The organism is Azoarcus sp. PA01 (assembly GCA_001274695.2).
Taxonomy (GTDB): domain Bacteria; phylum Pseudomonadota; class Gammaproteobacteria; order Burkholderiales; family Rhodocyclaceae; genus Aromatoleum.
Genome location: LARU01000004.1, coordinates 55,288 through 111,587, shown reverse-complemented (window position 1 = coordinate 111,587; position 56,300 = coordinate 55,288). Strand labels below are relative to the sequence as shown.

57 protein-coding genes and 1 pseudogene (2 of these 58 only partly in view) are annotated in these 56,300 nt (G+C 66.8%); 30 read left to right on the top strand and 28 right to left on the bottom strand.

Annotation, left to right across the window (positions count from 1 at the left end):
- Both PA01_12650 and PA01_12645 read left to right on the top strand, forming a co-directional pair.
- Positions 1–193: the 3' portion of a hypothetical protein gene (locus PA01_12650; GenBank protein KON79387.1), read on the top strand. 305 nt of this gene lie to the left of the window's left edge; the window shows 193 of its 498 coding nt (coding positions 306–498); its start codon lies off the left edge, out of view; its stop codon occupies positions 191–193.
- Positions 194–263: 70 nt separating this feature from the next.
- A complete protein-coding gene (locus tag PA01_12645; GenBank protein KON79386.1) occupies positions 264–449 on the top strand; it encodes a hypothetical protein in 186 nt (61 codons plus the stop codon).
- A gap of 86 nt (positions 450–535) precedes the next feature.
- On the opposite strand, the gene PA01_18950 is transcribed toward PA01_12645, so the two are convergent.
- The 3 genes from PA01_18950 to PA01_12630 form a co-directional block, all read right to left on the bottom strand.
- Positions 536–1,171, bottom strand: coding sequence for a hypothetical protein (locus tag PA01_18950; GenBank protein ID KAI5912309.1), 636 nt, complete (start codon positions 1,169–1,171; stop codon positions 536–538).
- 163 nt (positions 1,172–1,334) lie between these two features.
- Complete coding sequence (locus PA01_12635; protein ID KON79385.1) at positions 1,335–1,865, bottom strand: hypothetical protein; 531 nt, start codon at positions 1,863–1,865, stop codon at positions 1,335–1,337.
- 121 nt (positions 1,866–1,986) lie between these two features.
- The gene (locus PA01_12630) at positions 1,987–2,925 is read right to left on the bottom strand and encodes a tyrosine-type recombinase/integrase (protein ID KON79384.1); all 939 of its coding nucleotides are present in this window, start codon (positions 2,923–2,925) and stop codon (positions 1,987–1,989) included.
- A gap of 102 nt (positions 2,926–3,027) precedes the next feature.
- On the opposite strand from PA01_12630, the gene ettA reads away from it, so the two are divergent.
- From ettA to PA01_12610, 4 genes are read left to right on the top strand one after another with little or no spacing between them, the layout of a single operon-like run.
- Positions 3,028–4,692 carry an energy-dependent translational throttle protein EttA gene (ettA, locus tag PA01_12625; protein ID KON79383.1) on the top strand — a complete coding sequence of 555 codons (1,665 nt, stop codon included), beginning with the start codon at positions 3,028–3,030 and terminating at the stop codon, positions 4,690–4,692.
- Between the two features lie 27 nt (positions 4,693–4,719).
- Positions 4,720–5,700 carry an MBL fold metallo-hydrolase gene (locus PA01_12620; protein ID KON79382.1) on the top strand — a complete coding sequence of 327 codons (981 nt, stop codon included), beginning with the start codon at positions 4,720–4,722 and terminating at the stop codon, positions 5,698–5,700.
- 25 nt (positions 5,701–5,725) lie between these two features.
- The gene (locus PA01_12615; GenBank protein ID KON79381.1) at positions 5,726–5,923 is read left to right on the top strand and encodes a hypothetical protein; all 198 of its coding nucleotides are present in this window, start codon (positions 5,726–5,728) and stop codon (positions 5,921–5,923) included.
- Positions 5,924–5,939: 16 nt separating this feature from the next.
- Positions 5,940–6,584 carry a class I SAM-dependent methyltransferase gene (locus PA01_12610; GenBank protein ID KON79380.1) on the top strand — a complete coding sequence of 215 codons (645 nt, stop codon included), beginning with the start codon at positions 5,940–5,942 and terminating at the stop codon, positions 6,582–6,584.
- Positions 6,585–6,597: 13 nt separating this feature from the next.
- Here PA01_12610 and PA01_12605 read toward each other — a convergent pair whose 3' ends face one another.
- From PA01_12605 to PA01_12590, 4 genes are all read right to left on the bottom strand, one after another.
- Positions 6,598–7,935, bottom strand: coding sequence for a cation:proton antiporter (locus PA01_12605; GenBank protein KON80331.2), 1,338 nt, complete (start codon positions 7,933–7,935; stop codon positions 6,598–6,600).
- 222 nt (positions 7,936–8,157) lie between these two features.
- Positions 8,158–9,336, bottom strand: coding sequence for a porin (locus tag PA01_12600; protein ID KON79379.1), 1,179 nt, complete (start codon positions 9,334–9,336; stop codon positions 8,158–8,160).
- A 269-nt stretch (positions 9,337–9,605) separates the two neighbouring features.
- Positions 9,606–11,882 carry a TonB-dependent receptor gene (locus tag PA01_12595; GenBank protein KON80330.2) on the bottom strand — a complete coding sequence of 759 codons (2,277 nt, stop codon included), beginning with the start codon at positions 11,880–11,882 and terminating at the stop codon, positions 9,606–9,608.
- A gap of 103 nt (positions 11,883–11,985) precedes the next feature.
- Positions 11,986–12,843 carry a cache domain-containing protein gene (locus tag PA01_12590; protein ID KON79378.1) on the bottom strand — a complete coding sequence of 286 codons (858 nt, stop codon included), beginning with the start codon at positions 12,841–12,843 and terminating at the stop codon, positions 11,986–11,988.
- Positions 12,844–13,240: 397 nt separating this feature from the next.
- On the opposite strand from PA01_12590, the gene PA01_12585 reads away from it, so the two are divergent.
- Positions 13,241–13,561, top strand: a complete 321-nt coding sequence (locus PA01_12585; GenBank protein ID KON79377.2) for a hypothetical protein — start codon at positions 13,241–13,243, stop codon at positions 13,559–13,561.
- A 48-nt stretch (positions 13,562–13,609) separates the two neighbouring features.
- On the opposite strand, the gene PA01_12580 is transcribed toward PA01_12585, so the two are convergent.
- From PA01_12580 to PA01_18945, 3 genes are all read right to left on the bottom strand, one after another.
- Positions 13,610–14,572: a hypothetical protein gene (locus PA01_12580; GenBank protein KON80329.2), complete on the bottom strand. Its 963-nt coding sequence runs from the start codon at positions 14,570–14,572 to the stop codon at positions 13,610–13,612.
- A 128-nt stretch (positions 14,573–14,700) separates the two neighbouring features.
- Positions 14,701–16,494 carry a methanol/ethanol family PQQ-dependent dehydrogenase gene (locus tag PA01_12575; protein ID KON79376.1) on the bottom strand — a complete coding sequence of 598 codons (1,794 nt, stop codon included), beginning with the start codon at positions 16,492–16,494 and terminating at the stop codon, positions 14,701–14,703.
- A complete protein-coding gene (locus tag PA01_18945) occupies positions 16,491–16,670 on the bottom strand; it encodes a hypothetical protein (protein KAI5912308.1) in 180 nt (59 codons plus the stop codon). The genes PA01_12575 and PA01_18945 overlap by 4 nt, the downstream gene beginning before the upstream one ends.
- Positions 16,671–17,003: 333 nt before the next feature.
- Here PA01_18945 and PA01_12570 point away from each other — a divergent pair, with 333 nt between their 5' ends.
- The 4 genes from PA01_12570 (at position 17,004) to PA01_12555 (ending at position 23,374) form a co-directional block, all read left to right on the top strand.
- Positions 17,004–18,380, top strand: a complete 1,377-nt coding sequence (locus PA01_12570; GenBank protein KON80328.1) for a histidine kinase — start codon at positions 17,004–17,006, stop codon at positions 18,378–18,380.
- On the top strand, positions 18,361–19,011 hold the full coding sequence (locus PA01_12565; GenBank protein ID KON79375.1) for a response regulator: 651 nt from the start codon (positions 18,361–18,363) through the stop codon (positions 19,009–19,011). Before PA01_12570 ends, PA01_12565 begins: the two co-directional genes overlap by 20 nt.
- Positions 19,008–21,158 carry a 4Fe-4S binding protein gene (locus PA01_12560; GenBank protein ID KON80327.2) on the top strand — a complete coding sequence of 717 codons (2,151 nt, stop codon included), beginning with the start codon at positions 19,008–19,010 and terminating at the stop codon, positions 21,156–21,158. Before PA01_12565 ends, PA01_12560 begins: the two co-directional genes overlap by 4 nt.
- A 65-nt stretch (positions 21,159–21,223) precedes the next feature.
- Positions 21,224–23,374 (top strand): TonB-dependent receptor, encoded by a 2,151-nt coding sequence (locus tag PA01_12555; GenBank protein KON79374.1) that lies wholly within the window; start codon positions 21,224–21,226, stop codon positions 23,372–23,374.
- A gap of 4 nt (positions 23,375–23,378) precedes the next feature.
- Here the strand turns inward: PA01_12555 and PA01_12550 are convergent.
- Positions 23,379–25,390: pseudogene (locus PA01_12550) on the bottom strand (sigma-54-dependent Fis family transcriptional regulator).
- A gap of 289 nt (positions 25,391–25,679) precedes the next feature.
- Between PA01_12550 and pedF the strand changes: the two are divergent.
- Both pedF and PA01_12540 read left to right on the top strand, forming a co-directional pair.
- Entirely contained in the window at positions 25,680–26,132 is a 453-nt protein-coding gene (pedF, locus tag PA01_12545) for a cytochrome c-550 PedF (GenBank protein KON80326.2), read from the top strand.
- Positions 26,122–26,964, top strand: coding sequence for a transporter substrate-binding domain-containing protein (locus PA01_12540; GenBank protein ID KON79373.1), 843 nt, complete (start codon positions 26,122–26,124; stop codon positions 26,962–26,964). Before pedF ends, PA01_12540 begins: the two co-directional genes overlap by 11 nt.
- Positions 26,965–27,066: 102 nt before the next feature.
- Here PA01_12540 and PA01_12535 read toward each other — a convergent pair whose 3' ends face one another.
- From PA01_12535 to PA01_12500, 8 genes are all read right to left on the bottom strand, one after another.
- On the bottom strand, positions 27,067–27,876 hold the full coding sequence (locus PA01_12535; GenBank protein KON79372.1) for an ABC transporter permease: 810 nt from the start codon (positions 27,874–27,876) through the stop codon (positions 27,067–27,069).
- A gap of 24 nt (positions 27,877–27,900) precedes the next feature.
- A complete protein-coding gene (locus tag PA01_12530) occupies positions 27,901–29,232 on the bottom strand; it encodes an ABC transporter substrate-binding protein (protein ID KON80325.2) in 1,332 nt (443 codons plus the stop codon).
- Positions 29,225–30,223, bottom strand: coding sequence for a PQQ-dependent catabolism-associated beta-propeller protein (locus tag PA01_12525; protein KON79371.1), 999 nt, complete (start codon positions 30,221–30,223; stop codon positions 29,225–29,227). The genes PA01_12530 and PA01_12525 overlap by 8 nt, the downstream gene beginning before the upstream one ends.
- Before the next feature lie 59 nt (positions 30,224–30,282).
- On the bottom strand, positions 30,283–31,062 hold the full coding sequence (locus PA01_12520; protein KON80324.1) for an ATP-binding cassette domain-containing protein: 780 nt from the start codon (positions 31,060–31,062) through the stop codon (positions 30,283–30,285).
- Positions 31,063–31,066: 4 nt separating this feature from the next.
- On the bottom strand, positions 31,067–31,840 hold the full coding sequence (locus tag PA01_12515) for an ABC transporter ATP-binding protein (protein ID KON79370.1): 774 nt from the start codon (positions 31,838–31,840) through the stop codon (positions 31,067–31,069).
- An 84-nt stretch (positions 31,841–31,924) separates the two neighbouring features.
- A complete protein-coding gene (locus tag PA01_12510) occupies positions 31,925–32,686 on the bottom strand; it encodes an ABC transporter permease (protein KON80323.2) in 762 nt (253 codons plus the stop codon).
- A 37-nt stretch (positions 32,687–32,723) separates the two neighbouring features.
- Complete coding sequence (locus tag PA01_12505) at positions 32,724–33,734, bottom strand: ABC transporter substrate-binding protein (protein ID KON80322.2); 1,011 nt, start codon at positions 33,732–33,734, stop codon at positions 32,724–32,726.
- A 226-nt stretch (positions 33,735–33,960) separates the two neighbouring features.
- Entirely contained in the window at positions 33,961–35,481 is a 1,521-nt protein-coding gene (locus PA01_12500) for an aldehyde dehydrogenase (GenBank protein KON79369.1), read from the bottom strand.
- 346 nt (positions 35,482–35,827) lie between these two features.
- Here PA01_12500 and PA01_12495 point away from each other — a divergent pair, with 346 nt between their 5' ends.
- From PA01_12495 to PA01_12485, 3 genes are all read left to right on the top strand, one after another.
- Positions 35,828–37,441 (top strand): sigma 54-interacting transcriptional regulator, encoded by a 1,614-nt coding sequence (locus tag PA01_12495; protein KON80321.1) that lies wholly within the window; start codon positions 35,828–35,830, stop codon positions 37,439–37,441.
- Between the two features lie 143 nt (positions 37,442–37,584).
- Positions 37,585–37,854: a MoaD/ThiS family protein gene (locus PA01_12490; protein KON79368.1), complete on the top strand. Its 270-nt coding sequence runs from the start codon at positions 37,585–37,587 to the stop codon at positions 37,852–37,854.
- 22 nt (positions 37,855–37,876) lie between these two features.
- Complete coding sequence (locus PA01_12485; GenBank protein ID KON79367.1) at positions 37,877–38,983, top strand: exo-alpha-sialidase; 1,107 nt, start codon at positions 37,877–37,879, stop codon at positions 38,981–38,983.
- 83 nt (positions 38,984–39,066) lie between these two features.
- Here PA01_12485 and PA01_18940 read toward each other — a convergent pair whose 3' ends face one another.
- The 3 genes from PA01_18940 to PA01_12475 form a co-directional block, all read right to left on the bottom strand.
- Positions 39,067–39,189 carry a hypothetical protein gene (locus PA01_18940; protein KAI5912307.1) on the bottom strand — a complete coding sequence of 41 codons (123 nt, stop codon included), beginning with the start codon at positions 39,187–39,189 and terminating at the stop codon, positions 39,067–39,069.
- Positions 39,190–39,332: 143 nt separating this feature from the next.
- Entirely contained in the window at positions 39,333–39,563 is a 231-nt protein-coding gene (locus PA01_12480) for a VF530 family protein (protein KON79366.1), read from the bottom strand.
- Positions 39,560–40,045, bottom strand: a complete 486-nt coding sequence (locus tag PA01_12475) for an acyl-CoA thioesterase (GenBank protein ID KON79365.1) — start codon at positions 40,043–40,045, stop codon at positions 39,560–39,562. The genes PA01_12480 and PA01_12475 overlap by 4 nt, the downstream gene beginning before the upstream one ends.
- Positions 40,046–40,324: 279 nt before the next feature.
- Between PA01_12475 and PA01_12470 the strand changes: the two genes are divergently transcribed.
- Together PA01_12470 and PA01_12465 are read left to right on the top strand one after the other, a co-directional pair.
- Entirely contained in the window at positions 40,325–40,567 is a 243-nt protein-coding gene (locus PA01_12470; protein KON79364.1) for a type II toxin-antitoxin system Phd/YefM family antitoxin, read from the top strand.
- Complete coding sequence (locus PA01_12465; GenBank protein KON79363.1) at positions 40,561–40,827, top strand: Txe/YoeB family addiction module toxin; 267 nt, start codon at positions 40,561–40,563, stop codon at positions 40,825–40,827. The genes PA01_12470 and PA01_12465 overlap by 7 nt, the downstream gene beginning before the upstream one ends.
- A gap of 112 nt (positions 40,828–40,939) precedes the next feature.
- Here PA01_12465 and PA01_12460 read toward each other — a convergent pair whose 3' ends face one another.
- The 3 genes from PA01_12460 to PA01_12450 all read right to left on the bottom strand — a co-directional run bounded on the left by PA01_12460 (position 40,940) and on the right by PA01_12450 (position 43,226).
- On the bottom strand, positions 40,940–41,692 hold the full coding sequence (locus PA01_12460; protein ID KON79362.1) for an RES family NAD+ phosphorylase: 753 nt from the start codon (positions 41,690–41,692) through the stop codon (positions 40,940–40,942).
- Positions 41,689–42,048: an MbcA/ParS/Xre antitoxin family protein gene (locus PA01_12455; GenBank protein ID KON79361.1), complete on the bottom strand. Its 360-nt coding sequence runs from the start codon at positions 42,046–42,048 to the stop codon at positions 41,689–41,691. The genes PA01_12460 and PA01_12455 overlap by 4 nt, the downstream gene beginning before the upstream one ends.
- A gap of 89 nt (positions 42,049–42,137) precedes the next feature.
- Entirely contained in the window at positions 42,138–43,226 is a 1,089-nt protein-coding gene (locus tag PA01_12450) for a PQQ-dependent sugar dehydrogenase (protein KON80320.2), read from the bottom strand.
- A gap of 356 nt (positions 43,227–43,582) precedes the next feature.
- On the opposite strand from PA01_12450, the gene PA01_12445 reads away from it, so the two are divergent.
- From PA01_12445 to PA01_12435, 3 genes are all read left to right on the top strand, one after another.
- Positions 43,583–44,335: an SDR family oxidoreductase gene (locus PA01_12445; GenBank protein KON79360.1), complete on the top strand. Its 753-nt coding sequence runs from the start codon at positions 43,583–43,585 to the stop codon at positions 44,333–44,335.
- A gap of 8 nt (positions 44,336–44,343) precedes the next feature.
- The gene (locus tag PA01_12440) at positions 44,344–44,676 is read left to right on the top strand and encodes a cupin domain-containing protein (GenBank protein ID KON79359.1); all 333 of its coding nucleotides are present in this window, start codon (positions 44,344–44,346) and stop codon (positions 44,674–44,676) included.
- Between the two features lie 89 nt (positions 44,677–44,765).
- The gene (locus tag PA01_12435) at positions 44,766–45,380 is read left to right on the top strand and encodes a hypothetical protein (protein ID KON79358.1); all 615 of its coding nucleotides are present in this window, start codon (positions 44,766–44,768) and stop codon (positions 45,378–45,380) included.
- Positions 45,381–45,487: 107 nt separating this feature from the next.
- Here the strand turns inward: PA01_12435 and PA01_12430 are convergent, their stop codons facing one another.
- Positions 45,488–46,255: a metallophosphoesterase family protein gene (locus PA01_12430; protein KON79357.1), complete on the bottom strand. Its 768-nt coding sequence runs from the start codon at positions 46,253–46,255 to the stop codon at positions 45,488–45,490.
- A gap of 192 nt (positions 46,256–46,447) precedes the next feature.
- On the opposite strand from PA01_12430, the gene PA01_12425 reads away from it, so the two are divergent.
- Positions 46,448–46,846 carry a thioredoxin family protein gene (locus PA01_12425; protein KON80319.1) on the top strand — a complete coding sequence of 133 codons (399 nt, stop codon included), beginning with the start codon at positions 46,448–46,450 and terminating at the stop codon, positions 46,844–46,846.
- Positions 46,847–46,865: 19 nt separating this feature from the next.
- Positions 46,866–47,087, top strand: coding sequence for a hypothetical protein (locus PA01_12420; protein KON79356.1), 222 nt, complete (start codon positions 46,866–46,868; stop codon positions 47,085–47,087).
- Positions 47,088–47,105: 18 nt separating this feature from the next.
- Here the strand turns inward: PA01_12420 and PA01_12415 are convergent, their stop codons facing one another.
- Positions 47,106–47,309, bottom strand: coding sequence for a SlyX family protein (locus PA01_12415; GenBank protein ID KON79355.1), 204 nt, complete (start codon positions 47,307–47,309; stop codon positions 47,106–47,108).
- Between the two features lie 322 nt (positions 47,310–47,631).
- Between PA01_12415 and PA01_12410 the strand changes: the two genes are divergently transcribed.
- A complete protein-coding gene (locus tag PA01_12410) occupies positions 47,632–48,588 on the top strand; it encodes an IS110 family transposase (GenBank protein KON79354.1) in 957 nt (318 codons plus the stop codon).
- 141 nt (positions 48,589–48,729) lie between these two features.
- Here PA01_12410 and PA01_12405 read toward each other — a convergent pair whose 3' ends face one another.
- On the bottom strand, positions 48,730–50,343 hold the full coding sequence (locus tag PA01_12405) for an NAD(P)/FAD-dependent oxidoreductase (protein ID KON79353.1): 1,614 nt from the start codon (positions 50,341–50,343) through the stop codon (positions 48,730–48,732).
- 321 nt (positions 50,344–50,664) lie between these two features.
- Between PA01_12405 and PA01_18935 the strand changes: the two genes are divergently transcribed.
- From PA01_18935 to PA01_12375, 6 genes are all read left to right on the top strand, one after another.
- Positions 50,665–53,427, top strand: coding sequence for an EAL domain-containing protein (locus tag PA01_18935; protein ID KAI5912306.1), 2,763 nt, complete (start codon positions 50,665–50,667; stop codon positions 53,425–53,427).
- A 110-nt stretch (positions 53,428–53,537) separates the two neighbouring features.
- The gene (locus tag PA01_12395) at positions 53,538–53,753 is read left to right on the top strand and encodes a dodecin family protein (GenBank protein KON79352.1); all 216 of its coding nucleotides are present in this window, start codon (positions 53,538–53,540) and stop codon (positions 53,751–53,753) included.
- Between the two features lie 264 nt (positions 53,754–54,017).
- Positions 54,018–54,503, top strand: a complete 486-nt coding sequence (locus tag PA01_12390) for a rubrerythrin family protein (GenBank protein KON79351.1) — start codon at positions 54,018–54,020, stop codon at positions 54,501–54,503.
- Between the two features lie 47 nt (positions 54,504–54,550).
- Entirely contained in the window at positions 54,551–54,715 is a 165-nt protein-coding gene (locus PA01_12385) for a rubredoxin (protein ID KON79350.1), read from the top strand.
- 110 nt (positions 54,716–54,825) lie between these two features.
- Complete coding sequence (locus PA01_12380; GenBank protein KON79349.1) at positions 54,826–55,986, top strand: FAD-dependent oxidoreductase; 1,161 nt, start codon at positions 54,826–54,828, stop codon at positions 55,984–55,986.
- A 144-nt stretch (positions 55,987–56,130) separates the two neighbouring features.
- A protein-coding gene (locus tag PA01_12375; GenBank protein ID KON79348.1) for a 3-deoxy-7-phosphoheptulonate synthase crosses the window boundary here: on the top strand, positions 56,131–56,300 show its 5' portion. The gene runs 910 nt beyond the window's last position; 170 of the gene's 1,080 nt are visible here — the first part of the coding sequence; it begins with the start codon at positions 56,131–56,133; the stop codon falls past the right edge of the window.

Sequence of the window (56,300 nt, the reverse complement as noted above, 5' to 3'; positions counted from 1 at the left end):
AGCGTTCGGTCGCGCAATGGCAGCGATCAGCGTGGCGGCGAAGTGGCGCGTCACCCCGAAGCCGGAGCACGACCGGAACGAAGTCATCGAGTGCCCGTGCTGCCGCGGAAAGCTGCACCTGTTCCAGTCCGCTCGGAACGGGCACGTGCACGGGCATTGCGAGACCGAGCAGTGTGTGAGGTGGTACGAATGACCATGATCGACACCGCGGCACGGCTTAATGCTCAGGGAGTAGCGCACAACATCCGAATGGAGAACAACAAATGCGCGTAGGACGCGACACCAAGCGCCGCATCGAGGCCATCAAGGCCGAGAGCTACGAGGCCCGCCAGACGCTCGTCACGCTGCTCGCACGGCTCGAAGAGCACAGCGGGACGAAGCGCATCGCGCGCGGGCTGCAGGCGGCGATCGACAAGCTGGATCAGTGGCAGCGGACGCCGCATGTTTAACGACCGAGTTGATCGTACGCCTCGCGGCGCAATGCCGCTGCGTATTCGTGTCGAACGACCTTTAGACGGCAAAGGGCGGATCCGCGTTACCTTGCTGGCAACGGAGGCAGGGTTATCCCAGGCCAGAAACGCGGGCGCAGATCCTCGTATTCCTTCGTGAGCGCCCATTCCGGCAATTCCGCAGCGTGGCCGCCCGAATGCCACTTCATGCGCCCGACATAGTAATAGGGCACGTCATATGTGACGAGGTTCATGATGGACTGCTCCAAGGTGCCCAAGTTGTCATCATGGAACGGGTCGGTAGCTGCAAAATGGGCTGCTACCTTATTGCGCCAGGTATATACCTCAGGCACTGCGTCTTTGACGTAGTCGCGGCAGTGCGAACTGATCTTCTTGCGGTTTGCCGCATCGACCAGGGCATCAGACTTCCAATAATTCGCGTTCATCAGCTGTACGAGCCCAACCAGACGAAGGTAGTTCACCAACGTCACTGCGAACCAATTGAACGCACAGGAAACCACATCGGGTACGCCGCCCAGAGCAAGGAGCACGATGCCAGGGTTTTCTTCGAGGAAGCTGATCTCGTACTTGCGCACCGTGTTTGCTAGAAGCCGGAGGCCCGCGTAATTGGAAGGTAGAGCCTGAGCGTTGTTGAACGGAGGGTTGGCCGGATCAAAGACGATGTTCTGAACAGTGTCGAGGATGAATCCTTCTGTCGTCACGCGCTGCCTCTTTTCGGAACTGTGCGGGTCGAGCATACGCTAGCGGGAATGCTTGCCGTCTAACGGCGGAGTTCAGCGGCGGGCAGGCAGAGAAGCTGCCTGCCCGTCCGCTGGAACGGATTGTTAGGCCACTCGGAATTACTTTTGTAGATTGAGCTTGTGTTCATGCGGGACGCGAATTGAGAGGCCGAAAGACCAGTTCAAGTTGTTGTTCGAGGATAGCTAGCGCGAACGATTGCTCGCCGTCGATAAGCCATTTGAAACACCAGATCGTGGCTTGTGCAAGCTCCGCCAGGCTTGGGCGAGCATCGCCTACTTGCACATAAATTACCGGTCCCGCTATAAGAAAAGCATACCAGTCGCCGATTTGAGGCCCGGAAACATCGTTCACAACCTGCTGGCTTTGGCTGCGTTCGTTCAGCTCCCAGTGTTTTGTGGCGTTGGTGATGTCCCGCCAGACTTTGAATAGGAGCCTCCCATATTCGGGTAGCTTTGCTTTCCGTTGTTTTTGCTCATCGGTACCAGCACGCTTGATCCAGTCTTGGTACAGGTGGTACGAAGTGACTACAAAGTTGAATGTGCAGTAGGAGGAGCTCCAGTCCTTCTCCAACTGCATATATTCCCATTTGAGCTTTTCGAAGAGCGCCTCGCATGAGTCGATGGGGAGCCTTGGCACGGAGCAGGTGAGCGACATAGGTGTCTTCAGTGGCCTAACTAGATTTCACGGACACGCGACGGTGCCATGGCGCGCGAAGTTGCGGAAGAGATGCTGACGACCAACGACGGAGGTCCGGAAGACCTTCAACCGCGGTCTGTCACCCCAGCCGATCAGCCATAGACTCCGCTGTCTCTGCGTAATAGTGCAGCAGCGATTTGATGTCCCGGTGCCCGATCATCCGAGCGAGCTGGAGCACATCGAGTTTTTTCGACAGCCGCGTGATCGCCTCCGCCCTCGCATCATGGAAATGCACCTCCCGGTGCCCTGCCGCATCCCGCGCCCGCTGAAAGCACTTCGATGCGACGTGCGCTGACAGCGTGAAAACGTCGGTCGGGTCCAACTTCTCGCGGGCCGTGATGATATCGCGCGCGGCGAGCGACAGCGGGACCTTGCGGGCGTCCCCGTTCTTCGTGTCACGCAGCGTGACGGCCTTCTCGCTCACGTCCGGCCAGCGCAGGCTGATGATCTCGCCGAGCCGCATCCCCGTCTCCAGCGAGAGCCGGAACATCTGCGCCACCTGCGGGCCCTGCCGGGTCTTCGCCAGTTCCTCGAGGATGGCGTCGATCTCGTGCTGCGCGATCCCGCGCTGTCGCGCCTGGCTGGTCGCCGGCCGCTTGACGGTCTCCATCGGCGATTTGTGCAGCCAGTGCCAGTCCTCGACAGCCGTCCGGAACAGCGCCGAAAGTATGATCAGCTCTCGGCGCACCGACACCGGCGCGACCTTCTCGCCGCGCTTGTCGCGGTAGGCCGCGATCATCTTCGGTGTGATCTGGTCGAGAGGACGGTCGACGCACTCAATTTTCTCAAGCTGCGCGAGCCGCGACAGTTCAGCCTGCGAGCCCTTGTGCGCCTCCGCGATCGGCTTGTACTGTCTGAGCGCATCACGAAGCGTATGGCGCTGTAGAATCCCCTTCTGCTCCATCTCGTTCGCCCATGCGACGCACTCGCGCTTGGTCGCAAACGTCTTCGTCATGCGCTGGCGGTCGATGCAGACAGCTACCCGCCACTTGTCGCCGCGCTTCGCGATATTCGCCATGCTTGGTGTAACCGGTGGTGTAAATATTCCGCAGCGTAGCGGCGCATACGGAAATCGACAAGCGTTAAGCGCTTGAGAATCTACACATAACAGGTTTAAACGATGGCCCAATACGTGATGAGTATGCTCCGCGTGAGCAAGATCGTGCCGCCGAAACGGCAGATCATCAAGGATATTTCCCTCTCGTTCTTTCCCGGCGCGAAGATCGGCCTGCTCGGCCTGAACGGTTCCGGCAAGTCCACGGTGCTGCGCATCATGGCCGGCGTCGACAAGGAATACGACGGCGAGGTGCAGCACCTGCCGGGCATCCGTCTCGGCTACCTGCCGCAGGAACCGCAGCTCGACGCGGCCAAGACGGTGAAGGAAGAAGTCGAATCCGGCCTCGGCGAAATCCTCGAAGCGCGCCACAAGCTCGACGCGATCTACGCCGCCTACGCCGAACCCGACGCCGACTTCGACAAACTCGCCGAAGAGCAGGCGAAGTACGAGAACATCCTCGCGACCGCGGGCGCCGACATCGAGACGCAGATGGAAATCGCCGCCGATGCGCTGCGCCTGCCGCCGTGGGATGCCGTCATCGGCAAGCTCTCCGGCGGCGAAAAGCGCCGCGTCGCGCTGTGCAAGCTGCTGCTGTCGCGGCCGGACATGCTGCTGCTCGACGAACCGACGAACCACCTCGACGCCGAATCGGTCGAGTGGCTCGAACAATTCCTCACGCGCTTCCCCGGCACCGTCGTCGCCGTCACGCACGACCGCTATTTCCTCGACAACGCGGCCGAATGGATCCTCGAACTCGACCGCGGCCACGGCATCCCGTGGAAAGGCAACTACTCGAGCTGGCTCGAACAGAAGGGCGAGCGCCTGGCGCAGGAAAGCAAGCAGGAAGCCGCCCACCAGAAGGCGATGAAGACCGAACTGGAATGGGCGCGCTCCAACCCCAAGGCGCGCCAGGCCAAATCGAAGGCGCGGCTCGCGCGCTACGAAGAAATGACCACCGTCGAATACCAGAAGCGCAACGAGACGCAGGAAATCTTCATTCCGCCCGGCGAGCGCCTGGGCAGCAAGGTCATCGAATTCAACGGCGTCTCGAAAGCGTTCGGCGACAAGCTGCTGATGGACAACGTCAGCTTCGGCATCCCGCCGGGCGCGATCGTCGGCATCATCGGCCCGAACGGCGCCGGCAAGTCGACGCTGTTCAAGATGATCGAAGGCCGCGACAAGCCGGACGCCGGTGAAGTCGTCGTCGGGCCGACAGTCAAGATCGCTGCCGTCGACCAGACCCGCGAAGGACTCGCCAACGACAAGACGGTGTTCGAGGCGATTTCCGACGGCGCCGACGTGCTCACCGTCGGCCGCTTCGAAATGCCCAGCCGCGCCTACATCGGCCGCTTCAACTTCAAGGGCGGCGACCAGCAGAAGATCGTCGGCAACCTGTCCGGCGGCGAGCGCGGGCGGCTCCACCTCGCGAAGACGCTGATCGCCGGCGGCAACGTGCTGCTGCTCGACGAACCGTCCAACGACCTCGACGTCGAGACCTTGCGCGCCCTCGAAGACGCGCTGCTCGAATTCGCCGGCTGCGCGCTCGTCATTTCCCACGACCGCTGGTTCCTCGACCGCATCTGCACGCACATCCTGTCGGCCGAAGGGGACTCGCAATGGACGTTCTTCGCCGGCAACTACCAGGAATACGAAGACGACAAGAAGAAACGCCTCGGCGAGGAAGGCGCAAAGCCCAAGCGCATCCGCTACAAGCCGATCAGCCGCTGAACGATTTATCACCGGGAGCCATACAAGATGAAAAAAACCTTCAAGTGGATGCTCGCTTTTTGCGGCACCCTCGCCGTCCTCGCGCCGGTCGCGCCCGCGCACGCCGAAGCGCCGATGGTCAAGACCCAGGTGCCGGGCTACTACCGCACGATGCTCGGGCAGTTCGAGATCACCGCGCTCTATGACGGAGCGATCGAGCTCGAGGCGCAGATGCTGAAGAACGTGAAGGAACAGGAACTCGAGCGGCTGCTGGCGCGGATGTTCGTCGAGGGTCCGAAACTGCAGACCGCGGTGAACGCCTACCTGATCAACACCGGCAGCAACCTCGTGCTCGTCGATGCCGGCGCCGCGAAGCTGTTCGGGCCGGGGCTGGGCTACATCGTCGGCAACATGCGCGCGGCCGGCTACGATCCGGCGCAGGTCGACACCGTGATCATCACGCACCTGCATGGCGACCACATCGGCGGCCTCGGAGATTCCGCCGGCCAGATGGTGTTTCCGAACGCGACGATTCATGTTGCGCAGACGGACAACGATTTCTGGCTGTCGCAGCAAACGGCCGCCGAAGCGCCTGCCGAGATACAGCCGTTCTTCAAGATGGCCGTCGATGTCGCCGCGCCCTACCAGGCCCGCGGACAATGGAAAACCTTTGCCGAAGGCAGCGAAGTGGTCCCCGGCATCCGCGCCGTGAAGGCCTATGGCCACACGCCGGGGCACACCGCGTACTCGGTCGAGTCCAATGGCGAGAAGCTGCTGATCTGGGGCGATGTCGTGCATTCGCACGCGGTGCAGTTCGCCCGGCCCGAAGTCGCATTCGAGTTCGACGTCGACAAGGCGCAGGCGGTGGCGACGAGAAAGAGCCTGATGTATTCGCTCGCTGCGACGAGGACGCTGGTCGCCGGCATGCACCTGCCGTTCCCCGGCATCGGGCATGTACGGGCCGACGGCAAAGGCATCTACAGCTGGATTCCCGCCGAATTCGCGCCGTTGCCGCAGCCGTCGCAGTGATGTCGCCCGATTGGGGAAACGCGAAATGACCTACGAAGAACACCTGGACGAAGTCACGACGCTGATCACCGAGAAATACGACGTCGAAGACGACGAGGCGATCCGCATGACGATGCGCGCGCAAGCCGACGATTTCTTCAGCGGGCACGACGACGATCCGTCGCTGTGCACGCTGGATCGCGCGCACCAGGACGCGGCGGCGGTGTATCGGAAGTATCGTTGACACGGGAGCGGCGGCAATGAGCAACCCGGAGAAGCCTGCCGGCGGCGCACCGGCGCTGCCGCAGGCGACAGCCCGAACGCTCGCGCATTACGAGCGGAACGCCGCGGCGTACTGGTCGGGCACGCGCGATCACGACGTCAGCCAGAACCTCGCGGCGCTGCTGAATGCGATCGAAGGCGAGCCGCCGTATTCGATCCTCGACTTCGGCTGCGGGCCGGGGCGCGATCTGCTGCGCCTGCGTTTGCTCGGCCACGAAGCCGTCGGCCTCGACGGCACGAAGGAGTTCGTCGCGATGGCGCGAGCGTATTCAGGATGCGAAGTGCTGCACCAGGATTTTCTCGCGCTCGATCTGCCCGCGGAGCGCTTCGACGGCGTGTTCGCGAACGCCTCGCTGTTCCACGTCCCGAGCGCCGCGCTGCCGCAGGTGCTGCGCAAGCTGCACGCCGCGCTGAAGCCGCGCGGCGTGCTGTTCTCGTCGAATCCGCGCGGCAACAACGAGGAAGGCTTCAACGGCGAGCGCTACGGCTGCTTCCACGACCTCGAAGCGTGGCGTCGCCATGTCGGCGCCGCCGGCTTCACCGAAATCGAGCATTACTACCGGCCGCCCGGCCTGCCGCGCGACCAGCAGCCGTGGCTCGCGACCGTGTGGCGCAAGTCCTGAATCGCCTGCTGAATCACCCGGCTCCGGCGCCGCGGCGAGGGGAACCGAGCACTGCCGGCCGTGGCCAGAAACGCTCCATCAACGGCTTGACGCTGGTGCCGTGGAAAATCACCGACAGCGTCACGACGATCAGCGTCATGTGGATCAGCTCCAGCGCGACGTCCTCCGGCAGGCCGTGCTGGATCGCGTACATCAGGTAATACAGCGACCCGATGCCGCGCACGCCGAACCAGCCGGCGAGGCCGCGGATGCGCCACGGCGTGCGCGTGCCGATCAGGCCGATCATCACGCTCAGCGGGCGCGCGACGAGGAACAGGAACAGCGCCATGCCGACCGCGCGCCAGCTCCACGAATCGACGAACAGCGTGCCGCCGATGAGGAGGATCAGCAGCAGTTCGGACAGGCGCTCGAGATGCTCCTTGAAAATCAGCGACCCCTCGCTGAGCGTCGGCACGTCGTGAACGGGCGCGGCATGCCCCCCACCCTCTCCGGTCTGCAGCCGGTCAGCCTTGTCGGGCGCGGCGCCCGCGAGCTTGCGTTCGGTCTGCCGCAACGCGACGGCGGCGAAGAACACGGCGAGGAAGCCCCACGCGCTCGCCATGACGCTCAAGCCATACACGATGCCGATGAGCCCGAGGCCGAGAAAATCGTCGAGCAGCCCGTGGGCTGCCGCGGTGCGGTGCAGGCGAGCCACCACATGCGCCATCGCCACGCCGCAGGCGACGCCGATCGCAAGCCCCGCGAGGGTCGCCCACACCACGTCGACGACCGCCCAGCGCAGCCCGAACTCGCCCAGCTCGTGCAGCCCGAGCAGGCCGAGGCCGAGCATCACGAACGGAAACGCGCTGCCGTCGTTCATCCCCGCCTCGCAGGTCAGCGTGAAGCGCAGCCGGTCCCGGTCGCCCGGGTGGCGCGTCTGCACATCGGTCGCGAGCACCGGATCGGTCGGAGCGAGAATCGCGCCGAGCAGCACCGCGGCGCCGAGCGGCAGCCCGAGTGCGTAATGGCCGAACGCCGCAATCAGCCCGACGGTCACCGCCATCGACGCGAATGCCAGCAGGATCGGCGCGCGCCAGCGCGCGAGGCTTACCGGCACCGGCATCTTCACGCCCGCCGCATAGAGCGAGATCAGCACCGCCGCTTCGGTCAGCACTTCGAGCAGCGCCGATTCCTTGAGCGGATTGAAGTGAAACAGGTTCAGCACCGTCGGGCCGACGACCAGGCCGACGGCAAGATAGATGATCGCCGCGGTCACCGGCAGACGCCGGATCATCGACGAGGTGAGGCCCCTGAGGAGCAGCAGCCCGCCGACCAGCAGGAACCATTGCGCATTGGTCAGTACGTTATCCATTTCAGATACTCTTCCCTTCTCGTTGGTCCGACCGCCGAGCGCGTGCGCCCGGTCGGTTGGCATTTATTCTGGAAGGCGAAAGTATCTACGAATAAACGGGTAACCGCGCTACCGTTTCCTGCTGTTACGGCAGCGCGGTTTCCTGATGTTGCGAGGAAAAATCGCTCAGGAGCGCCCGGACGGGAAAGTCCGTCCGGGCATCCGCCCACCGCACTTATGCGCTCAGAAGAACAGGATGCCGCCGAGTGAAATCGTGCGCGTCTCGAGGTCGCCGGGGAAGAGATCGGTGCCGGTGCCTTTTTCGCGGTTGTACTCGCCGACCAGCGTGACGTACTTGTTGAGGCTGTGATAGACGCCGAACGTCGCCGAGCGGAACTTGTTCGTTTCCGTCAGCAGCCCGTCCTCGTCACGGTTCTCGCCGTAGTTCAGGCCGACTTTCGTCTTGCCGAACTTGTACGTCCCCTGCACGAAATAGCCCTTGCCCTTGGTCTCCTCGAACGGTGAGAAGAACAGTGCGCCGACCGTCGCCAGGCCCAGCCCTTTGCCGTCGAAACCGTACACGACCGCCTCGAAGTCGCCCAATCCGAGCTTCGCGCCGAGTTCGAGACCCCTGGCGTCGAAGCTGCCTTCGCCGCTGGTCGTCTGATGGACTCCGCCCGCCCACACTGACCCGCTGGTCGTGTCGCCCGCTTTCCAGTCGTAGTTCAGCATCGCCTGGAAACCCGGATCCTCGGTCTCGTCGCCGGCAAAGCGGTTCGGGTCGAAGATGCCGGCGGAAGCCGAAAAGCCGCCGATCGTCGGCGTCGTGTAGGTGATCTGCGGCTGGAAGCCGGTGTACATGTAGCCGTGGCCGATCATGCCGAAAGTGGTGTTGAACGGGGTCGCGGCATAGCTGTTGCCGCCGACGCCGAGCAGCGTCATGTCGGCGAGGATGATCTTCTGGCCGAACAGGCCGATGTCGCGGCCGAGCTTCACCGTCCCCCAGTCGCTCGAGCCGAACTGGAAGTACAGGTTACGGGTGTCGATCTGCGAAAACGGACTGTCGCAGCCGCGATCGCCGCCACAGGACGGGTCGCTCGGCAGGCCGACGACATCGGACTTGTCGTTGATCCCGGGGGCGAAGCCGACATGGGCCTTGATGTCGAGACCTTCGACTCTGGTCGTGAACACGAAGTTGATCCAGCCGGGCAGCAGGCCGTTGGTCAGTGCCGAGTCCTTCGTCTTGACGTCGCCGACTTCCTGCGTGCGGTGCGCATAGAAGCCGTTGATCGTGCCGTTGATGTCGAGCGTCGCATCGCCCTGCGTGAAACTCACCGCGTGCGCCTGCCCGGCGGCTGCCGCGCACATCGCCGTAACGAGCACGATGCGACCCGACGCTGCCATTTTCAATCCGCTATTCATTCTTTCCTCCTTGGCCTTTTCTTTGCGTTGTTCATGTCACGGTCTGCCCGTATCGGCGACCGGCGCATTGCAGGTACGCGTTCAAGCGCGCCTTCAACGTCTTCGCAAGGGTCGGGCCAAGCATCTCCTGATCATGGAGTTGGCGTCTTTTCAGAGTTTTTAGCGTTTATTCACTGCATTTCGGCGCAATGAGTGATCCGCTTCGGCGCATCACGTCCTGAATTGCCGCAACAGAAATGTTGCAAGTTGGAACAACTGTGGCACCCGCGTCAGCCACCCCACCGATAGCGCAGCCCGAGCCACGCCGCACGCGGCGCGCCGGGGGCCACCGCCTGTTCGCTGCGCCACGCGTCCGCGTCCGCTGCGAAAGCGCTGCCGGGACCGACGAACGGGTTTTCAGCCAGCACGCCGCCCGTCGCGTAGCGCTTGTCGAAGACGTTGTCGATGCGGCCGAACAGCATCCAGCCGCCGCCCAGCCGGTAGTCGGCGCTCATGTTCACCAGCGCGTAGCCGGCCACCTTGCCGCGCCCGCCGAACTCGTCGTCGGCGCGGTGGGCGTTGTTCTCGTTGCCCCGGGCGTACTGCTTCGAATACCCAACCACGTCGGCGCCGATGCGCAGGGCTTCGGTCGCACGCCACGACACGGCGAGCTTGAGGCTGTGCGCAGGCAGCCCCGGCAGGCGGTCGCCGCTGGAGACGCGGATCTCGTCCTCGCCGCAGCCGCCTCCGCCGGCCGTGCTGTTGTTTTCGGCGAGCACGCAAGCCGACGAGCGGAACATCGCGCGCAGATAGCTGTAGTGCAGCTGCCAGTCCAGCGCGCCGGTTTCGCCCTCCAGGCCCAGCTCGATGCCGTCGCGCCGCGTCTTGCCGAAGTTCGTGAAATAGCCGAGGCTGCCGCCGGTGCCGACGAAGAGGATGTCGTCATGGTTGGTGCTGCGGAACGCGCCGGCGTTCCAGCGAATATCATCGGACAGCCGGCCGCGCAGGCCGAACTCGAACGTGCGCGTCACGACCTGTTCGAGGAACGGGTCGGCCGCCATCGCGTTGGGCAGGCTGCACGCGTTTTCCGGATCGGCACAACCGAGTTCGATCGGCGACGGCGCGCGGTTGCCCTGGCTGAAGCCGCCATACGCCGTGAGGTTCGGACTCGTCTGCCACGTGAACCCCAGCGCCGGGTTCAATTTGCGATAAGTGAAGTCGCCGTCGAGGTTGCCTGGCTCGTTCGGGCGCAGGCGATCGTCGCTGACGACGCGAGTGTGGTTGTAACGCAGCGAACCGGTCATCTGCACCGCAGGCGTCAGCGCGACGCTGTCGGTGACGTAAACGCTCGTCGTGCGCGTTCGGCCGAGCAGTTCGTTGACCTCTTCCTCGTCATCGGTCGGCTCGACGCCGCGGCTGTCGTCGAGTTCGCCTTCCTGCTCGCTCTGGCGGAAGTTGCTGCGGCCGCGGTCGTGCGACACGCCGAGCGCGAACTGGTGCGCGCCGGCGACGCGGCTTCCCTGCAAAGCGACGCCCGCGGCATTCTGGCGCGTCGCCGTGCGGTTGAGCGCGCCGTTCTCGTCGTCGCCGCTCTCGAAATCGTCTTCGAGGTCGCCGTTCAACGTACGGGTGTGCGTGCGCCGCACGTAGGCCGTGCCGGAGAGCTGGTCGCTGTCATTGAGCCAGTGAGTGCCCGACAACGCCATCAGCGTGCCGCGATTGCGCGTCTGGTCAGGATGGGTGAAAACGGCCTCTCGCCCTTCGTCCCGCAGCAGGCTTTCGGGCACGACGCCGTTGCCGACGAGATCGGTGCGCGCGTGCGCGAGCGTCAGCGCGAGGTCCGTCACGCCGGCGGTCAAGCCGAACTTGCCGAAGACCTGCCCGACATCGGTCGGCGAGTGGTCGCGCCAGCCGTCCTCTTCGAGCCCTTCGGCAGCCAGGAACCATGACGCGTCGTTGCGCGTGCCGCCATGCTGAATCGCACCGCCGCGACGGCCGAACGCGCCGCCGTACAGTTCGAATTCGCCACCGGGATGGGTGTCGCCGCGCTTGGTCTCGAGCGCGAGGGCTCCACCGAGCGTATTCAGACCGTAGAGCGGGTTCGAGCCGGGCACCAGCGTCATCGACGCGATCGCCGAGCGCGGAATCAGATCCCAGTTCACGACGTCGCCGAACGGTTCATTCACGCGCACGCCGTCGAGAAACACCGACAGCCCCTGCGGCGTCCCGAGCAGCGGCGACGCGGAAAAGCCGCGGTAGTTCAAGTCCGCCTGGTAGGGGTTGCCCTGCATCTCGTTCACGTTGATGCTCGGCAGCCGACGCTGCAGGCTCTCGGCGAGCGAAACTCCCCCCGCTTCGCGCAAGCTCTGCGCCGGCACCGTCTGCACATTGGCCGGAATCTGCTCACGTGGCAGGCCGATTCCGGGCAACAGCGTCGTGCCGATGACCGCCACCGGCTCGAGCGCCGCGTCCCCTGCCTGGGGCGGGATCGCCTCCTGCGCCATGGCGCTGCCACCGGAGATCATCGCGGCGGCCAATGCGAGCCGCGAGCCCGCGGTCGCGGACATCAGGGTTCTTGCGTGGACACGGAAAGCGGCCCGCAACGCGTTCTTCCTGCTGGGAACCGCGGGCAGTGTTCTGGATGGGGCCGTCATTTCGCTGGTCTCGTCTTTAGTCGGTGTAGTGGCCCACTCCGATCAGCACATCGCCTTCGCGGCGCACGTACGAGCGCTTGTTCTCGACGCGATTCGTCACCGGATTGCGCCATACGTACTCGACGCTCGCCTCGTCTGCGGATGCGAGCTTGTCGATCATCTCGGCGACGAGCGGGTGCCCCTCGGCGTCTTTCAGGCCCCGCGCATCGGTGTCGGACAGCGCCGGGTTCATCCCCATCGCTTCGAAGCGGCCGCTCTCGATATTGATCATGAATACGTACAGGTCGTCCTTGACGAAAGCACCGCGCCGGTCGTTGAACGCAGCCGCGGCCGTCGCCGTGCCTTGCGCACGCGCGAGCTCAGCCGCCCGCGACAGCATCTCGCGGGCGTCCTCGGCGGTCGCGCGCGGCGCCGAGTAGCCGACGCCGAGCACATAGCCGCCGAGCTTGCGCACGTAGCTCACCTTCGGTTCGACCTTGTTGGTCGTCCGGTTCAGCCACATGTAGCGCACCGTCGCTTCGCGCGTCGCCCGCGTCGAATCGATCATCTCGCGGAACAGCGGATTGCCGGCGGCGTCGGTCGTGTTCAGCACGGTCAGGCCGACGAGCGCCTCGGGCGCCGCGCCACTGGCGTGATAGACGCCCTGTTCATCGATCACGAACACGTACAGGTCCTCGCGGACGAACTGCCCCTTCTGGTTGTTGAACGCAGCGAAGGCGCGCTCGGGCCCGTTCGCTTCCATGTACTCGACGGCCCGCTCGAACAACGCACGCGCTTCGCGCGGCGTGGCCCGGTCGGCGGCGGCAACCGGCAGTGAAAGCCCGGCCGCAAGCGCTGCGACAAGGAGGCACTTCGACGGGAAAACAGGTTTCATCGGGCAATCTCCTCTTGTTCAGTAAGTAAATGGTGTGTCGCCGAAAGCGCTCGACAGGCCGGAAACTCGACGAGTCCGTGGCGCCCCGCCAAGCTGGGCAGCTTGAACAGCGGCCAACGCAGGCGCAGATTCGCGGTCCACTCCGGACGTTCGAATCACTGGCGTATTTACGCAAGGGATATGCCAGTTCATGCATGTCCGCTGACCGCGCCCGGCGCTGGCCGCGGCACACCGCACCGCCGACGCTCTCCCGCGGCGCTTCCGGCCGGGTTCGGAGGCGGACACGCAGCTTCGAAGCGCGCGTTGTATCGGCTCGATGGGCACCTATATTGAAAGCGTAAACGCTCGGCTCAGACCAGCAGCAACTCCAGGGAACAACGCGTTCGGGAGAACGAACATGAACACCAGGAACATGAGCGCCAGATCGGTTTTCCTGGCGGCGATGACAACACTGGCGTTGACCGTGCCGCCGAGCATGGCGGCTCCTGACGAAGTCACGGATGAGTCCTTCGACGAGCAGGCGCGGGCAGTGCAAGACGGGCTGGAAATCAAACAGGACGCGGGCGTGTTCGGACGTCCCGGCGACGCTCCCGGCGAAGAAGGTCCGCGCGGAAGCTCGGTCGGCGACCGCGATCTCGATCGCTACGTCCAGCGACTGGGCTTCGAGATTCGCATGAGAAACGCGCTCGCAGAACGGGAGGCCGCCGGTTTCAACTGACGCCACCCGAGGCGGTGCCTGCGTCCCGGGCAGATGTGGTGGTGTACTTCACTGCGGGAGCGGGCCTGCGCTGCCGGCCTGAACGCGGGCCGGACGCGCCGCGTCAGTCGCCGCGATTGTGGGCGAAAGTTCCACGTCGCGAAGATCCGGGAGTCCGCCGAGGCCGAGTTCGGCCGTCACCTCGTCGATGAATTGCCGGTGCTCGCGCGCCGCATTGCTGCGCCAGTGGAGCAAGTACTGCGACAGATCGACGGTCGCATCGGCCGGATGCCGATTCAGCGAGCGAAGCGCAGCCCAGCCTTCGGGATCCCGTTCGAACAACGGCAGCAACAGGTTCGCGACGACTTCGTTGTCGTCGCGGCGGTAGGGGTCGCGCGCGAGGACAGCGAGCCGCCCTTGCAGCCACTGACCGGCGGAAATCCCTTCGGGCAAGCGGCGATGCGGTTCCGCGACCAGGCGGTCCGCATAGCGGCGCAGCACCGGAGCGTAATCTTTCCAGGTGGAATAGGGTGCATCGGTCTGCCAGCGGCTTGCCATGCTCCGCAGCGCGTACAGGCCGGCAGCTTCGCAGACCGCCTCCTCGAACCACTGGTTGCGCTTGCGCACCGCGACGCCGGCGGCGCCGTCAAAATTGGACATGATGTGGCACAGCTCATGTCCGAACTGGTACGCGTATTGCGCCCAGCTCCGGTTGCGCGCTGACAGCCGTACCAGGTATTCGCCGGCGACGCCCCTTTCATAAAGCGTCACCGGGCTGCCGGGAGCATGCGTGACCACGATCGGCTGATCGACCGCGCCTGCGCCACGGCCGATCAACTCGTCGGCGACGGCATGGAGCAGGGTTTCGATCTCCTCGCGATCGGCCGAGCCCCATCCCTCCCCTTCGACGAGAATCGTCACACCGCCCGGACTTTCTGCAGCCGGGGAAGCGCGGGCACCGGACAGGACACCGATGCCGATCAGCGTCGCGACGACAAGCATCAGCCGTGCGACGATTCGTTTGTCATCCATCTCGGTATCCCTCCCGGCCTCGATCCGGCGGCGTCGTGATGCACGCGGCCCCTGCGCCGTCACAGGGCGCCGCTACCGGTCACCCGGATTCGGCTTTTACCGCCGCGTGCCGACGGGCGGTCAGTACATCAGGACTTGTGCAGCTTGAACACCCACACCGAACCGCCCTGCTCCAGCATATTCACGCGCTTGGCGACGTCGCCGCCCCACAGCGGCACCGCGCCGCCCCAGCCCGACACGACCGCCACGTACTGCTCGCCGTTGTCATCCCACGTGATCGGCGGCGCGATGATCCCGGAGCCGGTCTGGAACTTCCATGCTTCGGCGCCCGTGGTCGCGTCGACGGCTTTCAGATAGCCTTCGGGCGTGCCGTAGAACACCAGGTTGCCGCCGGTCGTCAGCACTCCGCCCCACAGCGGCGCGTTGTTCTTGACTTCCCAGACGATCTTGCCGCTGACCGGGTCGACCGCGCGCAGCGCGCCGATGTAGTCGTCGTGCAGCGGCTTGATCGTGAAGCCCGCGCCGAGGTAGGCCGCGCCACGCTTGTACGAGACCGGCTCGTTCCAGATGTCCATCGCCCACTCGTTGGCCGGCACGTAGAAATAACCGGTCTTCGGGCTATAGGCCATCGGCATCTGGTTCTTGCCGCCGAGGAAGGACGGCGCGTTGAGCACGGTCGTGCCTTTCTTGCCGTCGCCGCCGCCTTCGGTGAACGGGTTGCCGGGGCGCTTCGCGTCATCGAAGATCGGCCGTCCGGTCTTGAGGTCGATCCCCTTCGCCCAGTCGATCTGCTTGACGAACGGGAACGCGTTCAGCAGCTTGCCGTCGGTGCGGTCATTGACGAAGAAAAAGCCGTTGCGATCGGCCTTGCCGCCGGCCTTGATCGTCTTGCCGGTCTTCGGGTCCTTGTATTCGAAGGACACGAATTCGTTGACCCCGTCGTAGTCCCAGCCGTCGTGCGGCGTCGTCTGGTAGTGCCAGACGATCTTGCCGCTATCGGGGTCGATCGCGACCGTCGAGGACGAATACAGGTTGTCGCCGGGGCGCAGCCAGCTGTTCCACGGCGACGGGTTGCCGGTGCCGATGTAGATCAGATTGACGTCCGGATCGTAATACGCGGACAGCCACGGTGCGGCGCCGCCGGTCTTCCACAGATCGCCCTCCCACGTCGCGTTCGTCGTGCCGGAAATGCCGTTCTCGACCTCTTTGCCGGCCGCATCGTACTTGAAGCCCATGTGGCCTTCGACGACCGGCCGCGTCCACACCAGCTTGCCGGTCTTCGCGTCGCGCGCGTCGACGCGGCCAACGATGCCGAATTCGCCGCCCGAGTTGCCGGTGATGACCATGCCCTTGACGATCTGCGGCGCCGCGGTGAAGGAGTAGCCGGCCTTGTAGTCCTCGATCTTCTCTTTCCACACGACCTTGCCGGTGTCCTTGTTCAGCGCGACGAGCTGCGCGTCGAGCGTGCCGAAGATCACCAGGTCGCCATAGATCGCGGCACCGCGGTTGACGACGTCGCAGCACGGCATAATGCCGTCGGGCAGGCGATGCTCGTACTTCCACAGCTTCTCGCCGGTCTTGACGTCGAGCGCGAAGATGCGGCTGTAGGACGCGGTGACGAACATCTTGCCGTCGTGGACGAGCGGCTGCGACTGCTGACCGCGCTGCTTTTCGCCGCCGAACGAGAACGACCATACCGGCACGAGATCCTTGACCGTCTGTGCGTTGATCTGCGTCAGCGGGCTGAAGCGCTGTCCTTTCGTGCCGAGGCCGTGCGTGACCACCTGTGTGGTGATCGTGTCGTCGTTGAGGATGTCCGCATCGGTCACTTCCTTCGCCTGGGCGACTCCGACGCTCGCGAGTGCGAGCGCGAGAACCGTGGCGGCGACGGGCCCCCGTATGTTTTTCCGGATCTGCTTCATTTACCTTCCTCCTTGCATTTCTGGTCGTTTTGGTCGGGAACGCCCCCGGACAGTTTCGTCCGGTTCGACAGCCATTCCCGCAAGGGCCATGCCACCAGCAGGCATATATCAAAATAGGTACTCCCGGCCGCCAGCGCATCGACTTCTTGCAGTAAACCTGTAACGAATGACAGCACTCGTTCCGTTTCGGAGCAGCGCGGACACGCACACGTCCCGGCCCGCCGCTTCGCCGCGGTGGCACAGCCCTTGCTGAAAACCCACCATCGCGCGGCGTCCCGCGTCCGGCGGAGGGAGTTTCATGTTGATAGCCAGTTTGCTGCGGACGATTCATGGTCTTCGAGTCGGTCGCCACGTCCGGCGCCTGCCGACCGCAGGAGGGGATGCGATGGAAATGCCTGTCCGCCCGATGGCGCCGCAGTTTCGCCGCCGGGCCGACTCCGCGGGGGCGTATCGCCGTCCGGTCGTGCATCGCGTTCCCGCCGCCGAACCGGCAATCCGGGGCGCTGGCGATGCACGCTAAATCCACGACGCTCGGCACGCGCGTGAGCTTGGTGCTGATCGCGACGCTCGCGCTGATCATGCTCGCGGGCGCCGGGTGGTGGGTGCGCGAGACGCGCCGGGCGATCCACGAGGAAGTCCGGGCCGCCAGCCACGTCGCGCAGCAGTGGATCGACGTGCTGGTGTCCGAGACGCTGCGCGACCCCATCGACGGACCGGCGCGGCTGATGGCCCATCTGCGCGCGGTCGGGCGCCTGCGCGCGAATCAGCTCGAAGTGATCGCGGCCGACGGCACGCGCAGCTACCTGTCGCCCGAATCGACCTACAAGGCCGGCCGCTTCGCTCCCGAGTGGTTTTCCGACTGGCTCGCGCCGGCCGTCGCGCCGCGCCGCTTCGATGCCGGCGCTCAACTTATCGTGCTGCGCCCGGACGCCTCGCGTGCGATCCTCGACGCCTGGGACGACCTCAGCACCGGGCTGGGCTCGGCGCTGGCGCTGCTGCTCTTCATCGCATTCGCCGCGCGGCTGGCGCTCGACCGCGCGCTGGCCCCGCTCGCCCGCATCGATGCGGCCTTGACACGCGGCGCGGACGGCCGCTTCGATATCCGCCTGCCTGGCTATCGGGTCGTCGAACTCGACCGCCTCGCCGGCAGCTACAACCGGCTTGCCGACACTTTGGACCAGGCGCGCGCGCAGAACCTGCGGCTCGAACAGGACCAGGCGTTTGCGCGCGCCGTGCAGGTGCGCCTCGCGGAGGAGCGCCGCGTGATCGCGCGCGAGCTCCACGACGAGCTCGGCCAGGCGATCACCGCAGTGCGCGCGATCTCCGGCGCGATCTTGCAGCGCTGCGACGATCAGCCGCAGATTTACGGCAGCGCGCAGGCGATCCTCGCGATGACCGGTCAGATGCAGGACGGCGTGCGCGCGATCCTGCAGCGCCTGCGGCCGGCCGGCGCGAAGGGCAGCAGCCAGCTCGACCGCGCAGTGGCCGACTACTGCCGGCTGTGGTCCGGCCACCATCCGCATATCCACGTCGACTGTGTCACGTCGCCGGCGACAGCGACCGACGAAGCGCTCGGGCTCACCGTGCTGCGCCTGCTGCAGGAAAGCCTCACGAACGTCGCCCGCCATGCCGGCGCGTCGCGCGTCGAAGTGCGCCTGGAGTTCAAGCCCGATGCGGTCGCGCTCGAAGTCTGCGACAACGGTCGCGGTCTGGCCGGCGAACCCGGCGCCGGCCGCTTCGGGCTCGCCGGCATGAAGGAGCGCGTCGCCGAACGGCGCGGCGAGCTGCGCTTCGACACGCCGCCCGGCGGCGGCCTGCGCGTCGCCGCGCTGCTCCCCACGAACCCCCTTTGCGAGGATCTCCCCGATGGCCTGCGCACCGCTTGAAAACCTCCGCCTGATCCTCGCCGACGACCACGCCGTCGTCCGCATGGGGTTTCGCATGCTGCTCGAAGGCGCGGGCGCGCAGGTAGCCGCCGAAGCCGACAGCGGCGAGGCGGCGCTCACGGCTTTCGCCGAACACCGCCCCGATGCCTTGCTGATGGACGTGTCGATGCCGGGCATCGGCGGGCTGGCCGCGCTCGAACGCCTGCTCGCGCACCGCCCCGATGCGCGCGTGCTGATGCTCTCCGCGCACGAAGATGCGCAGATTCCGCTGCGCGCGCTGCGCGCCGGCGCGACCGGCTACCTGTCCAAGCGCGCCCAGCCGCAGGAACTGGTGCGGGCCGTCGCGCGGATCGCGAGCGGCCAGCGTTACGTGGACCCCGAACTGGCGCCGCAACTGGCGCTGGCGCAGTTCGGCGGCAACGGCGACCCGGCCGACGCGCTCACCGACAAGGAGTTCGCCGTCTTCCTGCAGCTGGCGCAGGGCAACTCGGTGAACCAGGTCGCCACGACCCACAAGCTCAGTCCGAGCACGGTCGGCACGCATCTCTACCACATCAAGCAGAAGCTCAACGCGGCCAACGCCGCCGAACTCGCGCTGATCGCCGTGCGCAGCGGCCTGATCGCAGTGTGAAGCGCGACAGCGACGACCGCAGGGAGCGCACCGGAGCGGCTCGGGACGCCGCAAGCACGCTCCTGCGCCGGTTCGCCGCAGTGCTGTGCGTGCTGATCGGCGCCATCGCAGCCGCGACGTCCTTCGCCGGTGAGCTGACGCGCATCGACCTCGAACGGCGCTTTCCCCCGCCGCTGCGCGTCGGCGACCAGGCCGACGACGTGCCGGTGTGGCCGATCCACAGCGAACTTGCGCCCGAAGGCGGCCCGGTCGGGTGGGCGTTCGAGTCGATCGATCTCGCGCCCCTTCCCGGCTTCGAAGGCACGCCGATCAACCTGCTGATCGCGCTCGATCGGCGCGGCAACTTCACGAGCGTCGAAGTGCTGCGCCAGCACGAGCCGGTGTTCCTCGGCGGGCTCGGCGAAAGCCCGCTGCACGAGTTCGTGCGCCAGTATGCGGGGCGCAACCTCGGCGAGTCGATCACCGTGTCGACCGTCTACGGCGCCGCTTCCGGAGCCGAAGGCGGCGGCGATCGGGTCGTGCTCGACGGCATCACCAAGGCCACTGCGTCGGTACGCATCGTCAATCAGACCGTCCTCACCGCCGCGGTCGCGGTCGCGCGCGCCCGCCTGGGTTTTGCGGCGCCATCGGACGTTGGCCCGCCCGCCCGGGCGCGCGAGGACCGCTACGAGCAGCGCAGCTTCGCCGACCTGCTCGGCAGCGGCGCGATCGCGACGCTGCGCGTCGCCAACCGTGACGCCGAGGCGCTGTTCGCCGACAGCGATGCTGCCGGACTCGACCCGGCAGCGCTCACTGCGCCCGGCGAGACTTTCGTCGAGCTCTACGTCGCCTGGCTCAATCCTCCGAGCATCGGCCGCGCGATCCTCGGCGACGCGGGCTTCGCCGAACTGCAGCAGGCGCTGGAGCCCGGCCAGCAGGCGTGGTGGGTCGCCACTGCCGGGCGCACTTCGTTGATCGACGAACGCTTCGTGCGCGGCACCGCGCCGGCGCGTCTGACGCTCAGACAAGGCGGCGTGCCGTTCGAGCTGCGCGATGCGGATCTCGATCCGCGCCCACCGCCCGGCGCGCCGCCGCTGAACGCGGCGCTGGTCCTCAAGGCGGCGCCGCTCGCCGGCGTCGACCCCGGCAGCGTGCAGGATTTCGAACTGACGCTCGTACGCGCCCGCGGCACGATTCTGCCGGAGCTCACCCGCCGCAGCGTGCAGGTCACTTATCGCGTGCCGGAGTCCTACTTCGAGCGCCCCCCGGCGCCACCCCCGGACTGGCTGATCGCCTGGCAGGAGCGGCGCACCGACCTCGCCGTGATCGGCACGGCGCTCGCCCTGCTCGCCGCGGTACTCGCACGGCCGCGCTGGATCAGCGTGACGCCGCGCCGGCTGAAGCTGTTCCGCTTCGGCTTCCTCGCCTTCACGCTCGGCTACGTCGGCTGGCATGCGCAAGGCCAGCTGTCGATCGTGCAGCTGACCGGCGCGGTCAAGATGCTCCGGGCCGGCCAGAGCCTCGCGAGCTACCTCTACGATCCGGTCTCGCTGCTGCTCATCGCTTTCGTGCTGGCGAGTTTTCTCGTCTGGGGGCGCGGCGCCTACTGCGGCTGGCTATGCCCGTTCGGCGCGCTGCAGGAATTCGCGGCGCACTTGGGCCGCCTGGGCCGCGTCCCGCGGCGACGCCTGCCGCAGCGTCTTGCGCAGCGGCTCGATCGCGGTCGCCATGCGCTGCTGCTCGCCCTCGTCGGCGCGGCAGCTTTCGCCCCGCAGGTGGCCGAGAGCCTGGTCGAAATCGAACCGTTCAAGACTGCGATCACCGTCGGCTTCGACCGCGCCTGGCCGTTCGTCGCCTATGCCATCGTGCTGCTTGCAGTCGGCACGGTGTATTACAAGTTCTTCTGCCGCTACCTGTGTCCGCTCGGCGCCGCGATGGTGCTCGGCGGCAAACTGCGTCGGCTGCGCTGGCTGCCGCGCCGCCGCGATTGCGGAAAACCCTGCCAGCGCTGCCGCCATCGCTGCGCGTACGATGCGATCGACCGCAACGGCGCGATCCGCTACGACGACTGCTTTCAGTGCCTCGACTGCGTGGGTATCTATCATGACCCGAAGCGTTGCGTGCCGGTGATGCTGCTGCGGCGGAAAGGGCGGCAGCTTACGCAATGACGGCCGCACCCGTACACTTGACCTCCAACGCCCGGACAATCGATCCCCTGACAGGACACCGCCCGATGAATCGCCCTTCTTCGACGTCCAATCGCGACACGCCCCGCCCCCGCTTGCGTCGTGTCGCGCTCGCACTGCTCTCCGGCCTCGCCAGCATCGGTTCAGCGCCGGTTTTCGCTGCCGATCCGGCGCCGGTCCTGAATCCGGTCGTCGTCACCGGCAGCCGCGTCGAGACCGAGAGCTTCGATCTGCCGTTCTCGGTCGATGTCGTGGATATGGCCAAGGTGCAGGCCGGCAATCCGGGCGTCAACGCCTCCGAAGCGCTCGCCGGCATTCCCGGACTCGTCGTGCAGAACCGCCAGAACTACGCCCAGGACCTGCAGATCTCGATCCGCGGCTTCGGCGCGCGCTCCGCGTTTGGCGTGCGCGGCGTGAAGCTCATCGCCGACGGCATCCCGGCGAGCAATCCCGACGGCCAGGGCCAGGCGGCGACGTTCAATCTCGACGTCGCCGAGCGCATCGAAGTGCTGCGGGGACCGTTCTCGACGATCTACGGCAACCACGCCGGCGGCGTGATCCAGCTTTTTTCGCGCGACCCGAAAGGCGCGCCGAGCGTGCGCGGCGGCGCCCTCGCCGGCGCCTGGGGCACGACCCGGATCGGAGTTGGCAGCGAAGGCGAGAAGGACGGCGTCGGCTACCTGCTCGATGCGTCGCGCTTCGACACCGACGGCTATCGAGACCACAGCGCGGCGACGCGCGAGCAGGCGTTCGCGAAGCTGAACTTCACGCCGGACGCCGACAGCCGGCTGACACTGACGGCAAGCGGCCTGCGTCAGCCCGACACCGAAGACCCGCTGGGCCTGACGTGGGCCACCTACCGGCGCGACCCGCGCGCCGCCGAACCGGTCGCCGAACTATTCGATACGCGCAAGCGCATCGACCACTTTCAGGGCGGCGCGACTTACGAGCGGCGCTTCGGCGACGACCGTCTGCAGCTGGTCGCGTATGCCGGGCAGCGCAGCGTGACGCAATACCAGTCGATCCCGGCCGGCCCGCAAGCGAACCCGCGGCATTCCGGCGGCGTCATCGATTTCGACCGCGACTTCCACGGCGTCGGCGCACGCTGGATCGGCCGCCGCGAGCTCGGAGCGGGCAAGCTGACGTTCACCGCGGGCCTCGACCTCGACCGCTCCGAGGACGACCGCCAGGGCTTCGAGAACTTCGTCGGCACGACGCTCGGCGTCAAAGGCCGGCTGCGCCGCGACGAGACGGACACGGTCACGAGCATCGATCCGTACGTGCAGACGACCTGGGAACAGGGGGCGTGGCAATGGACCGCGGGGCTGCGCCACAGCCGCGTGAAGTTCGACGTCGATGACGACTACCTCGCGAACGGCGACGACAGCGGCGAGCTGACTTTCCGCGAGACGACTCCGGCGCTCGGCGTCGTCTACAAGCTGAGCCCGGCGCTGAACTTTTACGGCAGCGCCGCGCGTGGCTTCGAGACCCCGACGATGACCGAACTCGCGTATTCGGGCGCGGGCGGCGCCGCCGGCTTCAATTTCGGCCTCGAACCTGCGACCAGCACGCAGCTCGAACTGGGCGTCAAAGCTTTCGTCGGCGACAACACGCGGCTCAACGCTGCGCTGTTCCAGGTGCGCACCGACGACGAACTGGTCGTCGAGAGCAGCTCCGGCGGGCGCACCGTGTTCAAGAATGCCGGCACGACGCTGCGCCGAGGCGTCGAGCTCGCGCTCGACAGCGAGTTGTCGCGCAACTGGCGCGGCCGGGTCACGGTGACGCGGCTGCAGGCGATCTACGACGAAACTTTCGTGACCGGCAGCGGCGCGGCGGCGAAGACGATCGCCGATGGCAGGCGCCTGCCCGGCATTCCTGCGCTGTCGGCTTACGCCGAACTCGAATGGACTCCCGTCGACGGAGTCGCGACGGCACTCGAGGCACTCTATCGCAGCAAGGTGTACGTCGAGGATACCAACTTCGAGCGCGCCGCACCGGGCCACGCGCTGGTGAACCTGCGCTTCACCGCGGAACAGAAATCCGGCCCATGGACGTTCAACGAGATGCTGCGGCTCGACAACCTGTTCGACCGCGAGCACATCGCTTCGGTGATCGTCGGCGACGGCAACGGCCGGTTCTACGAACCCGGGCCGGAGCGCAGCTGGTACGCCGGGGTGCGGGCGAGCTATCGATTCTGAACGCTCAGCTCATCCGCCCGAGCTTGCGATACAACGTGTTGCGGCTGACGCCCAAGCGGCGTGCCGCGGCCGAGACGTTGCCGCCCACCTCGCGCATCACGGTCGCGACCGCGTCGAGTTCGATTTCGTCGAGACTGCGCACGACGTTGCCGCCGACAGCCGTCCGGGGGGGCGGCTCAGCGGCCCGCCCCGAGCGCTCTTCGTGCTCGCCGTCCCCGTCGATGCCGAACAATTCCTCGGGCAGATGCACCGGCCGTATCTCGGACTCGTCGTCGAGCAGCGCGACCGCGACCCGGATCACGTTCTGCAGCTGCCGCACGTTGCCCGGCCAGGCGTAACGTTCGAAGAAGTCCATGACCTCGCCGCTGATCGTGATCGCCGCTGCGCGCGCGCCGCTCGCCTCGGCCTCGGCGGCGAGAATCTTCGTCACGATCGAGCGGATGTCGGTGCGCTCGCGCAGCGGCGGCAGCGTCACGGTGAGGCTGTTGACGCGGTAATAGAGGTCCTCGCGGAACAGCCCCTGTTTCACCGCGTCGCGCAACATGCGGTGCGTCGCGCAGACCAGCGACAGGTCGACCGGCGTCGTCTTGAGCGAGCCGATCGGCGATACGCAGCGTTCCTGCAGCACGCGCAGCAGCCGCGCCTGCATGCCGAGCGGCATGTCGCCGATTTCGTCGAGGAACAGCGTGCCGCCGTGCGCCTGCTGGATCTTGCCGACCGCCCCTCCCGGCGCGCGCCGGTGAAAGCGCCGCCGATGTAGCCGAACAGTTCGGATTCGATCAGGTTCTCGGGAATCGCCGCACAGTTCAGCGCGACGAACGGGCCGTCGCGCCGCGTTCCGCTGTTGTGGAAAGCTCGCGCGAAGAGTTCCTTGCCGACACCCGATTCGCCCTGGATCAGCAGCGGAATGTCCTTGCCCTGCACCCGGCGCGCCCGATCGAGTGCGAGCTGCAGCCGCTCGTCGCCGGTCGCGAGGCACTCGAGCGTGATCGCGTTGCCGCCCGCCTCGCCCGCTTTCGGCACCGTGCGCCGCGGCTCGGCGGCGCGGTCCGCGAGTCCGGTGGCGGGAACTGCAGTGCGCGGCCCGCGTGGCACGCGCACGCGGGCGTACACCGTGTCGCCGCGCCGCATCTCGAGCATCAGCAACGCGTCGCCGGCGCTCGCCGCGCGGTCGAGCACCTGCCCCAGACCGAGCCTGAACAAGTTGTTGAAAACCGGCGCCGGAACAAATCCGACGCCCAGCCCCAGCGCTTCCCGCGCGACCGGGTTGGCACCGAGGAGCCGGCCGTCCTCGCCGACCGCGAGCGCTCCTTCCTGCAGACTGCCGACGTATTCCGGCCGCGAATGGAACGCGATCTGGATCTCCCTCGCGAATTCCGCCTCGAACAGCCGCTTTTCGAGCAGTTCCACCGACAGCCGTACGAGGCCGAGCGTATGCCGCTGCTGGCTGCGGTAGTCGCCCGAAATGTCGAGCACGCCGGCCAGTTGCCCGCGCGCATCGAACACCGGCGATGCGCTGCAGGTCAGGAAGCCGTTCCGTTCGAGATAGTGCTCGGCGCCGAGAACTTCGACAGGTGTACGTTCCACGATCGCGGTGCCGATCGCGTTCGTGCCGCGCTCCGCTTCGTCCCACGAAGAGCCCGGCTGCAGCGCGACGCGTTGCGCGCGGCCGAGGAAATCGGCGTCGCCGAGACAATGAAGGATCATGCCGTGGATGTCGGCGAGGATCACCATGCTGCCGGAGGCGCGGATCTGCTCGAAGACGTGCTCCATGATCCCGCCGGCGTGCTCCAGCAGCTGTGCGCTGCGCTCGCGCGCTTCGGACAGCCCGGCGCGACCTTCCGGATCAGAGGAATGCTTGTTGAGGTGATCCAGTCCGGTCGAGCGGCAGCGCTGCCAGGAACGCAGCAGCGGCGGCGCAAGCCCCGACTCGGGCACTTCGCCATGCTCGAAGAAAAACCGGCGCGCGTCGACCAGCGCGTTGTCACGCCGGTCCCGCAATTGCGGCAATACCATCGTCTCCTCCTCCTGTCCCGCCCGCCGTACGAGGCATGTTTTTTATGAGCGCCCCTGTGCGCCAAAAAGTAGCACCTGCCCCACCTTGAAGCAAGCAGCTTCACAGCAGCGTGAAACATGGTTAGCAACCTTCATGCCATTGCATTCTTCCAGTCGCCGTGCGGTTTGCGGCCGGGGGCGGGGCAGTTGGCAAGGCAGCTGCGAGAGTGGCACAGGCCTTGCAGTAACAGGTCATGCCGCACCGACGGCAGTATGATCCGAATCACTTCAGCCATAAGGAAACAGGACGGTGGAAATGCACAATTACAAGGAGACCCTGGCGCGCGGACTGCGAGTCGGAGCATTCACGGCAGCGTTTGCGTTCGCGGCCACCGCAGGAGTTGCGCACGCACACGGCGACGTGACGCCGCAGGCAGTCGATACGTCGTCGTTGAAGCAGCTCGGCGAAGACTGGCAGACGGTCAATCCTTACCGCGGTGACAAGGAAGCAATCCGCATCGGCGATTCGGCGTACACCCAGAACTGCGCCCGCTGCCACGGCCTCGGCGCCGTCTCGGGCGGCATCGCACCCGATCTGCGCCTGCTCGACCTCGAACCGGAAACCGACGAATACTTCATCGGCCGGGTGCGCAACGGCGTCACGCGCAACGGCGCCGTATATATGCCGCCGTTCGAGGGCACGCTGTCGCAGGAGGCGATGTGGGCGATCCGCGCGTGGCTGGAGACGGTCCGTGAGGAGTGAGCGGCGTCGCTTCCTGCTCGCCGCAGGCGCGCTGCTTGCCGGCACGCTGCTGCCGACCCACGCGGTCGCCCAGCTCGAGTTGCAGCAGGCAGACACGCTGCGCATTGCGGTGTATGCGGACTTCGCCCCGTATTCGGCCCGCGGCAAGGGCATCGACGTCGCCGTCGCGCAGGCGCTCGCCGAACGGCTCGGCCTGCGCGCCGAGTTCGTGCAGTTCGCGGCCGACGAGGACATGAACGACGACCTGCGCAACATGGTGTGGCGTGGCCACTACCTCGGCACCCGCCCTGCCGACGTGATGATGCACGTCCCCGTCGACGCGCAGTTCGCCGCGCGCAACGACAAGGTGCAGATCATCGCGCCGTACCACCGCGAGACGATGGCGCTGGCACGCGATGGCGCGCGCGTGCCGCTGCCCGCCGGTTCCGCCGCGAACGCGCTCGAAGTATTCACGCGCGAGAAGATTGGCGCCGAGCTCGACACGCACGCGAGCGACTTCCTGCTGAACGTGCTGAACGGCCGGCTGCGCGACAACGTCGTGCATTTTCGCAGCGTCGCGGACGCCACCGCCGCGATGACGCGAGGCGAAGTCAGCGCGGTGCTCGCGCCGCGCAGCCAGCTCGAAGCGGCACTGCCGGAGCGCGGACGGTTCGAGCTCGATGCGCTCGCGCTGCCCGAGATGCGCGTCAGCACGTGGCCGCTCGGCATGGCGGTGAAAGCCGAGAGCCGCGAACTGGCCGCCGCGCTGGCGAGCGCAATCGCCGAACTGCACAGGTCCGGCGAACTCGGCCGCATTTTTGCCGCGCACGGCGTGACGCACCAGTCGCCGTGAAAGCCGGAAAATCATTTGAGCCACGATGCAAGGTGCTCCATTTTTGAACACCTTGCATCGGGCTTGAACAGTTGTCGCTGAACAGTTCCCGTCCAGTTCCCGTCACGCAGTTTTAGCGCTTTTCTTCAGCATGCCGCGCTGCGGGTCGTAACCCCATGCGGCGAGCATGAAGAACAGCACGAGGCAGCCGCCGACGATCGCGACCGACGTGCCGGCGAACTGGCCGTACAGCGCAAAACGGATCGCCTCGACCGCATGCGTGAAAGGGTTCCACTGCGCGATCGCATGAATCGCCGCGGCACCGGACTCCTCGAGCTTCCACAGCGGATACAGCGCCGGCGACAGGAAGAACATCGGGAAAATGACGAAGTTCATCGTGCCGGCGAAGTTCTCGAGCTGGCGCACCTGCACCGACAGCAACAGGCCCAACGCGCCGAGCATCATCCCCGCCAGCACCAGCACCGGCAGCGCGTACAGCCAGCCGCTCCACGGCACATCGACGCCAAACAGCGCCGCGATGACGAGGAACACATACGCCTGCAGCACCGACAGCAGCGTGCCGGCCACAAGCTTCGCGAACAGCAGGTACCAGCGCGGCAGCGGCGCGGTCAGCAGCAGCCGCATCATCCCCATCTCGCGGTCATAGACCATCGCCAGCGACGATTGCATGCCGTTGAACAGCAGCACCATGCCGAGCAGGCCCGGCACGATATAGACCTGGTACGGGATGTAGGTGTCGTAGGGCGGGATGATCGACACGCCGAAGACGTTCTGGAAGCCCGCCGCGAACACGACGAGCCACAGCAGCGGGCGCACCAGCGCCGACGCAAAGCGCCCGCCCTGGCGGACGAACTTGGCGATTTCACGTCCCGCGATCGCCTGCAGCGCGAGCAGTGCATGGGACAGTCTCATCGCATCCCTTCGTCACAGGAAGGTTCAGAACCCACAGCGGCTGTCGCGCCGGTCGAAACCGAGCGTGTCCATGTTGTTGGCCGGATGCAGGAAGCCCGCGATCGGTGCACGTTCGACGACGGCGTTGTGCGTCGCGAGCAGCATCGGCTGGCGCAGCTGGTTGTCCCACGGGCGGAAGTCGAGGCGGTTGCCCTTGAAGCCGTCGATCGTGATCTCGTCGCCGCGGAGGTAGTCGCGCAACTTCGCGAACGGGGCATTCTGCGTGCGCACGACCGCTTCGACGATCGCCTTCACCGCGACCCACGCGGCCCAGTCGGAGTCGCTCATCTGCCGCCCGGCTTGCTTCTCGAGCCGCGCGTTCAACTGCGGCGCGCCGTGACGCTCCCACGACCAGTGCCAGGCCAGCGCGGCGAGACCTTCGGCGCCGACGACCGGTCGTGCGCGCACGCTGCGGTACGGGACGCTGCGCGCGAACTCGCCGTCGCTGTCGGCGACGAACACGACGTCGTGCTCCGCCCCGGCCGTCAGCAGCGCGACGTTGCCCTGTTCGCGCTGGCGCGGGTCGTTCGAGAGCACGAATTTCTTCGTCTCGACGATCTTCACGCCGAAGCGCTTCGCCGCCCGCTCGAACGCCGCCGCGATGAGCCGATCCTCGGCGCGCGGCCCTTCGAGCATCAGCACCGAACGCCATTTCTTCGCCACCAGGAACTGCGCCAGCGCGTCGGCATTCATCGCGTGGTTCGGCAAGGTGTGCAGCAAATTCGGCTGGCACTGCTCCTGGCGCAGCGCGTCGTCCGGCGCCGAGACGTTGAACAGCAGCAGCTCGCGCCCGCGCAGCGCTTTCGACAGCTCGGCAACGACGGCGCCGGGCGCGTCGACGAGGAAGAACTGCACGCCGTCCCTGTGCAACGTGTCGATCGCCGCGAGCAGCGCTTTCGCGTCGGCGGCCGCGACGCGCTCGAGCGCGAAGCCGACGCCGAGCGCGTCACCGACGAAGCGCGCTTCGCGCAGCGCCACTTCGGCGCCGGCGAACGGCCGGCCGAGCGGTTGGGCGAGGCCGCGAAACTTCAGCCGCAGCGGATCGTAGCGCGCATCCGGCTCGAGCTCGACGAAGCCGATGCGAAGCGCTTTCGCGACCGGGCCGGAGGCGCGAGCGGGCGCGGCCAGCGTGGCGTCGTTGCCGTTCGGCCCCGCTTTCGGCAGCGCGGACGGCGTCGCGGCGAACGACCACGACGCGAGCAGCGCGAACGCCAAGCCGACCATCGATCGTCCGCAGCGCCAACCGCTTCGCTTGCGGCTCATGTGGCGGGACGCCGTCACGCTCGCCCCGACCGTCCTGGCGATCCCGTCAGTCATCGACGACGACCGTATGCGGCACGCGCCCGACCGGCACCGAGCGCAGCACTTTGCGGGTGCGCGTATCGACGACCGAAATGTCGTCGGACAGCCCGTTCGCGACGAGCAGCAGGCTCTCGTCGCGGTTCAGCGTCGCGCCCCACGCGCGGTTGCCGACAAGCACGTAGTCCGTCACCTTGCGGCTCGCGACTTCGACGATCGCGACGTGGTTCGCGCGACCGAGCGTGACATAAGCGGTCCTGCCGTCGCGGCTCATCACGATGCCGACCGGCGTGACCTCGTCGGCGCGAAAACCTTTCGGCTTGAATTCGACCGTCCCTTTGAGCGCGTTGTTTGCGCCATCGAGGATCGTCACCGCGCCGCCGAGCTCGTTCGTGACCCACACTTCGCCGCCGTCGGGCGTCATCGCGAAGCGGCGCGGCCGGTTGCCGACGACGACGTTCGCGGCGATCCGGTGCGTCGCGGTGTCGATCACGTGCACCATGTTCGCGACTTCGGACGTCACGTAAAGCCGCCGCCCGTCCGGGCTCAGCTTGACCCCTTCAGGCTCCTCGCCGACGTCGATCGTTGCGACCGCCTTGCGCCCCGGGATGTCGATGACCGAGACCCGCGCGTCTTCCTCGTTCGACACGTACATCCGCTTGCCGTCGGCTCCGACGTCGAACATCTCGGGGTCCTCGCCGACCGGGATGCTGTGCGTGAGCTCCAGTCGCGCGACGTCGATGACATCGACGCGGCCGGCCTTGCTCGCGACGACGTAGAGCGTGCCGCGGTCCGGACTCAGGCGCATGTCGCGCGGCCGCGCCCCGGTCGCGATCGTCTTCACGACCTGCCAGGTCCTGCCGTCGAGCACCGTCACCGCGTTGTCGTTCTCGCTGCTGACGAACACGTAGCCGGTCTCCTTGGCCAGCGCCGGCGCGGCCGCGAGCACCAACGCAAGCGCGAGGGCGGCGGCCGGTGCGCCGCGTCCGGGTCGTCGGGGTCGAGTCAAGTCTGTCTCCTCTTCATGTTCGCTGTTCCTGTTGCGATTGCGTCGTTCGGCACGATGCGTCACGCGCTCCCCGCGCCGCCGGTCATTTGCAGAAAAGCTTCGGCGAGCGTCGCCGTGCCCGCCGCGCGGACCAGCGCGTCGGGCGGGCCGTCCGCGAGCACGCGGCCCAGATGCAGCACGACGACGCGGTCGGCGGCTTCGGCCTCGTCGACGAGGTGGGTCGCCCACAGCACCGCGACGCCGCGATCCCGCAGGCGCAGCACTTCGTCGAGCAGCTGACGGCGGGATGCCGGGTCGAGCCCGACCGTCGCCTCGTCCATCAGCAGCACCGCCGGTTCATGCACCAGCGCACGCGCGAGCTCGACCTTGCGCCGGTTGCCGCCACTGAGCTCGCGCACCGGGTCCGACGCGCGTCCGGCGAGGCCGACGCGGGCGAGCGCGTCGTCGATGCGGACGCGCGCATGGCGCCTGCCGAGACCGTGCAGCCGCGCGTGGAATTTCAGGTTCGCTTCGACGGACAGGTCGAGATCGAGCGTCGCCTGCTGGAACACGACGCCGACGCCGGCGAGCGCGCCGACCGGATCGTCACGGAGATCGTGGCCGCAGACCGCGATATGGCCTGCGTCGGCATTGAAGAGCCCCGTCAAGAGCTGGAACAGCGTGCTCTTGCCGGCGCCGTTCGGCCCGAGCAGCGCGACGAACTCGCCGCGCGCGACCGCGACGCTGACGCCGCGCAGCGCTTCCCGCGCGCCGTAGGATTTGTGCACCGCGTGCAGTTCGAGCAGCGGAGCCGCCGCGTCGAGCGCGGCAGTCGTTGCCTGCGTCGCCGCCTCCGTCATCGCTTCAGCCATCGTCGCGCCCTGGTGCGCACCCGTTGCCGCTCGCGAGGCCGGCGAGCAGCGCGGGATGCTGCGCGAGCAGACGCGCCTGCAGTTCGAGCACTGCGGCGCCGTCCGCGGCGCGCGGCCGGGGCAGCGTCACGGCAAGGTCGAGCACGACGCGCCCGGGCGCCCCGGACAGGAAACAGACGCGGTCGCCGAGCGCGAGCGCCTCGCGCAGGTCATGCGTGACGAACAGCACCGTCGAGCGGCAGCGCTGCCACAGCTCGCCCAGCATCGCGCGCAGTCGGTTCGCCGTCGGCACGTCGAGCGACACGAAAGGCTCGTCCATCAGCAGCAGTTTCGGCTCGATGACGAACGCGCGCGCGAGCGCGACGCGGCGCTGCATGCCGCCCGACAGGCGGCCGGGATAAGCCTGCAGCACGTCGCCGAGTTCCATCGCGACGAGCAGGTCGACGGCGCGCGCCTTCGCTGCAGCGGAACGTCCCGCGACCAGCAGCACGTTGTCGAGCACGCTCAGCCACGGCATCAGCCGCGGCTCCTGGAACATAAACCCGACGCCCTCCCCCGGCGCTTCGCCGTCGAGCCGCACGCGGCCTTCGACATCGCCGTCGAGCCCGCCGACGACGTTGAGCAGCGTGCTCTTGCCGCAGCCCGAAGGCCCGACGACGCAGACGAACTCGCCGTCGCCGACTTGCAGGTTCAGGCCGGACAGCGCGACGTGCGGCGCGCCGCCGCGGTCCGCATAGCGCTTGCGATCGATGTCGATTTCCAGCATCAGGACTCCCGCCGGGCCGCCCCAAGGGGGGCCTGTGCCCCCTTGGGGGGCCGCGAACAAAGTGAGCGTGGGGGCTGTTTCATCTCAGTTGTTCCGCCAGCGGTTGAGGCGCCGCTCGAGCGGGCGCAGCGCCACCGCCTCGACGAGCAGCACGAGCGCCGCGAACACCAGCGTGTAGGCGAGGATGCCGGCGATATCGAAAAACTGGAAGAACATGTTGAGCTGAAAGCCGATGCCGTCGCTGCGGCCGAGCAGCTCGACCACCAGCACGATCTTCCAGATCAGCGACAGGCCGCTGCGCGCGGCGGCGATCAGCCACGGGTAGAGCTGGGGCAGATAGACGCGCACGAGCGTCTGCCAGCGTGGCAGCCGGTACGCTTGTGCGACCTGCAGCAGGCGACGATCGACGGCGCGCGCGCCTTCACGCACCGTCACGATGACGGTCGGGATCTTGTTCACCGCGACCGCAACGACCGCGGCCGTGTCGCTCAGACCGAACCACACGTAGCACAGGATGATCGTCACCAGTGCCGGGATGTTGAGCCCGAGCACCAGCCAGCCGTCGAGCAGCACGTCGACGCTGCGCCAGCGACCCATCGCGATTCCGATCGCGGTGCCGATCGCCATCGCGATCACGAAGCTCACCGCGACGCGCATCAGCGTGATGCCCAGGTGCACCGGCAGCGCGAGCGACACCGTCTCGTCGACGACGCGCGCGAACACCGCACCCGGAGCCGGCAGCACCGAACTCTGCAGCACTGCCGCCGCGATCTGCCACGCCGCGAGAAACGCGAGCAGCGACAGCATGCGCAACGTGGCGTCACTGCGCGGCACGCGCAGCGTCACCGGGCTCCGCCGCGGCGACACCCGCAACACTGCCCCGTCATTGAGGCTGCTTCGCGTGCTCACCGGCTGCGTCCCGATTCCAGAATGTGCCGGCCGGCAACGCGCGCGCACTGCCGACGAGCGCAGGGCCGCCCTCTTGGGCGAGGATGTCGAACACCTGGCGCGCGGTCGCCTGCGCGTGCGCGCCGGAGGTCGTCACGATACCGGCCCGGAAACCGTCGCGCAGCGCGAGCAGCGTCGCGTCGTTTTCGGCGCGGGTCAGCGGTCGCAGTTCGTGCCAGATCGCGTCGGAGTCGCGCATCACCCGCTCGGCCTCGCCTGCGGCGCGCAGAAAACCTTCGACCGCCGCGCGATTGCGCTGTGCCCATCCTGCGCGGAACACCCAGCCGACGAGCGGCAGTTCGCCTGCGACGCCGAGTTCGCGCAGAATCTCGTCGATGCCGAGGAGCTCCCGCATCCCCGCGGCCTGCAGCCGGGCGGCGAAGTGCCAGAAGTTCAGCACTGCCGGCAGCTCGCCGCGCAGCATCAGCTCGTTGAGCAACGGCGGCGCGGCGAAATCCGCCTTGACGAGCGTCGCCGCGTCCTCGCCGAGCGTCTTGCGCGAATACGCGCGCAGCAGCAGCCAGCTCTTATCGAGCGCCCCGCCGGCCACGCCGAGGCGCCTGCCGCGCAGATCCGACAGGGTCTGCACGCCCGAATCCGGGTGGATCATGATGCCGCCGACGGCGCGCGAATAGGGCACGAAGGTGAAGTCCCGCCCTTCGGCGCGCTGGCGAGCGACCCAGATCCAGTCGTTGACGATGATATCGACCGCCCCACCCTGGATCGCGACGTTCGCCGCGTCCTTCAACGCCAGCGGGACGACTTCGATGCGCACGCCTTCGCGCTCCGCGAGCCCCATGCGCTGGATGACTTCGAGTTCCCAGCTGACGGTGCCGTACTGCAGCACGCCGATGCGGATCAAGGTCGGCTCGGCGGCGCGGACAGCCACCGTCGCCAGCAGCGCGAGCACGACGACCATCAGCCGCGTCGCCAGGAAGTGCTTCATCGTCGTGTCTCCGTCACTTTGTTGTCGTCGACGTGAATCGCGTCGCGCTTTGTGCATGCCTGAATAAAGCAGGATCCAGTCCAGTTCGCAAGTCGCTGCAGCCGCTATCGGCTTGCGAACGCAGCGTACCGTTTCGGCGCAACTGCTCCGATTCGTGACATTCGAATCAAAAAAATGGGCGGCTCGAGGCCGCCCGAAATGACTACCGAGGGAGACTGTCGATCGATCAGAAGAATCCGAGCGCGTTCGGGCTGTAGCTGACCAGCAGGTTCTTCGTCTGCTGGTAGTGGTCGAGCATCATCTTGTGGGTCTCGCGCCCGATGCCGGATTCCTTGTACCCGCCGAACGTCGCGTGCGCCGGGTAAGCGTGGTAGCAGTTCGTCCATACGCGGCCGGCCTTGATCGCGCGGCCCATGCGATAGGCGGTGCTGCCGTCGCGTGACCAGACGCCGGCGCCGAGGCCGTAAGGCGTGTCGTTCGCGATTTCAAGCGCTTCGGCTTCGTCCTTGAACGTCGTCACGGCCAGCACCGGTCCGAAAATCTCTTCCTGGAAGATGCGCATCTTGTTGTGGCCTTTGAACAGCGTCGGCTGGATGTAGAAGCCTTCGGCCAGTTCGCCACCGAGGTGGGCGCGATCGCCGCCGATCAAGAGCTGCGCGCCTTCCTGCTTGCCGACGTCCATGTACGACAGGATCTTGTTCATCTGCTCGGTCGAAGCCTGCGCGCCCATCATGCAGTCGGTGTCGAGCGGGCTGCCCTGCTTGATCGCCTTGACGCGCGCCAGCACGCGTTCCATGAACCGGTCGTAGATCGACTCCTGGATCAAGGCGCGCGACGGGCACGTGCACACTTCGCCCTGGTTGAACGCGAACAGCACCATGCCTTCGACGGCCTTGTCGAAGAACGCGTCGTCGGCAGCGGCGATGTCCGCGAAGAAGATGTTCGGCGACTTGCCGCCGAGTTCGAGCGTCGCCGGAATGAGGTTCGTCGCGGCGGCCTGGGCGATGACGCGCCCGGTCGCGGTCGAGCCGGTGAAAGCGATCTTGGCGATGCGCTTGCTCGTCGCCAGCGGCATGCCGGCTTCGCGACCGAAGCCATTGACGACGTTCAGCACGCCCGGCGGCAGCAGGTCGGCGATCAGCTCGACCAGCACGAGGATGCTGACCGGCGTCGATTCGGCGGGTTTGAGCACGACGCAGTTGCCGGCGCCGATCGCGGGCGCGAGCTTCCACGCGGCCATCAGGATCGGGAAGTTCCACGGGATGATCTGGCCGACGACGCCGAGCGGCTCGTGGAAGTGGTAGGCGACGGTGTGCTCGTCGATCTCGCTGATGCCGCCTTCCTGCGCACGCAGGCAGCCGGCGAAGTAGCGGAAATGGTCGATCGTCAGCGGGATGTCGGCGTTGAGCGTCTCGCGGATCGCCTTGCCGTTATCGACGGTTTCGGCGTAGGCGAGCAGCTCGAGGTTCGCTTCGAGGCGGTCGGCGATCTTGAGCAGGAGATTCGCGCGATCCGCGGCGGACGTGCGGCCCCATTTGTCGGCCGCGGCGTGGGCGGCGTCGAGCGCGAGCGTGATGTCTTCCTCGGTCGAGCGCGCGACCTGGCAGAACGGCTTGCCGGTGACGGGCGTCACGTTGTCGAAGTACTGGCCGCGCACCGGCGCGACCCATTTTCCGCCAATGAAGTTGTCGTAGCGATTCTTGAACTGGATCTTGGCGCCGGGCTGGCCGGGTAATTCGTAAAGCATCGGGGTCTCCTCGATCTGTCGGTTGCGGAACACGCGTTTGCGTTACCGGCCTCAACTGCAGGCACCATGCCAGTCGCCGCGAGCGATTGCCCCAGGCATCGACACTTTCATTTGTTTTCATCGGCTTGAAAACGATCCGGGAGCCGGTCTGCACAGCCGGAAGGTGTGCGCCGCTCGGCAATGCGCTGTTCCGTTCTCGCACACCTGCTCCATCGCGACACGCCCGGCGCCTCGGCTGCGTGCCGACGACCGTCCGCCGACCGAGGACCGGCGCAGCACCGCTGCCGCGGCGATCGACGATCAGAACTGGTGCGTCAGGCGGCATGATTCCTGCAACAGCGGCGACATGTCCGAAGTCTTGCCCGCCCTGCCGTCATCGCCCGTACTGCGCGCCTCGTGGCTGCGCAGCCGCGAGCACGGCCTTGCCCCCGACCAGCACCTGCCGGACGGCGTTGTCGCGCGCGCGGATTTCGCCGAGCACCTCGAGGCGAACGCGCGCCTGCTCGCTTTCTCGCGTCCGGCGATCGAAAACCTGTACCGGCAGATCGGCGGCCCGTCCTCGATGGTGCTGCTCGCAGACAAGCGCGGGCTGATCCTGAACGCGCTCGGCAACTCCGAATTCCTCAACCGCGCGGCCCGCGTTGCGCTGCGCCCCGGCGCCGAGTGGAGCGAAGCGAGCGTCGGCACGAACGCGGTCGGCACCGCGCTGCACACCGGCCATACCGTCGCGGTGCGCGGTAGCGAACATTACCTCGATCGCAACCGCTTCCTGACCTGCATCGCGACCCCGATTCTCGCGCCCGGCGGCGGCCTGCTCGGCATTCTCGACGTCTCGACCGATGCGCGCGCCAACATCTCGCATGCCGGAGCGCTGCTGCGCACCACCGCCGAGCTGATCGAACACAGCCTGATCGAACATCTGGAAAACGGCTTCGTGACGATCCGGTTTCACAGCCGCGCCGAACTGGTCGACGGTCCGCTCGAAGCCCTGGCCGTGTTCGACGAGGAGCGCTGCCTCGTCGCCAGCAACCGTGCCGCCCGCAGCTTGCTGAAGCTCGACCGGGCACACCCCTCGGCCGCCTTCGAGCAGTGCTTCGCGACTGGCTGGGCGACGCTGCTCGACCTGGCGACCGGCCCCGGCGGTGCCTTTGCGTTGCGCGCGGTCGACGGTCGCAGCTTCGTCGGTCGCGCCGCGCTGCGCGCGCGTTCAACCGCGCCTCGCCCTCCCGCGGAGCCGTCGGCGCAGACGCCCCGGCCGAGCAGGCAACTCGCCCGGATGAGCCGGAGCGACCCGCGCGTCGCCGCCGCGATCGCGACGCTGCACGCGAGCGCCGCGACGCACGTTCCGCTGTTGATCGAGGGAGAAACCGGCACCGGCAAGACGCACCTCGTTCGCGCGTTCCATGCCGATCACCGTCGCCACCCCGACGCCCCCCTGGTGATCATCGACGGATCGTCGTTGCGCGGCGCGGGCGCCAGCGCCGAACTCGCGGACCGACTCGGACAGGCCGCCGAGGGCACGCTGTTCGTCGTCGAGATCGATGCATTGCCGAACGCGATGCAACGCGCGTTGTTCGGCATGCGAACGTCGCGCGGCACCACGCGCATCATTGCCGCAACCCGCAAGCGGGTCGCGAACCTCGCAGACAGCGGCCACCTGGAGCTGGCGCACTTCACCGCGGCCGGAGGGCAGCGGCTCAGCCTGCCGCCCCTGCGCGAGCGCGACGATTTCGACGAACTGGTGCGGCTGTTCGTGCGCGAGGCCTGCCCCGAGCGACCGATCCATGTCGGTCTCGACACGCTGACGCTGCTGCGACGCCACCGCTGGCCGGGCAACCTCAGCGAACTGCGCAGCCAGCTGAGGCTGATCCTCGCGCTGATGGGCGACAACGCGAACGAGCTTTGCCCGCACGACATTCCGCCCGAACTGTTCGACGACGACAGCGCCGAGGGCGGCTGAACGACCTGCCGACCTGCGCGCGGCACCCGCCGCGCTGCGGCCCTGCCGGGCAGGACGTCATGCGACCCCCGCATTGCTGGTCTAGACTGGGGAAGGCCGAAACATGCCATTCGCGGCCCGGCCGCCGCTCCGAGTGATGAATCATGCCGCGAATCGTCTTCGCCCCTGCGATCCAGCGTCACCAGCCGTGCCCGCCGCTACGTGTGGCCGGCGCGACGGTGAATGGCGCGCTCGCGGCCGCGTTCGCCGAAAAGCCGCAGATGCGCGACTACATTCTCGACGACCAGGGAACACTGCGTCGCCATGTCGCGATCTTCGTCGATGGGCAAGTCGTCAAGGACCGTCTACATCTCAGCGATCCGGCCGGCGAAAATGCCGAAATCTACGTCGTGCAGGCGCTCTCGGGGGGTTGAAGCGCCGCAAAAGGAGGCATCGATGACCGACCGACTGTTCGTCGCCACCCGCAAGGGGCTGTTCGTGTTCGACCGCCATCCGCATGCGAGCCCGCACTGGCTGCCCGAAGCGCACGTTCACTTCCTCGGCGACCCGGTCACGATGGTGCTCGCCGATCCGCGCGACGGCACCTGGCATGCGGCGCTGAACCTCGGGCACTTCGGCGTCAAGATGCGCCGCTCGCATGACGCCGGGCGCAGCTGGAACGAAAGCGCGGTGCCCGCGTACCCGCCCAAACCCGCGGCAGCCGCAGACGAGGCCGACGCGGCGTGGTCGCTCGCCCAGGTATGGGCGCTCGAAGCGGCCGGCGCCGACCAGCCCGGCGTGCTATGGGCCGGAACGATTCCCGGCGGCCTGTTCCACTCGGCCGACGGCGGGGATTCCTGGCAGCTGGTCCGGTCATTGTGGGATCGCCCGGAGCGCCGCGAATGGTTCGGCGGCGGCTACGACCAGCCCGGCATCCACTCGATCTGCATCGACCCGCGCGACAGCCGCGTCGTGACGATCGCCGTCTCCTGCGGCGGCGTGTGGCAGACCCGCGACGGCGGCGACAGCTGGGAGTGCCGCGCGAGCGGCATGGTCGCCGACTACATGCCGGATGAACGCGGCGGCGACCCGAACATCCAGGACGTGCATCGCATGGTGCAATGCCCGTCGAATCCCGACGTGCTGTGGGCGCAGCAGCATTCGGGCATCTATCGTTCGACCGACGCCGCAACGAGCTGGCAACCGCTGACGGCGCAGCCGTCGTCGTTCGGTTTCACCGTCGCGGCCCATCCGCAGGATGCCGACACCGCGTGGTTCGTGCCGGCGGAGAAAGATGCGTGCCGCGTGCCGGTCGGAGCGCACCTGGTCGTCACCCGCAGCCGCGACGGCGGCGCGAGCTTCGAGCCGCTCGACCACGGCCTGCCGCGAGCGCCGACGTACGACCTCGTGTATCGCCATGGGCTCGACGTCGACAGCAGCGGCAGGCGGCTCGCGATGGGTTCGACGACCGGGGCGTTGTGGGTGTCGGAAGACGGCGGCGAGACATGGACGTGCCTGTCGGCGCACCTTCCGCCAATCTATTGCGTGCGCTTCGCACCCTGAAGCCGGGGCCGGGCGCTGTCCCGCGCATAACAAAAAACCGGCGCGAAGCCGGTTTTTTCGTGGGCTGCCGAAGCGAGCCGAGGTTATTTCTTTCCGGACTTGTCCGTCTTCGGCGCCATGATTCCGCCCGCAGCCGGCGGTTCGGGTTTTTTCGGCTGTTTCGGCTTCTTGGCCTCTTTGTTTCCGCGTACCTGACCTTTGGCCATTGTGCTTCTCCTCGCAATGCGGACGCCGCGAAAGGCGCCGTCACCGCTTTGTTGCCGTTACTGGGTGGCCCCGCCGGCGATGCGTGCGAACAATCGGGAACAGGGCACGATCATCATAGACCCTTGTGGCCGCGCGCACCGGCTTATCTTGCGCGCGAACGCAGCACGTAAAGATACAGCGACTCGACCCGCTCGCGCGCCCACGGCGTGCGGCGCAGGAACTTGAGGCTCGACGCGACGCTCGGCTCGTGCCGGAAGCAGCGGATCGGAATCTCCTGCCCGAGTTCGTCCCAGCCGTAATGCTCGACGAGCTCGGTCAGCATGCGTTCGAGCGTGACGCCGTGCAGCGGATTGTTCGCCTGGGTGCCGCTCATGCTGCTGTCGGCCTCAACGCGCGCTGGCGCAGGTCGAATTCACGGCGCAATTCGCGGCGGATTTGCGCAGCGGCGTGACGCCGCAGCTCGTCGGGCGTGGTCGGGACGAGCTGCGGGACGGGGATCGAACGGCCGTTGTCGTCGACCGCGACCATCGTGAAGAAGCAGCTGTTCGCGTGGCGCACGACCTTTTCGCGGATGTTCTCGGCCAGGACCTTGATGCCGACTTCCATCGACGTCTTGCCGGTGTAATTGACGGACGCGAGAAAGCTCACGAGCTCGCCGACATGGATCGGCTGGCGGAACATCACCTGATCCACCGACAGCGTCACGACATAGTGCCCGGCGTAGCGGCTCGCGCACGCATAGGCGACCTGGTCGAGCAGCTTGAGGATCGTGCCGCCATGGACGTTACCGGAAAAATTGGCCATGTCCGGCGTCATCAGCACGGTCATCGCGAGTTGGTGGTTCGGCAGATGCATCGGCTCTCCTGCAGGGTTCAAAAGCGGTCGATTACGCGCCGTCCGACAATCGCGGACGGAATCAAAAGGGTTCGGCGGGACAAATCGGCTGGACGCGCGAACGAGCCGCGTTCGCGGCAGTTTCTCATATCCGGCGGCACGATGAGTTGCCTCAACAAAGTGCTGCGCCTGCCTCCAAGAGCGGTTGAACTCAAACGTTGGGCCTCTTGCTGCGCTCCCGGAGTCACTTGACACACGTACGCTATCGCGTACCATAAAGCCTCTTTGGAGGAGCGCGAAATGAACACACTTACGGCCAGCGAAGCCCGGGCAAATCTTTACCGGCTCATTGATCAAACAGTTGAGTCTCATGAGCCAATCATCATTTCCGGAAAACGCAACAGTGCCGTGCTTCTCTCCGCAGAAGACTGGAGCGCAATTCAGGAAACTCTGTACCTGCTAGCCGTACCTGGCATGCGTGAGTCCATCAAGGCTGGCATGGCCGAACCTCTCGCAAAAAGCTCGAAGGAGCTTAAGTGGTAAGTTGGGAGGTCGTTTATGCCAGGCAGGCACTGAAGGATGCAAAGAAACTTGCTGCAAGCGGTCTTAAACTAAAGGCGCAGGAACTGCTCGCGATTCTTGCCGACGACCCATTTAAAAAGCCACCTCCCTTTGAAAAATTGGTCGGTGACCTTGCCGGCGCATACTCTCGTCGCATCAATATTCAACACCGCATCGTGTACGAAGTCTTTGCCAACGAGAAAACGGTTCGCGTCCTGCGTATGTGGACGCACTATGAATGAGCGGCCCAACCCGGCCATTCCACCGGAGCTGTGAGGTGGCTGGCGGGCGACGACCCGCCCATCATTCGAGCGAAGCTGCGCGAAAAGTCACTCACGCCGCTCAATTCAAACGCTACACCGCCGGCATCGGCAGCCCGCCCGCGACGAGGAACTGCCCGAGCGGGAAGCGGTGCACGAGCCGCTCTTCCTGGCAGTAGAAGCGCACCTCGGCGGCGTCCGTTTCCGCGAGCCATGCCTGCATGAAGTCCGGCCGGCGGGCGGCAAGCGCCATCGGGGTGAAGAGCGCGACGTTGAGGCCGCCAGCTTCATCGCGCGCGGAGACGTATTCGAACGCTTCGACCCCGGCTTTTCGCATCGCCGTGCCGAGTTGCTGGGTCGCGGTGTAATCCCCGGGGTCGGTGAGCTGCTCGCGCCAGCGGTCGAACGGCGGGGACTGCAGTTGCACGCCGCGGGCGCAGCGCCACGGGGCGCCGAACAGCGTGTGCTGGGACGCCAGCGGCGACGCCGGCGCGAGGGCCATGCCATGCCAGAAGACGAAGCGGTAATAGGCCGATTCGGCCAGCACCGTTGCCGTGTCGAACGCCGCGTAGAACAGACTGGGCTCGAAGTGCCCGCCGAAACGCGAACCGTGGCGCAGCGGTGGATAACGGAACGGCGTCGCCAGCAGGTAATGCAGGCCACGCGCCGCCTGCGGCAACGACGGCTTCGAGCTTTCCAGCAGGGATTCGAGGAGCGCCTGTTCCTCGAGCGTATCGACGAGGCGATTCGTCGCGATCTGCTCCTGGCTCTCGACGAGCCGGACGAGGTCGCCTGCGAGCTCGACGACCGGAGCTTCTGCGCCGACCGCCGCCCAGATGTCGGTCACAGGCGGCCGCGGATCGCGTCGAGGTATTCGACGACGCGCAGCAGCCCCTGGACGGTGCGAATCTGCTCGGCCGGGACGCCGCCGACGTGGTGGTTGTCAGTGTGCATCCAGTGCTTCATCTGGACGGCGTCGCCGCCGACGAGCGCGAACAGCGCGCGATACGCGCGGATCAGCAGCAGCGCGAGCTCGCCCGCCTTGCTGTCGGGGTCGATGCCGTTGCGGCTGATCGCGGTCCGGTCCTTGCCGATGACCGCCCCCAGCGCCGCCTGCGTCAGCCCCATTTCCTTGCCGGCGTTGAGCAGGGCCTTGGTGACGACCTGCGTCGCCTCGGGTTTGCGAAGGACAGCAACGCTCATGGCCGGTGCTCCTCGATAACGTGCATAAGCGCATTATGGCCTTACCTTGATGTGTTTGCATCATCAAAGTTAACGAGGATCGTCTGAGCCTAGCCCGGATCGAGCCGAAGAACCCGCCCGTCGCTTTCGTCGAGCAGATACAGCTTCCCATCCGGCCCCTGACGCACGTCCCGGATGCGCTTGCCCAGTTCGGTCAGCAGGCGTTCCTCGTGCGTGACGCGGGTGCCGTCCAGTTCGAGCCGTGCCAGCAGCTGCGCGCGCAGGGCGCCGACGAACAGACTGCCTTTCCACGCCGGAAAAGCGTCGCCGGTGTAAAAAGCCATCCCGGACGGCGCGATCGACGGGATCCAGTAATGCACTGGCGGTTCGACGTCGGCGCGCTCAGTGCCTTCGCCGATGCGCGTGCCGGTGCCGTAGTTGCGCCCATAGGTGATCACCGGCCAGCCATAGTTGCGCCCCGGCTTGATGACATTCACTTCGTCGCCGCCCTGCGGGCCATGCTCGTGCGCCCACAGCACGCCCGTTTGCGGATGCAGCGCCGCGCCCTGCACGTTGCGATGGCCGTACGACCAGATTTCGGGCTGCACGCCCGGCTTGCCGACGAAGGGATTGTCCGGCGGCACGCTGCCATCGGCGCGGATGCGGACGATCTTGCCCAGATGGCTGTCGAGGTCCTGCGCCTTGTCGCGATACGAAAAACGTTCGCCGAGCGTGACGTAGAGCAGTCCGTCGCGGTCGAACACCAGCCGCGAGCCCCAGTGATTGCGCCCTGACGGGTCATCGTTCTGCGCAAAGATCACTTTCACCGCTGAAAGACTCAGGCCTTCGACATCGAGCTGCGCGCGGGCGACCGCGGTGCGTGCTGCACGGCGCGTCGGTTCGGCGTACGAGAAGAAGATCGTGCGGTCGTCGGCAAAACGCGGGCTCAGCACGACATCGAGCAGACCGCCCTGCCCGCCGGCCTGGACTTCGGGCACGTTCTTCAGCGGCGCGGACAGCTTGCCGTCCGGCGACACGATGCGCATGCGCCCGGGCCGCTCCGTCACCAGCATCCGGCCGTCGGGCAGGAACGCCAGGCTCCACGGGATCTCGAGCCCGCGCGCGACCTCGACGACTTTCACCGGCCCCGCTTCGCTGCGGACGGTCTCCTGCGCCAGCGCCGTGGCGAAGTCCGGCATGACGCCGGGGAACGACGACATCAGCGCGGAAGCGACGATCACGCGGCGGAAATGAAGCATCGGATTCTCCTCTGGGTCGGCCGGAAAACGCCCGCGACATGGCGGGCTCCCGCACGGCGGAAAGCACGCTCGTTCGGCAAATGACATCGTCGAGCTCGGGCGAGTTCAGAAACGATTGCGTGCGCAACCGCTCCATCGCCGCAGCAGCGGGAACGGGAGGGGCCGCGAACTTGTCCTGTATTTGACCCGCGCAGCGGTCGGATGCCGACGATTGATGCATATCAATGAGGGCAGCGGCGCGGACAGTGATGCTTGCCCCACTCCGCAAAGGCGGAAAAACCGGTGAGGATGCGAACATGAAAGGACGTCTTGAAGACAAGGTCGCAGTCGTGACCGGCGCGAGCAGCGGCATCGGCCGCGCGATCGTCGAGCGCTACGTCGCCGAAGGGGCGAAAGTCGCCGCGTTCGGCCGCAACACCGAGGCGCTCGACGCGCTCGGGGCCGCCCATGCCGGCAAAGTCGTCACGGTCAAGGGCGACGTGACGCGCGCCGAAGACCTGCAGCGCTTCGTCGACGAGACGCTCAAGGCGTTCGGCGGCGTCGATATCGTCGTGCCGAACGCCGGCATCGCCCGGGTCGTTTCGTTCGAGGACAGCACGCGCGAAGCGTTCGAGACGCAGTTCTCGGTGAACCTCTTCGCCGCAGCCGAGACGGTCCGCCTGTTCCTGCCGCATATCCGCCGCGGCGGATCGGTGCAGTTCATCACCACTTTCCTGACGCAGGTCGGTTTTCCCGGGCTCGCGATCTACAGCGCGAGCAAGGCCGCGCTGAAATCGTTCGCCCAGACGCTCGCCGCGGAACTCGCGCCGAAAGGCATACGCGTCAACTCGATCGCGCCGGGCCCGATCGCCACGCCGCTGTGGGGCACGGTCGGCCTGGCGCCCGATGTGCTCGGCGCGGTCGCCGGGCAGATCAACTCGCGGCTGATGACGGGCGAGTTCGGCAAGCCGGAGGACATCGCCGAGACCTCGGTATTCCTCGCGTCGGACGGCGCGAAGAACATCTACGGCCAGGACATCGTCGTCGACGGCGGCTATACCATCGGTTAGGAGACGTCATGGCCATTCCGCACGCCGCGTCCGGCGAACTGATCGACATCACGCCCCTTGGCGAACGCGTCCGCGACACGGTGTCGACGACGCTCGTCAGGGCCGAGCATTTCGAGGTCTTCCGGCTGGTGCTGCCGGCCGGCAAGTCCACGCAGGAACACCGGGCCGCCGGCCTGATCACGATCCAGTGCCTCGAAGGCGTCGTCGAGCTCGACGCGTACGACCAGGCGCAAACGCTCACCGCCGGCACGCTGGTGTACCTCGCCGATGCCGAGCCGCACGCGGTAACCGCGCTCGAAGACGCCTCGCTGCTGATCACGATGCTGCTGCATCGCGCGTGACGCGCCGCCCGTGACGCCCCCTGTCGGCGGCCGGCCGGATCGTGCCGCCGATGACATTTTTCCCGAACCAACCCTTCCCTGGAGCAGCAATGCAATTCCCTGATTTCTACCGCGCCGTGCCGCGACTCAAGGTGCACGACGCGCTGGCCGCCTTTCTCGGCGCTGCCGAAGACGGCGTCATCGAATACGGCTACGAGGACGCCGTGAAGCTCGCCGGACACTCGTGCCCGACAGTCGGTTCGGCGTATCTTCTGACCCGCCACGCGCTCACCGCGCTGTACCCCGACGGCGTGCCGGAACGCGGCGGCGTGCGCGTCGAGTTCCGCAACCGCTTCGAGGACGGCGTCACCGGCGTGATTGCGAGCGTCGTGACGCTGCTGAGCGGCGCGGCGCAGGACGGCGGCTTCAAAGGCCTTGCCGGGCGCTTCGTGCGGCGCGGGCTGCAGCAGTTCGCCGTCGACGTGCCGCTCGCGCTGCGTTTCACCCGCCTCGACACCGGCGCGGCCGTCGATGCCGAAGCGGACCTGTCGACGATTCCGGCTGACCCGGCGATGCCGTCGCTGATGGCGCGCTGCATCACGGGCGAAGCCAGCGCGGACGAGCAGCGGCAGTTCGGCGCGTTGTGGCAGGACCGCGTCCGCCGCATCTTGCTCGATCACGGCGACGATCCGGAAGTGTTCCGCATCCATCCTCTATCGGCGTAAGCCTTCGGCCGACGTCAACGCCCAATGAAGGCCGTCGGGAATGACGTGCCCGGATAACCCGGGCCGGAATTCCTGCCGAACCCCGGCCTGGCGCACGGCGCGCCGGTTCACTCGCCGACGATGATCGTCAGCGCCGGATCGAAGCGTGGGTTCTCGTTGACGCCGTTCTTGCCGTAGCCGCGCGGGTTGCACAGCACGCGCGTCGCGCCGATGCGGTAGTCGTGCGAATCGTGCACGTGGCCGTGGATCCACAGCGCCGCGCCCGAACCGGCGACGAGCTCGTCGAGGTCGGAGACGAACGCCGGTGTGATCGGCGAGTCGGCGTATTTCGGATGCACGCTGCGCGTGCACGGCGCGTGATGGGTGACGACGACCGTCGTTCCGTCGTGGGGCGCCTGCAGTTCGTCGCGCAGCCACGCGGACGCCCGATCGAACAGCTCGGCGGACAGCGCCGGCGTGAACAGTTCGGGTGCATCGTCGTCGAGCCTGACGCGCGAAAAATCGTACATCAGCCGCGTCGCTTCGGCTTGTGAGTGCTGCTGCCGCTCGGCCTCGGCGAACAGCCGGAAATCGCTCCACAGCGTGCAGCCGAGGATGCGCACGCGCCCGAATAATGCGGCCGCGCAGTCGAGGATGCGGACGTTGCTCCCCTCGGCCGCCGCACGCAGCTTTTGCGCGACGCCCGACAGGCTGCCGCCGTAGTACTCGTGGTTGCCGGGAATATAGACGACCGGCTGCGGAAACTGCCGCGCCCACGCGATCGCCCGTTCGGGGCGGGCGATGTCGCCGGCGAGGACCACGAGGTCGGCATCGGTGAGCGGCGGCTCCAGCTCGGCGACGTTCAGGTGCAGGTCGGACAGGATCTGGATTTTCATCGGGCACTTCCTCGATGCAGCCCGCTGCCGCGGGCGGGGGATACTCCTGAAACGCTGCGGTAACGACGGATCGAGTGTAAGCCCATCCGCGACGTCTGCGCGATCGCAGCTGCAGGCGGCCGGCGTGCGCGGAATATGCTAGCCTCGGCCGGTACGCGCACTGGCGCACCGATCGACCGGCAGCTTTTCCCGATGAACGACCGACCCCTTCCCGAACTCCTCGTCGCGTGCCTGTGTGCGGAATGGTGCGGCACCTGCCGCGACTATCGCGCCGGCTTCGAAGCCCTCGCCCGCCAATGGCCGCAGGCCGGGTTCCACTGGGTCGACATCGAGGACGACGCCGACTGGCTCGGCGACCTGGATGTCGAGGACTTCCCGACGCTGCTGATCCAGCGCGGCGAGCTGGTGCTGTTCTTCGGCATGATGCTGCCGCAGCACGTGTTCCTGCAGCGCATGCTCGAAACTCTCGCCGCGTTCGACGATGACGAAGCGCGCGCGTATGCGTTCGCGAACGAAGAGCGCCGCGCGTGGCAGCGCGACTGCGACTTCCGCGCCGCGCTGCAGCGCCGCAGCGCCGGGCACGACGCATGACGCGCGACGCCGCGAACCGATGACCAGCCAGCCGCTCGACCGCAAACGCTGCGTGTCCTGCAAGCGCTGGGGCGGCAAGCGCCGTCCGGGGAGCGAGCCGGGCAGCGTCGAATACGACGAGAACGACGACAAGGGCCCGTGCATCGAAGGGCCGTGGCACGGCTCGCTGCGCGGCCCGCGCAATGCATGCGGCCAGTGGGTGATGTGGGCGGAACTCGAAGCTGCGGCGCCGGCGTCCTGATCCTGCCTCCCGCGCCCGTCAATAATGCGGCGGGATTTCGTCGCGCAGGTCGCGCGGCCGATCGCCCGGCGCCGCGGCGGCGAGCTGGCGGTGCAGTTCGAGGATCTGCTGCTGCAACCGGTCGATCTGCTGCTGCTGGCGATAGACGGCGAGGTTGAGCTCTTCGAGCAGGTCTTCGGACAGCGCGATCTTGGTCTCGATCTTCGTCAGGCGTTCTTCCATGCTTGTTCCTTGTTCCTTGAAACCTTGTATCTTCCAGATTGATCTTTATAAAAATGATTGGTGCGCTGTGGAGCTTGTGGGCGAAGGGCCGCGCGGTGGAAAAGTCGTCAGACTTTTCCACGGCAAGCGGCCCGGTGGCCGACAGGCCATCGTCCACAAATCCACAGCGCGAGTCGTTTCGGGCACGGCGGCGCAGCCTGTTACCCCTCGGGGCCTGCAAGCCCGTAACTGAGCAGATGGCGCGCCGTCGCGACCGTTCCTCCGGAGCCCGAACAGTTGCTGGACTGAAAAATCGCATTTGCAAGGATGGGAGGGTAGGAACATGCCCGAAGCGATCGTGGTGGGTATCGACATTGCCAAGCTGAGTTTCGATGCTGCCTTGGGTGTGATGACGGATGTGCGGACGTTTCCCAACGACGACGCCGGCCATGAAGCGCTGATCACGACCTTGGCTGGGCGGACGGTCGAGCTGATCGTGATGGAAGCCACCGGTGGCCTCGAGCGGGATCTGGCCTGTGCGCTGCAGGCAGCCGGGTTCGCCGTCGCCGTGGTCAATCCGCGCCAGGCACGCGACTTTGCCCGCGCCATGGGCTATCTGGCCAAGACGGACCGCATCGACGCGCGCGCCCTGGCGGCGCTGGCCCAGGTGTTGGTGCGTCACCCCGAGCGCGACAAGTTCGTCAAGGCCCTGCCCACCGCCGAGCAACAGGCACTGCAGGCGCTGGTGGCCCGGCGTCGGCAGTTGGTGACGATGCTGGTGGCCGAGCGCCAGCGCTTGGCGGTCAGCCATAAGGCTGCCCGTGCCAGTATCGAGGCCCTCATCAAGGCCATCCGTCAGCAGCTCGATACGGTCGAGGCCCAACTGGCCAGCCACATCGACAGCCATCATGCCGCACTCGCCCGCCAGCTCGCGAGCGTGCGCGGCATCGGGCCGGCCACCCTCACCACCCTGATCGCCGACGTGCCGGAACTGGGCACCCTGTCCCGGCGCGAGATCGCCGCTTTGGTCGGGCTCGCCCCTTTCAATCGCGATTCCGGACAGATGCGCGGTAAGCGCAGCATCTTCGGCGGGCGCGCCGACGTTCGGCGCGCCCTCTACATGGCCACGCTCGCCGCCATCCGATTCAATCGTGTGATCGGGCACTTCTACGAGCGCCTCGTCACCGCAGGAAAGCCCAAGAAGGTCGCCATCGTCGCCTGCATGCGCAAGCTGCTGACCATCCTCAATGCGATGGTCCGATCCGGCGCCTCTTGGGACGATTCGATTCATCTCGCTTGACTTGAAAGACAGTTGCTCAGTTGTCGCTTCGAAAGCCCTTCGACAAGCCTGTCCTGAGCCCGTCGAAGGATGAGCGGATTTTTACCGGCGCAACTGCTGTTTCCGGGATGAATCGGTGCGCGGCGAAGCGCAACTCCGCCCTCACTTCCCGACCGGCGCGCCGAGCAGCGCGGTCGCGAGCGCTTCGGCGACGCGGATGCCGTCGACGCCGGCCGACAGGATGCCGCCCGCGTAGCCCGCGCCCTCGCCCGCCGGATAAAGACCTTTCACGTTCAGGCTCTGGCAGTCCGCGCCGCGCGTGATGCGCAGCGGCGACGAAGTGCGCGTCTCGACGCCGGTCAGCACCGCGTCGCGCACCGCGAAACCTCTGATCTGGCGCTCGAACGCCGGCAGCGCTTCGCGCACCGCGTCGATCGCGTAGTCCGGCAGGCTCGTCGCGAGGTCTCCGAGCTTCACGCCCGGCTTGTATGACGGCTCGACCGAACCGAGCACCGCCGACGGCTGGCCGGCGATGAAGTCGCCGACGAGCTGCGCCGGCGCGACGTAGTCCCCGCCGCCGAGCTCGAACGCGCGCGACTCCCAGCGCCGCTGGAACTCGACGCCGGCGAGCGGACCGCCCGGATAGTCGGCGGGCGTGATGCCGACGACGATGCCGGCGTTTGCGTTGCGCTCGTTGCGCGAATACTGGCTCATGCCGTTGGTGACGACGCGCTCCGGCTCGGAAGTCGCCGCGACGACCGTGCCGCCCGGGCACATGCAGAAGCTGTAGACGCTGCGGCCGTTCTTCGCGTGATGGACGAGCTTGTAGTCGGCGGCGCCGAGCAGCGGATGTCCGGCGTTCGGGCCGAAGCGGGCTTTGTCGATCAAGGACTGCGGATGCTCGATGCGAAAGCCGATCGAGAACGGCTTCGGCTCCATGAACACGCCGCGCGCGTGCAGCATGCCGAACGTGTCGCGCGCGCTGTGGCCGAGCGCGAGCACGACGTGGTCGCAGCGGAGCTCTTCGCCGGACGCGAGCGTCAGCCCGCGCACGTGGCCGTCCTCGATCAGCACATCGGCGACGCGCTGCTGGAAGCGGATCTCGCCGCCGAGCGCCTCGATGTCATGGCGCATCGCCTCGACCATGCCGACGAGGCGAAAGGTGCCGATGTGCGGCTTCGCGACGTACAGGATTTCTTCCGGCGCGCCGGCCTTGACGAACTCGGTCAGCACCTTGCGACCGTAATGCTTCGGGTCCTTGATCTGGCTGTAGAGCTTGCCGTCAGAGAACGTCCCGGCGCCGCCCTCGCCGAACTGGACGTTCGATTCGGGGTTCAGCACGTTGTTGCGCCACAGCCCCCACGTGTCCTTCGTGCGTTCGCGCACCGCCTTGCCGCGCTCGAGGATGATCGGCCGGAAACCCATCTGCGCGAGGATCAGCCCGGCGAAAATGCCGCACGGGCCGAAGCCGACGACGACCGGCCGGTTCGCGAAGCCTTGCGGCGCGCGGCCGACGAAGCGGTAGTTCGTGTCGGGCGTCGGGCCGACGTGGCGGTCGTCGGCGAACTTGCGCAGCACCGCGGCCTCGTCGCGCACGACGACATCCACGGTGTAGATCATCGTCATCATCGCGACCTTGCGCGCGTCGCAGCTGCGCCTGAAGACGGTGACTTCGCCGAGATCGCCGGCTGCGAGGCCGAGCCGCTCGACGATCGCAGCGCTCAGCGCCTCGGGCGGATGATCGAGCGGCAGCCTGAGTTCGGTGAGTCGCAGCATCGGGGATTCCAGTGTGTCCAGGAGGTAAAGGGTCAGCGAAGGGGCCGGCGAAAGTGCCGGGGCGGCAACACGGAGGCCGCCGGGAGGGGGCGATTCTAAACGGGATCGTCGCGCATCAGAACGCCGCGAGTTACGGCCAAGCCGCGCTGGACCGTATTCATGCGGATTTATAGCCACGGGATTGGCGAACACGGCAGGTTTGGCATACAGTGCGCCGTTCGGGGCACCCCTTTGCGCGCATGGTTTTGCCGCGTTGACGCCTCCCGATTACAGTGACGACGTCTGCCCCCTGTCGCAGCCGTGTCGTGGAGGTTCTACGAGATGCGCCTTCAGGTTCCGCGTCGCCGCACGATCCGCTCGACGGTCGCACTCCTCGTCGTCGCCTGCATCCTGCCCGCCTGGCTGCTCGCCGCGATCGTCATTTATCTGTCCTACGAACGGGAACGGGCCGCGGTTCTCGAACAGACCCGCGAGGCGACGCACACGCTGCTGCGGCTCATCGAACGGGACGTCGCGGCCAACCAGGCTGCCCTGGAGAGCCTCGCGGCTTCCGAGGACATCGACCGCAGCGACCGCACCGAGTTCTATCGCCAGGCAAGAGAGTTTCTCCGCCACACCACTGGCTTCACGATCGTGCTGACGGACACGTCGGGACGGCAGCTTCTCAACCTCCTGCAGCCTTTGGGTTCGCCGCTGCCGCCGCATCCCGATCCGGCCTTGCTGCGCAGCGTCATCGACACTGGCGTGCCCGCGATGTCCGGCGTCCATACCGACGAGCTGACGCGAACTGCTGTCGTGAGCCTCGAAGTTCCGGTCATCCGCGACGAAAAAGTCCTGTATACCCTGGCGCTGCGCATCGACCTGAAGCACCTCGACGAGCTTCTGCAGCAGCAGGGGCTGCCGCCGGGACGGGTCGCGGTGCTCCTCGACAGCGAAGGCCGGCGGCTCGCGCGTCGTCCCGCCGACGAGAAACTGATCGGGCAGAAAACGTTCCCCGCTTTGCTCGATGCAACCCAGCGGGAAACGGAAGGCTCGATTGAAGCGCTCTCGCGGCAAGGCATCCCTGTCGTGAGCTTCTTCTCGCGGTCCGCCCCTTACGCCTGGACCGCAGCGATCGGTGTTCCGCAGAGCGCGCTGACTGCGGGGCTCGGGGAATCGCTGCGCCAGTATGCGTTGGGCGCGATGGTGCTGCTGCTCGGCGGGCTCGCGCTCGCGGGTCTCCTCGGCCGCAGAATCGCCCGGCCGGTGCAGGCCCTTGTCGCTCCGGCGCTGGCGATCGGCAGGGGCGAACCGGTTTCAGTCCCGCCGCTCGCGCTCGAGGAAGCCGACGAAGTGGGCCGCGCGCTGACTCACGCGCAGGAACTGCTGCACCAGCGCGAAACAGACCGCGCGCAGGCGGAAGAGAACCTCGCTCTCGCCGCGACCGCGCTCGACTCCGCCGTCGAAGGCGTGGTGATCACGCGCGGCGGACGAATTGCCACTGTAAATCGCGCGTTCACGTCGATCACCGAGTATTGGCCGGACGAAGTGATCGGCCAACCGCTCGCGATGCTCCTTGCCGAAGCCGAAGCAGCGCACCGCAACGACCGGCGGCGCGCGGTGTGCGAAACCGGGCAGTGGCAGGGCGAAGTGCGGGGCCGGCGGAAAAACGGCGAGACGTATCCCGCTTGGAGCAGCGTCAGCAGGGCCGCGTACGGGTCGGGCGAGACGATTCTCGTGTGCGTTTTTTCCGACATTTCGGCTGCGAAGCAGTACGAGGCGCGCCTGCAGCACCTCGCGCATTACGACGCGCTGACGCAACTGCCGAACCGCCTGCTGTTTCGCGAGCGCCTCGCCGACATGCTGGTCCGCGCCGAGCGGCACGGGAACATGCTCGCGCTGCTGTTCATCGACCTCGACGGCTTCAAGCCGATCAACGACACCCTCGGGCACGAAGCCGGAGACGAACTGTTGCGGCGCGTCGCCGAACGCCTCGGCGGCTGCGTGCGCGCGAGCGACACGACCGCGCGCCTCGGTGGCGACGAATTCGTCGTGCTGCTCGACGAACTGCGCTCCCCCGAAGAGGCCGGCATCATTGCCCGCAACATCCTCGAAGTCTTGGAGCGACCCTACATCCTGGGCGGGCAAGCTCAGTACCAGTACATTTCGGCGAGCATCGGCATCGGCTGTTATCCGTCCGACAGCCTCGACGCGGAAACGCTGCTGCGGCAGGCCGACATGGCGATGTACCGCGCAAAACAGGAAGGCAAGAACCGTTACTGCTTCTTCGCGCCGGAAATCAACGCCCAGGCGAGCGAACGCCTGTTCATGGCGAACAGCCTGCGCACCGCGCTCGACCGCGACGAGCTCAAGCTGGTGTTCCAGCCCTGCATGGACCTCGCGACGCTGGAAGTCGCGGGGATCGAAGCGCTGGTGCGCTGGGAGCATCCGCAAAAAGGGACGATCCTGCCGTCGCGCTTCATCTCGCTTGCCGAAGAGTCCGGGCTCATCGAGCCGATCGGCGAATGGGTGCTGCGCGAAGCGGCCCGCCGCGTGCGCGAATGGAAGAATGCCGGGATCTTCGCCGGCAGGGTCGCGGTGAACCTGTCGCCGCGGCAGTTCCGCCGCAATGATCTCGCGCGCCGTCTGCTCGCGATGCTCGATGAAGCCGGCCTCGCCCCCCGTGACCTCGAACTCGAGGTCACGGAAGGGATGATCATGGAACATCCCGAGCGTGCGGTCGTCGTCCTCACCGAACTCGTCGAGGCCGGGGCGAGCATCAGCATCGACGATTTCGGCACCGGCTACTCCTCGCTCGCCTACCTCAAGCGCTTTCCCGTCCACAGCCTCAAAGTCGACCGCTCCTTCGTCAGCGGTCTGCCCGGCGACCGCAACGACCGTTCGCTCACGCGTGCCGTCGTCGCGCTCGCCAAAAGCCTCGGGCTGGGGGTCATCGCCGAAGGCGTCGAAAACGCCGAGCAAGCCGATTTCCTGCGCCAGATCGGATGCGATTTCGCCCAGGGCCACTATTTTTCCCACCCGCTCGATCCGGCCGCCCTCGGGAGTTTCCTGCGTGAAGCGCGGACGCAGGAGGCGAATTCCTGACACGCCTGCGGCGGACCCGCCGCTGCCCACAGCGCGGCGACTCGCCGGGCAACTCCGCGATATGCTCCTATACTGGAAAACCTACCCATTCATTCCAGGAGGAGAAGACGATGCCAGATCAGAACCACGTCTACAAACTCGTTGAACTCGTCGGTACCTCACCGGTCGGCGTCGACGAGGCGATCCGCAACGCGATCGAGCAGGCGAGCCAGTCGTTGCGGCACCTCGACTGGTTCGAAACCACCGAGATCCGGGGACATATCGCCGACGGCAAGATCGCGCACTTCCAGGTCAAGCTGAAAGTCGGGTTCCGCTTCGAATCCTGAACCGGGAGCGGCCGCGACATCGTGCGGCCGTAGTCATCCCTGATCGTTTCGCAAACATCCTGGCCGCCTGCGATGCGGCCGTGATGCCGTGATGTTTGCGGAGCGCGACAGACAATCGACCACTTTCGTCGATTCCAGGCCGTTACTTCAGCTTGGCCTATCGATAGGCACTATCTATCTATTTCATTTTCACATTCAATTTCTCCAATCACTCCTCGTTGCGTAAGATGATTTCAACGCAACGACGAAGAAAGGAGAAACAAGATGACGAATCCGTTCCACAACCCGCAGTCGGTCACCATCCAGAACCTTGAAGCTGCGTTCGCCGGCGAGTCGATGGCGCACATCAAGTACCGCTACTTCGCGAAGCTGTGCCGCGAAATGGGTGACGAGGAGACTGCTAAGGTGTTCGAGGCGACCGCCGACCAGGAAGTGATGCACGCGTTCGGCCACCTCGACCTGCTCTACCCGAAGGCGAAGATGACGCCGGCGCGCGCACTGCAGTTCGCGATCGAAGGCGAGACCTACGAATACACCGAAATGTACCCGGGCTTCCGCCACGCAGCTGTCGAGGAAGGCCATGCCGACGCGGTCAAGGAGATCGACGAGCAGATCGTCGAGTCGAAGGAGCACGCCGAGCAGTTCAAGGCGGTGCTCGAACGCGCCGCGAAGCGCTTCGCCGCGCTCGCGAAAGTCGAAGAGCGTCACGCCAACCACTACCAGGAAGCGCTCGACCGGATCTCCGCCTGAACCGGGACGCGCCGAATCGACGAATCCAGCTTGAAAGGGAGAGCATCATGAAGACTTGGCAATGTGTTGTATGCGGTTTCACCTACGACGAAGCGGCCGGAATGCCGGACGAGGGCATCGCCCCCGGCACGCGCTGGGAAGACATCCCGAACGACTGGTCCTGCCCCGACTGCGGCGTCGCCAAAGCCGACTTCGAAATGGTCATGATCTGATGCGGCATCGCGCCTGCTCCCTGTCGTCCGGGAGCAGGCGCCCGCTGCGAATCGGGCCCCGCCGCCGGTCCGATACCCGGCCGACAACACGAACAACAGAGAGGCAACCCATGACCCCACCCATCGTCATCATCGGCAGCGGTCTCGCCGGCTACACGCTGGCGCGCGAATTGCGCAAACTCGACCGCGACACGCCGCTCGTCATCCTGAGCCGCGACGCGGCCGGCTTCTATTCGAAGCCGATGTTGTCGAACGCGTTTTCGGCGAACCGCAGCGCCGCGAGCCTGGTCATGAAGCCGGCGGAAAAAATGGCTGCCGAACTCACCGCGACGATCCGGCCTCACGTCGAAGTCGCCGCGATCCACCCGGAACGCCGCGTCGTCGAACTCGCCGGTGGCGAGGAAATCCCCTATCGCGACCTCGTGCTCGCGCCCGGCGCCGATCCGATCCGCCTGCCGCTCGGCGGCGAGGCGGTCGACGACGTCCTGTCGGTCAATGACCTCGACGATTTCGCCCGCTTCGCCGCGCGGCTCGAGGGCGCGAAGCGCGTCACGGTGCTCGGCGGCGGGCTGATCGGCTGCGAATTCGCCAACGACCTGCTCGCCCGCGACATCCGCCCGACCGTCATCGACATCGCCCGCTGGCCGCTCGGCAGGCTGCTGCCGGAAGACGCCGGACAGTGGTTCCGGCAGCGGCTCGAAGCGGCCGGCGTGAGCTTTCGCCTCGGCGTCTCCGCCGCGTCGGTGTCGCGCCACGCCGACGGCTACCGGCTCAAGCTCAGCGACGGCTCGACGCTCGACGCCGACGTCGTGCTGTCGGCAGTCGGCCTGCGACCGCGCACCGCGCTCGCCACCGCCGCAGGTCTCGCGGTCAACCGCGGCGTGCTGACCGACCGGCGGCTCGCGACCTCGGATCCGCGTATCCACGCGCTCGGCGACTGCGCCGAAGTCGACGGCCTCACGCTGCCGTACGTGATGCCGATCATGCAGCAGGCGCGCGCGCTGGCGGCAACGCTCGCCGGCACGCCGACGGCGGTCAGCTATCCGGCGATGCCGGTCGTCGTCAAGACGCCCGCATGCCCGGCGGTGGTCTGCCCGCCGGCGATCGACGCGCAGGGCAGCTGGCAGATCGTCGCCAGCGATGAGGTCGGCGACGGCATCGAAGCGCAGTGTCTCGACGCGAACGAAAACCTCCTCGGCTTCGTCCTGCTCGGCGGCGCGACAGCGCGCAAGCAGGCGCTTGCCGGCCGCGCGCCCGCGACGCTCGGCTGAACCTGCGGAAGGCCGCAGCGACGCCGTTTACGGCTCGCCGCGGCCCTCGCCCACCACCCTCCGGAGGACGCCGGAAGCGCTCACCCGCCCGCCGCGCGCAGCGTTACAATGCGCCCTCCATGCTGCACTGCGGAGAAGCGCGTAATGCCACTGGCTCAAACCGAAAACCTCAATATCGTCGCCGTCGACCCGATGCCCTCGCCCGAGGAGATCAAGGCCCGCGTGCCGCTGACCGAACGTGCCGCGGCGTCCGTCGTCGCCGGCCGCCGCGCGCTCCACGACATCCTCGACCGCAAGGACAGGCGCCTGTTCAT

Coding starts and splice junctions, on each gene's coding strand:
- PA01_12645 (KON79386.1), top strand. CDS start 264: ATGCGCGTAGGACGCGACACCAAGCGCCGCATCGAGGCCATCAAGGCC.
- PA01_12530 (KON80325.2), bottom strand. CDS start 29,232: ATGACTGACGGGATCGCCAGGACGGTCGGGGCGAGCGTGACGGCGTCC.
- PA01_12450 (KON80320.2), bottom strand. CDS start 43,226: ATGCCGGACTTCGCCACGGCGCTGGCGCAGGAGACCGTCCGCAGCGAA.
- PA01_12620 (KON79382.1), top strand. CDS start 4,720: ATGAAAAAAACCTTCAAGTGGATGCTCGCTTTTTGCGGCACCCTCGCC.
- PA01_12445 (KON79360.1), top strand. CDS start 43,583: ATGAAAGGACGTCTTGAAGACAAGGTCGCAGTCGTGACCGGCGCGAGC.
- PA01_12435 (KON79358.1), top strand. CDS start 44,766: ATGCAATTCCCTGATTTCTACCGCGCCGTGCCGCGACTCAAGGTGCAC.
- PA01_12405 (KON79353.1), bottom strand. CDS start 50,343: ATGCTGCGACTCACCGAACTCAGGCTGCCGCTCGATCATCCGCCCGAG.
- PA01_12595 (KON80330.2), bottom strand. CDS start 11,882: ATGTCCGCGACCGCGGGCTCGCGGCTCGCATTGGCCGCCGCGATGATC.
- PA01_12570 (KON80328.1), top strand. CDS start 17,004: ATGCACGCTAAATCCACGACGCTCGGCACGCGCGTGAGCTTGGTGCTG.
- PA01_12575 (KON79376.1), bottom strand. CDS start 16,494: ATGAAGCAGATCCGGAAAAACATACGGGGGCCCGTCGCCGCCACGGTT.
- PA01_12565 (KON79375.1), top strand. CDS start 18,361: ATGGCCTGCGCACCGCTTGAAAACCTCCGCCTGATCCTCGCCGACGAC.
- PA01_12520 (KON80324.1), bottom strand. CDS start 31,062: ATGACGGAGGCGGCGACGCAGGCAACGACTGCCGCGCTCGACGCGGCG.
- PA01_12395 (KON79352.1), top strand. CDS start 53,538: ATGCCAGATCAGAACCACGTCTACAAACTCGTTGAACTCGTCGGTACC.
- PA01_12410 (KON79354.1), top strand. CDS start 47,632: ATGCCCGAAGCGATCGTGGTGGGTATCGACATTGCCAAGCTGAGTTTC.
- PA01_12415 (KON79355.1), bottom strand. CDS start 47,309: ATGGAAGAACGCCTGACGAAGATCGAGACCAAGATCGCGCTGTCCGAA.
- PA01_12385 (KON79350.1), top strand. CDS start 54,551: ATGAAGACTTGGCAATGTGTTGTATGCGGTTTCACCTACGACGAAGCG.
- PA01_12480 (KON79366.1), bottom strand. CDS start 39,563: ATGAGCGGCACCCAGGCGAACAATCCGCTGCACGGCGTCACGCTCGAA.
- PA01_12390 (KON79351.1), top strand. CDS start 54,018: ATGACGAATCCGTTCCACAACCCGCAGTCGGTCACCATCCAGAACCTT.
- PA01_12430 (KON79357.1), bottom strand. CDS start 46,255: ATGAAAATCCAGATCCTGTCCGACCTGCACCTGAACGTCGCCGAGCTG.
- PA01_12485 (KON79367.1), top strand. CDS start 37,877: ATGACCGACCGACTGTTCGTCGCCACCCGCAAGGGGCTGTTCGTGTTC.
- PA01_12635 (KON79385.1), bottom strand. CDS start 1,865: ATGTCGCTCACCTGCTCCGTGCCAAGGCTCCCCATCGACTCATGCGAG.
- PA01_12555 (KON79374.1), top strand. CDS start 21,224: ATGAATCGCCCTTCTTCGACGTCCAATCGCGACACGCCCCGCCCCCGC.
- PA01_12475 (KON79365.1), bottom strand. CDS start 40,045: ATGCATCTGCCGAACCACCAACTCGCGATGACCGTGCTGATGACGCCG.
- PA01_12500 (KON79369.1), bottom strand. CDS start 35,481: ATGCTTTACGAATTACCCGGCCAGCCCGGCGCCAAGATCCAGTTCAAG.
- PA01_12380 (KON79349.1), top strand. CDS start 54,826: ATGACCCCACCCATCGTCATCATCGGCAGCGGTCTCGCCGGCTACACG.
- PA01_12515 (KON79370.1), bottom strand. CDS start 31,840: ATGCTGGAAATCGACATCGATCGCAAGCGCTATGCGGACCGCGGCGGC.
- PA01_12470 (KON79364.1), top strand. CDS start 40,325: ATGAACACACTTACGGCCAGCGAAGCCCGGGCAAATCTTTACCGGCTC.
- PA01_12455 (KON79361.1), bottom strand. CDS start 42,048: ATGAGCGTTGCTGTCCTTCGCAAACCCGAGGCGACGCAGGTCGTCACC.
- PA01_12580 (KON80329.2), bottom strand. CDS start 14,572: ATGGATGACAAACGAATCGTCGCACGGCTGATGCTTGTCGTCGCGACG.
- PA01_12490 (KON79368.1), top strand. CDS start 37,585: ATGCCGCGAATCGTCTTCGCCCCTGCGATCCAGCGTCACCAGCCGTGC.
- PA01_18935 (KAI5912306.1), top strand. CDS start 50,665: ATGCGCCTTCAGGTTCCGCGTCGCCGCACGATCCGCTCGACGGTCGCA.
- PA01_12440 (KON79359.1), top strand. CDS start 44,344: ATGGCCATTCCGCACGCCGCGTCCGGCGAACTGATCGACATCACGCCC.
- ettA (KON79383.1), top strand. CDS start 3,028: ATGGCCCAATACGTGATGAGTATGCTCCGCGTGAGCAAGATCGTGCCG.
- PA01_12425 (KON80319.1), top strand. CDS start 46,448: ATGAACGACCGACCCCTTCCCGAACTCCTCGTCGCGTGCCTGTGTGCG.
- PA01_12630 (KON79384.1), bottom strand. CDS start 2,925: ATGGCGAATATCGCGAAGCGCGGCGACAAGTGGCGGGTAGCTGTCTGC.
- PA01_12535 (KON79372.1), bottom strand. CDS start 27,876: ATGAGACTGTCCCATGCACTGCTCGCGCTGCAGGCGATCGCGGGACGT.
- PA01_12505 (KON80322.2), bottom strand. CDS start 33,734: ATGAAGCACTTCCTGGCGACGCGGCTGATGGTCGTCGTGCTCGCGCTG.
- PA01_12600 (KON79379.1), bottom strand. CDS start 9,336: ATGAATAGCGGATTGAAAATGGCAGCGTCGGGTCGCATCGTGCTCGTT.
- PA01_12420 (KON79356.1), top strand. CDS start 46,866: ATGACCAGCCAGCCGCTCGACCGCAAACGCTGCGTGTCCTGCAAGCGC.
- PA01_12615 (KON79381.1), top strand. CDS start 5,726: ATGACCTACGAAGAACACCTGGACGAAGTCACGACGCTGATCACCGAG.
- PA01_12590 (KON79378.1), bottom strand. CDS start 12,843: ATGAAACCTGTTTTCCCGTCGAAGTGCCTCCTTGTCGCAGCGCTTGCG.
- PA01_18940 (KAI5912307.1), bottom strand. CDS start 39,189: ATGGCCAAAGGTCAGGTACGCGGAAACAAAGAGGCCAAGAAGCCGAAA.
- PA01_12610 (KON79380.1), top strand. CDS start 5,940: ATGAGCAACCCGGAGAAGCCTGCCGGCGGCGCACCGGCGCTGCCGCAG.
- PA01_12495 (KON80321.1), top strand. CDS start 35,828: ATGTCCGAAGTCTTGCCCGCCCTGCCGTCATCGCCCGTACTGCGCGCC.
- PA01_12585 (KON79377.2), top strand. CDS start 13,241: ATGAACACCAGGAACATGAGCGCCAGATCGGTTTTCCTGGCGGCGATG.
- PA01_12605 (KON80331.2), bottom strand. CDS start 7,935: ATGGATAACGTACTGACCAATGCGCAATGGTTCCTGCTGGTCGGCGGG.